We start from the raw sequence: 53,701 nt of genomic DNA on the forward strand, positions 1-53,701 counted from the left end.
CGCCCCCGCCGGCGGCCCGAGTCCCTTCGTCCGCCGCGCGTGTCCCGCCCGGGCCGCCGCTGCCGGCACCCGGTATGCGGCCAGGATCCGCCTCCCGCAGCGCGGCGGCCACCTGCTCCGGCAGGGTGTCGTTGATGAAGGCGCCCATCGCTGCCTCGGAGCCCGCAAGGTACTTCAGCTTGTCGGCGGCCCGTCGCGGCGAGGTCAGCTGCAGGTGCAGGTAGCCCGCTTCCCGCAGCGCCCGGGCGACCGGCGCCTGGTGCCAGGCGGCGATGTACGGGGTCGGGCTGTCGTAGAGCGCGTCGAACCGGCCCAGCAGCTGCGGGTACAGCACCGCCAGTTCGTCCCGCTCCGCGCCCGTGAGCCCGGCGAGATCCGCGATCTGCCGGTGCGGCACCAGGTGCACCTCCAGCGGCCAGCGCGCGGCGAACGGCACGTAGGCGCTGAAGTGTTCGCCTTCGAGAACCATCCGGGAGCCGTCGGAGCGCTCATGGCCGAGCACCGCCCCGGTCAGCGTCTGCCGCCCGCCGGTGGCCTCGAAGTGTTTCCGGGCCGCCGCCGCCATGACCGCCCCGCGCGGGGGCAGGTAGGAGTAGGCGTAGATCTGACCGTGCGGATGGTGCAGCGTCACGCCGATCTGGGCGCCGCGGTTTTCGAAGCAGAAGACCTGGGCAATCCCGTCCGTCGCGCTGAGCGCCGCGGTCCGGTGCGCCCACGCGTCGATCACGGTGCGCACGCGGCGGGTGTCCAGCCCGGCGAACGAACCGGTGTGCGCCGAGGTGAAGGAGACCACCTCGCAGCGCCCGCCGGCGGTGTAGGCGCGGCCCCACTCCGGGTCCTCGGGCGTTGCCAGCAGGTCCGGCCCGAGCGACGGAAACCGGTTCTCGAACACGGCCACGTCATAGTCGGCCGCCGGGATTTCGGAGGCGTAGTCCGGCGTGCTCGGGCACAGCGGGCACGCGTCCGCCGGCGGCAGGTAGGTGCGGGTCTGCCGGTGCGCGGCCAGCGCCACCCACTCTCCCGTCAGCACGTCGTAGCGCAGCTCCCCCACCGGCGGCCGTTCCGGCAGGTCCCGGGTGTCCCGCGAATCCCGCGGAACCGGCCGCGCGCCGTCGTCGAAAAACAGCAACTCCCGGCCGTCCGCCAAACGGGTCGCGGTCACCGCGGTGACCGGGTCTCCTCCCGGAACAACGACGGCGGTGCCCGCCCCGGGCTGGGCACGATCCACGGTGCTTCGCTCAGGCACGGCGCCGCTTCGCCGCACAGGTCACGCAAAATTGTGCTTCCGGCCGGATCTCCAGGCGTTCGCGCGGGATGGGGTTGCCGCACGAGGCGCACGTCCCGTAGGTGCCGGCCGCGAGCCGGGCCCGGGCGGCGGCGATGTCCGCCAGCGCCTTTTCCGTGCTGGCCAGCAACGCCACTTCGCGCGCGCGTTCCAGCGTGGCCGTGGAGCCCTCGGGGTCGTGTTCGTCGTCGGCCGGGACGTCCCGGGTCGCCGCGGTGACCTCGGCAATGTCGACCGTGAGGCGCTCCACCTGGGCGCGGTCTGACGCCTCGCGGGCATCCAGCAGCGCGGCGAAGTGCTCCACATCGTCGTGGGTCAAGCTCTCGCTCATCTGTGCCTCCCGTCGGCCGGACGGTCCGGCAGGTCCGGACCAAGGTGCCCCTAGAATACGCCGTTGCCGCGGTACATGGGGTGGACGCCTGTCACGGGACGCTCCCCGCCGCGGCGGCGGTCAGGTCAGCCGGTGGCGGCCCCGGGTCAGCCGGTCAGCCGTTGAGCTTGCCGGCCAGCCGGTCAGCCGGTCAGCCGGTCAGCCGTTGAGCTTGCCGGCCATCCGCTCCCGCATGGCCACACTGGCCGAGTTCAGCCCGATGATCCGCACGTCCTTGCCGTGGGCGCGGTACTTCTCGGTGATCGCGTCCAGTGCCGCCACGGTTGAGGCGTCCCATAGGTGTGAGGCGTGCATGTCGATGACGACCTTGTGCGGGTCCAGTGCGTACTGGAACTGGGTGTAGAGGTCGTTCGAGGACGCGAAGAACAGCTCGCCGTCGACCACGTAGGTGGCCGTCTCCTCGCCGTTCAGTTCCAGCACCGTCCGCTCGACGGTCACCAGGTGCGATACCCGGTTGGCGAACAGCACCATGGCAGTCAGCACGCCGAGCCCGACGCCGATGGCCAGGTTGTTCGTGGCGACGGTGGCGATGACGGTGACGAGCATGACCGCGGTCTCGCTCTTCGGCATCATCTTCAGGGTCGAGGGTTTGATGCTGTGCCAGTCGAACGTCGCCCAGGACACGAAGACCATCACGGCCACCAGGGCCGCCATCGGGATCAGCGCCACGATGTCGCCGAGGACCACCACGAGGATGAGCAGGAACAGGCCGGCGAGAAAGGTGGAGAGGCGGGTGCGGGCTCCGGAGGCCTTCACGTTGATCATGGTCTGGCCGATCATCGCGCAGCCGCCCATGCCCCCGAAGAAGCCGGTGATGATGTTCGCCGCGCCCTGGCCCCAGGACTCGCGGGTCTTGTTGGAGCGGGTGTCCGTGACGTCGTCGACCAGCTTGGCCGTCATCAGCGATTCGAGCAGCCCCACGAACGCCATCGCCAAGGCATACGGGAAGATGACCTTCAGGGTTTCCAGGGTCAGCGGTACTGCCGGGAAGAACAGCGCGGGCAGGCTGTCCGGCAGCTCGCCCTTGTCGCCCACGGTCGGCACCGCAACCGAGGCGAACACCGTGATCAGCGTCAGCACCACGATGGCGACCAAGGGCGCGGGAACCGCGTTGGTCAGCTTCGGAAGACCGAAAACAATCGCCAGCGCCAGCGCGGTCAGCGGGTACACCAGCCACGGAACGCCCAGCAGTTCAGGCACCTGCGCCATGAAGATCAGGATGGCCAGCGCGTTGACGAACCCCACCATCACCTGCCGCGGAATGAACCGCATCAGCTTGGCGACGCCAAGCACCGCCAGCAGCACCTGGAACACGCCGGCCAGGATGACCGCCGCCACCAGGTAGTCGAGGCCGTGGCTTTCCACCAGCGGGGCAATCACCAGCGCCACCGCGCCGGTGGCAGCTGAAATCATCGCCGGACGCCCGCCCAGGAACGCGATCGAGACAGCCATGGTGAAGGAGGCGAACAGCCCGACGCGCGGGTCCACCCCGGCGATGATGGAGAACGCGATGGCCTCGGGGATCAGGGCCAGCGCGACTACCAACCCGCCGAGCACTTCCGTTTTCAGCAGCCGCGGCGACTTGAGAGTGCGCAGCACAGACTGGCGCTCCTCGGGGGTCAGCTCAGGCCGGGCAGCGGCGGTTGTCGTGGGCATGGGGGCTCCATTCGCATCCTGAAGGCGGCAGGCCTTCGCGTACATCTAAAGTCTGGGGGCGCGGCGATGCGCGGGGAAGTAGTCGACGGACAAGAACGTCGATATCGGTTACAACCCTAACCTAACGTAAGGGTAGAGTTGTAACCGGGTGACCACGGGAGGGATGGACCATGAGCAAGGCCAAAAGTACCGCGTCGGGCACGCGCACGATGCACATCGGCGAACTCGCGGAGGCCACAGGCCTGTCGCTGCGGACCATCCGCCACTACGACGACATCGGGCTGCTGCCGGCCACCACGCGCACCGAGGGCGGCTTCCGGGTCTATACCCAGTCGGATCTGGACCGTTTGCTGATCATCCGCTCCATGAAACCGCTTGGCTTCACGCTGGAGGAGATGGCCGAGCTCCTGGACATCATCGACGTTTTAGCCGACGGCGCCGTCCATCCAGCCGAACGCAAACTCTTGCAGGACTACATCGGGCGCGCCGACGAAAAACGCAACAAGCTCGCCCTGAACCTGACCCGGGCGGACGAGTTCATCAGCGACCTGCGCGGGCGGTGACCGCCGGTCCCGCCCGTTCGGCCCCCTCCCCCCTGCCGCTGCTCCCGGGCCAGCGGTAACCTCGAAAGGAGGAGGTACCGCCATGGCAGCCGAACTCCAAACCGATGTGCTGATCGTCGGGGCAGGTCCCACCGGGCTGATGCTCGCCAACTGGCTGGCGAAGCTGGGCGTCGACCACATCATCGCGGACGGCAAGTCGGGCCCCACGAGGGAATCCCGGGCCCTCGGGGTGCAGGCGCGCAGCATGGAAATCTACGACCAGCTGGGCGTCGCCGACACCGTCATGGCCGAAGGCGTCCTCGCCGAAGCGGTGGTCATCGGGTTCGGCACGAAGCCGCGCGGCAGGGTCCCGCTGGGCCGGATGGGCCGCGGGATCACGCCCTTCCCGGGCATCATGTTCTACGAACAAAGCAAGAACGAGGAGCTGCTGCTCAAGAACCTGCACGCGCTCGGCGGCGAGGTGCTGTGGGAGTGCCGCGTTGCCGCCCTGGACGTCGCGGGCGGCAGCCACCCGGACCACCCCGTCACGGCGCAGCTGACGGGCCCGGCTGGCAAGGCGACGGTCCGCGCCCGCTACTGCGTGGGAACGGACGGCGCCTCGTCGACCGTGCGGACCAGCCGCGGCATCGGGTTTGAGGGCTCCACCAGTCCGCACACCTTCTTCGTCAACGACGCCACCGAGGTCCGGGGCCTCTTCGGCGACGTGGTCAATATCCGCGCGGGCGTGGACGAGTTCCTGCTGGCCTTTCCCATGAGCGGGCCGGACCACCTCCGGCTGATCGGCGTGGTCCGTGATCCCGAAGGCGGCTTCCAGGGGCGGGACGACGACGGCGGGGCGGACGTCTCCGAGGAGTCCCTCCGGGAGCGCCTGGTTCAGAAGTTCGGCGTCCGCTACGGCGCCTCGAACTGGTTCTCCACCTACCGCGTGCATCACCGGATCGCCGCCCGGTTCCGCGACGGCCCGGTCTTCCTCGCCGGGGATGCGGCCCACGTCCATTCCCCCGTGGGTGCGCAGGGCATGAACACCGGCCTGCAGGACGCCCACAACCTGGCCTTTAAGTTCGCCGATGTCCTCGCCGGCCGGGCCGCGGACTCCTACCTGGACCGATACGAGGCCGAACGGCGGCCGGTGGCGGTGCGGCTGCTCCAAAGCACGGACCGGGTGTTCGCCTTCATCACGTCGACGGCGCCGTGGGCGCTCGCCGCCCGGAGGTCGGTGCTGCCGTTCCTCATTCCCGTGGCGGCGCGAGTGGTGCCGCGGTCCTCCGGTGCCTCCCGAGTGTTCGGTTATCTATCGCAGACCCGGATCCATTACTGGATGGCCCCGGGCGCCAAGGAAGCGGCCCGCGGTCGGCGGGGCCGCGTCGTGGGACGGCGGCTGCCGTACACCGGCAGCAACTTCGACGTCCTGCGCAGCCTTCAGTGGCAGGTGCACTCGTACGGCGACCCGGGCGCCGTCGTCGTCAATCATGTGGAGGCAGCGCTGGGGCTGCCGATGCACGTGCTGCCGCGCAACGGGAACAAGAAGCTCGATCCGGACCAGCTGTATCTGGTGCGCCCCGACGGGTTCGTGGCGGCGCAGTCCCTGCCCAGCCATGCCGTGGCCACGTTTACCCAGGCGCTGCGGCGGGGACGCCGTTCCGCCAAGGTGTAAGCCAACGCCTGCTCCGCGCCCATCCGGGGCCGGACACGTTCGGAAGGAAAGCCGATGGTGCTGTATCTCTCGAAGTTCAGCTACACCCCGGAGACCTGGGCCAGGATGATCAACAACCCGGAGGACCGGGGGAAGGCGGCCAAGGCCTACATCGAATCCGTTGGCGGGAAATTGCACGGCTTCTGGTACGCCTTCGGCGCGCACGACGGCTACAGCGTGTGGGAGGCCCCGAATAACGTCTCCATGGCCGCCGTCGCCCTGGCCATCAGCGGAGGCGGTGCGCTGAGCTCCTTCGAAACAACCGTGCTGATGACCATCGACGAGACCATCGACGCCCTGCGCATGGCCGGCGAAGTCCGTTACCGGGCTCCCGGCGTCACGGGGTCCGGCTGACGACCACACCCTTGGGCACCACCATCATGGGGCAGAGGCCGTGGTGCAGCACCGCTTGGCTGACCGAGCCCAGCAACAGGCCCGGAAATCCGCCATGGCCGCGCGTCCCCAACACCATCAGCTGGGCCGTGCGGGTGGCGTGGACCAGGACTTCGGCAGGTTTGGACAGATAGAAGTTCCAGCTCGCATCCAGGTCCGGGTAGCTGCCGCGGACCTCCCGCAGCGGGCCGTCCAGCTCCGCGGCGACCTCCTCGCGGAACCGGTGGGCACCCTCGGCGTGGTCCAGCCAGACCGAATCGCGGTAGAAAGGCGCCCGGGACGAAAGCATCCGCAGCGGGACGGAGCGGCGGTTGGCTATCTCGGCCGCCGCCCACAGGGCGGGATTCGCACTCCCCGACTGGTCGATGCCGACCACCACCTGCCCCGCGTAGCTGAACTTTTCGGAGGCATCCGGCGGATGCAGCCCCCGGTCCGACCCCTCCCGCGGCGACGGCAGCAGCCAGGGCACCGGTCCGCCGGGCAGTTCGGCCGCGGCATCCGGGGAGAGTTCGGCGGCCGTCGCGCCCGGTTTCCAGCGCTGCGGCACCACCACCGTGGGGCAGGCGGCGTGGGCCGCCAGGCCCGAGGAGACACTGCCCAGCAGCCGTCCCGCAAAGCCGCCGCGGCCGCGCTTGCCCACCACCGCCAGTCCGGCGGAAGCAGATTCGTCCACCAGCACTTCGCTCGGGTCCCCGGCCACCACGTGCCCTTCGGCCTGGAGCCCCAACGCTCCGGCGCGGTCAAGCGCCGCCTGCAGCACCCCTTCCCCGCCGCGCCGGGCGGTGGCCAGATACTGGTGGTCCACCTGCGGATCGTCCACGCCCGCGGTTGAGACGACGGTGACCAGCCGCACCGGCCATCCGCGGGACTGGGCCTCGAACAACCCCCAGTCCAGCGCCCGGGCGCTGGTTTCCGAGCCGTCGAATCCCACCAGGACGACCTCTTCCATGCCTTCCACCCTAGGGGACGGCCGCGCGGCTGAGTAGGGGCAGCGGGTTCCGACGGCGGCCGGGCGCGAGGCGGGCGCCGGGCAGGAGGACGGGCGGGCGGCCAGCGTACGGAAAAGCCGGGCGGCGAACGCCTCAAGAAACCATTGCCGTCGGCTGAACACAGGTTTAGACTGCTGAACATGCGTTCAGCAGCGCCGCCGCAGGCTGCCGCACCTAGTGATCTCACCGCCCGTGCCCGGGTCCGGGACACCGCCGTCGTACTGTTCGGCAGCCGGGGTTTCCGGGTGGGTGTCCGCGCCATTGCTGACGCGGCAGGGGTCAGCCCGGCGCTGATCCTGCACCATTTCGGTTCCAAAGACGGTCTGCGGACGGCCTGCGACGAGTACGTGTTGGCCAAAATCGGCGCCTACAAGCAGCAGGCAGTCCACTCCGGCTCGCCGACTGAACTGCTGGCGGCCATGGCGGAGCTGGAGGAAACGGCGCCGCTGGTCGGCTACGCCTTGCGGAGCCTCCAGTCCGGCGGCGAGCTGGCCCAGTCCTTCATCGAGCACTTCGCCGCCGACGCCGAGGCTTGGCTGGCCCAAGGCGTCGCCGCCGGCACCATCCACCCGTCCGTCGACGAGCAGGCGCGCGCCCGCTATCTGACCATTCAGGGATTCGGTGCCATGCTGCTGGACCTGACGCTTCACCCGCCGGAGGATCCCACCGATTTTTCCGCCATCATGCGCGGCTACCTGGACCGGCACGGCCTGGCCAACGTGGAACTCTACACGCAGGGCTTGATGACCACCCGCGACCTGCTCGACGCCTACCTGATGTATGTGACGGACCCGCCCGGTTCCTGACCCGCCGCGTCTCTGTCCCGTCCGCGCCCCGCGCACCCTAGTTCCTTCCATATTCCGCCCCGAAGCAGGTGGTTTCCATGTCTGAAGTAATCGACCTGAACCAAGTGGACAAGGCCTTCGGCTCCGTCCGCGCCCTGGACCGGCTCAACCTGGTGCTGGAACCCGGCGAGGTCCACGGCTTCCTCGGCCCCAACGGCGCCGGCAAGTCCACCACCATCCGCATCATTCTCGGCCTGTTGAAGGCCGACGCCGGAACCGTCCGGCTCTTCGGCGAGGACCCATGGTCGCGCGCGGTGCCCCTGCACCGCCGGCTGGCCTACGTTCCCGGTGACGTCAGCCTCTGGCCCAAGCTCACCGGCGGGGAGGCGATCGACCTGTTTGCCAGCCTCCGCGGCGGGATCGACCGCAGGCTCAAGGCCGAACTGTTGGAACGCTTCCAGCTGGATCCCACCAAGAAGACTCGCTCCTATTCCAAGGGCAACCGGCAGAAGGTCGCGCTCGTCGCCGCCTTGGCCAGTGACGTCGAGCTTCTGGTGTTGGACGAGCCGACGTCCGGACTGGACCCGCTGATGGAACTGGAATTCCAGCAGTGCATCCGCGAGTCCAGGCACGCCGGCAAGACAGTGCTGCTCTCCAGCCACATCCTGGCCGAGGTGGAAGCCTTGTGCGACAAGGTCACCATCATCCGGGCCGGCCGCGCTGTCCAAACCGGTTCGCTCGCGGAACTGAGACACCTGCGGCGCACCGCCGTCGTCGTGGTGGCAGACGGCGATGCCACCGCGGTGGGCAGCCTTACCGGCGTACACGACCTCCGGCGCGACAACGGGCGCGTGCACTTCACCGTTGACGAAGCCGCGCTGCCGGCCGCGTTGTCGGCCCTGCTCCCGCTGGGTGTCCGCAGCCTGACCAGCACGCCTCCGACGCTGGAGGAACTGTTCGTTCACCAGTACGGCCCCGATGGGCGGGCCGCGGCCGAAAGCGGCAGGTCATGAGCACCGCTACCGCGGCGCCGGGGATCTCCCGTGCGCGCAGCCCACGGAATCAGGCGCTGGCCGGGACCGGCCGGCTTCTCCGCCTGGCGCTGCGGGTGGACCGGGTGCGGATCCTGGTCTGGGCGCTGGCCATCGGCGGGTTCATCAGCTACTTCGCGTTGGTGCTGCCCCAGGTCTACGGCGACCAGGCGGCATGGCAGAGCCGGGCGGCGATCATGCAGGACCCGTCCGGCGCCCTGCTGGCCGGCCCGGGGTACGGCCTGGAGAACTACGGCCTGGGCCCGATGCTGGCCAACGAAGTGCTGGGGATGCTGGCGGTGGCCACCGCGTTGATGTCCATCTTCTCGGTAATCCGGCACACCCGGGCCAACGAAGAAGCCGGACGTGCCGAGCTCATCCTGGCCGGGCCGGTGGGACGACGCGCACCGCTGACCGCCGCGCTGGCGGTCATGCTGCTCACCAACCTGGCGGTGGCAGCGGCCCTGTTCGCGGCACTGGTGGCCAACGGTCTCGCGGCACTCGATTCCCTGGCGATGGCGGCCGGAGCGGCGTTGGTCGGGGTCGTCTTCGGCGCAGTGGCGGCGCTGACCGCGCAGCTGAGCGAACATGCGCGGACGGCCAGCGGCATGGCCGGGGCGCTGCTGGGGCTGGCGTACATCCTCCGCGGCATCGGCGACGCCCAGGCGCTGGGCGGCACCGCGTTGTCGTGGCTCTCCCCCATCGGTTGGGTCCAGCAGGCGCGGGCCTATGTCGAGCTGCGCTGGTGGCCCTTGCTGCTGTGTCTGGCGCTCGCGGCACTGCTGGTGCCGGCCGCGTATCTGCTGCAGGGCCGGCGCGACCTGGCCGCTGGGCTGGTGCCCGCTCGCCGGGGCCGCGCCAATGCCACGCCGCTGCTGGTGCGGCTGCCGGGGCTGTTCCTTCGGTTGGAGCGCGGCAGCATCGTCAGCTGGTCGCTCGGCCTGTTCGTCTTCGCCGTGCTGACCGGGTCTCTGGCCCAGGCGGTGGTGGACAGTTACGAGTCACAGCCGCAGCTGGCCGCGGTGCTGGGCCTGGACGACAGCTCCGACTTCCTCCGTACGGCCCTGGCCGCGTTCCTGAAGTATTTCGCCATGGCCGTGGCCGTGTTCGCCGTGGTCTCCATGGGCAGGCTCGGCAAGGAAGAAGCCGACGGCCGAACCGGGGCCGTGCTCGCCGCCTCGGTGGGGCGGGCGCACTGGGTCCTGAGCGCGCTGCTGGTCACCGCGCTGGCCTCGGCGCTGATGCTCGTTGTCTCCGGGTTGGGCCTGGCCCTGGGTGCGCTCTCGGTGGTTGGCGACGGTTCGGTGATCGCGGAATTCGCTCCCGCCGGGCTGGCCTTCCTGCCCTTGATCCTCTGTTTCGCCGGGGCCGGCGCCCTAGCCTACGGGCTGCACGGCGGTACCTGGTGGGTCTGGATCCTGCTGATTACTGCCCTGCTGGTGGGCATGTACGGGCCGGTGCTCAACCTGCCGGAGGCGGTGCTGGACGCCGAGCCGTTCGGACTGGTCCCGCGGGTTCCGGCCGCGGACGTGGACGTGCTGCCGCTGGCCTGGATGTCGGCGGTCGCCCTGCTGCTCACCGTCGGCGGGATGCTGGCTTTCCGGCGCCGTGACCTGGAGGCCTGACAGCGCTCGGAGCAGCGGCCCCCGGGCCGGTGTTGCCATGCCGGCGCGGCAGCGGACGGAAGCCGCGCCGGCGGGGCCGAGAGCCGGTGCGGCTAGGCCCTGCCGTCCTGGTAGACGTCCGGAATGCCGTCGTTGTCGGCGTCGACCTGTTCTTCGGCCTCGATGCGCCGGTAGTGCCGGTTGCGGGCGCGCAGCACCACCGATGCCAGCAGCGCGGCCAGCAAGGACGCCGCGAGGATGGCCACCTTGGCGTGGTCATTGGCCGGCGTGCCAAGCCCGAAGCTCAGCTCGGCCACCAGCAGGGAGACGGTGAAGCCGATGCCGGCCAGCATGGCGATGCCCAACAGGTCGACCCACTTCATCGACGTGTCCAGCTCCGCCCGGGTCAGCTTGGTCATCAGCCACGTGGTGCCGAGGATGCCGATCGGCTTGCCGATCACCAGGCCCGCGATGACGCCGACCGCCACCGGATCGCCGAGGGCGGAGGTAAATCCATCAACCCCGCCCACGGCGACACCCGCGGAGAAGAACGCGAAGACCGGGACCGCGAAGCCGGCGGAAACGGGCCGGAGCCGGTGTTCGAAGATTTCGGCGAGCCCCGGACCCGCTTTCGGTCCGCCGCTGGCCTTGCTGCGCAGTACCGGGACGGTGAAACCGAGCACCACGCCGGCGATGGTGGCGTGGATGCCGGAGGCATGGACCAGGGCCCAGGCCACGATGCCGACGGGCAGCAGGACCGCCCACAACGCCGCGTGATGCTTCCCGAAGAAGCTGCGGAACTTCTGGGCGAGGAAGGCGTAGAGCGCGATGGGGACCAGGGCCAGCAGCAGGGCCGGGACGTGAATTTCACTGGTGTAGACGAACGCAATGATGGCGATGGCGATGAGGTCGTCCACCACGGCCAGCGTCAGCAGGAAAATCCGCAGCGCGCTGGGCAAATGCGAGCCGATGACGGCCAGGACCGCTACCGCGAAGGCAATGTCCGTCGCCGTCGGGATGGCCCAGCCGCGGATGGTTTCCGGACTGCCCCAGTTGATGGCTGCGTAGATGACGGCGGGAACCACCACTCCGCCAACGGCGGCCGCGACCGGCACCATGGCCTTCCGGGGGCTGCTGAGGTCCCCCGCGACGAACTCGCGTTTGAGCTCCAGCCCCACCAGGAAGAAGAACACCGCCAACAGCCCGTCGGCGGCCCACGCCCCCAGGCTCAGCTCCAGGTGCCAGGGCTCGTAGCCGACGGTGAAGTCGCGCAGGGCGAAGTAGCTGTCTGCCGCGGGCGAGTTGGCCCAGATCAGGGCGACGACGGCGGCGGCCACCAGCAGGGCTCCGCCGACGGTTTCCTTGCGCAGGATTTCGCCGATTCGCAGCGCTTCGGCATAACTTCCGCGTCCCAAAACCTTGGGCCTGGCGGATGATTCGGGGGTCTTGGCGGCCATGGCGGGTCCTCAAAGGGTCGACGACAGAACTGCCGACCAGACTTCCCGGCGCACCGGATTCCACCCTACCCGGGCACGCGGCGAGCGCCAAAGCCGGGCGGCGAGCATCACGGCCGGCCCGGCTAGCCCCCGGCCAGGACCATCGCCAACAATCCGACGACGGCAGAGAGCACGCCGACGGCGGTGAGGATCTTGCCCAGCAGCAAGACGATCCGGCCCGGCCGCTCCGGCTCCGAGACCTGCCAGCGGTCCGGCCGCCGTGCGTCGTAGAAGACCAGCACGTCCGACCCGGCGGCTACATCGGAGCCCGTCCCGGTCGGGAAGACGCCCTCCAGGAATCCATGCCGGGTGTCGAACCAGCGCACACCGCGGCGCCGGCCGTCGTCAAACGCGACTCCGTCGGCGCGGTGCCACCGGGTTCCGGCCAGGCGGAGCACAGCGGCCACGAAGAGCAACAGCAGTCCCGGGATCAGGGCAGCCCACGTCAGCACTTCGGACACCAGTCCGATCGACGCGGCAAGATCCGGCATGCTCAGATCGTATGACACCTTGGGTATGCGGCGGAGAAAATGCTGCTGAACGTTGCACGGCCGTCAACCCCGACGTCCCGACTGGCAAACGTGTTGGGCGCGGACCGTCGTCGTCGTTCCGGGGATCATCACGCCGACTGCCGGGTTTCGGGGCGGCACCGGGGTAATTTTTCGCCGGCCGGGCACGTCCAGACGCAGCGGGAGGGCCAAACTGCATGTACCGTCAAAGGAGTGGCCTGCCGCGGTCGATCCGCTGCGGGCTTATCCTGTGGCGGCAGCGTCTGTAACGCCCGCCCGCCCACGCCTACCATGGGTGACAGCAGCCCCTTTTCGGGTTGGCGCCACTATGTTTTCGGAGGTTTTTTGTGACCAGCATGCCTGCAGTGCAGGACGCGTTCTACGCCGAGCCCGAACCCGACCGCGCACCCGAGTCGACGGTCGAAATCGCCTCGCCCGCCGCCGTCGTCCGCCTCACGGAGCGCCCCGACGTGGTCATGGTCAAGGGCGGTTACGCACTGGTCAACACCACCCTGACGCCGCACCAGGCGATGGTGGAGGACCTGCTGTTTGTCCGCAGGACGCTGGACGAGGCGCAGATTCCCTACCTGCTGGTGCGTGGCAACGATGCCCGCCCGGTGGTGGCGGTGAACTGGGAGAAGCGCGACGAGCTGCGCGCGGCGCTGGTGGCCGCCTGCGCCGACGAGCCGTTCTACTCGCTGACGGTGGACGCGAACAAAAAAACCGCACGGCTGGTGGCCGACGGCGAGCTCGCCGAGGGCGACCGGTCGCGCGCGTTCCGGTTGTACCGCCCGCGGATCGAGCCGACCGGCGGGCTGCGGTACGGCCAGGGCACGGGTGTGCAGGTGGAGCTGTGGCGCTGGGAGAACGACCTGATCCACCTGCCGATTGAAAACTCGCTGACGCGCCGCACGCTGCCGGCCGCGGAGGCGGTGCGCGGCGAAGTTGAACGCTACGGGCACCGCTGGCCCACCATCGAGAACATGTTCGCCGACCACGCCACGGACATCGACTTCGACATCGACATCGTCTTCTCCTGGGTGGACGGGAACAATCCGGAGTACCGCCGCTACCGGAACAGTTTCATGGAGCACGCCGTGGTGGGCGAGGGCGACGACGCCGAGGCGCGCTTCCGCCAGATCGACGAACTGCGGTACGCGCTGCGTTCGGTCTACATGTTCGCGCCCTGGATCCGGCGCATCTTCATCTGCACGGACTCGCCGCTGCCGGCGTGGCTGGACGCGGAGCACCCGGACATCCGCGTGGTGCGCAGCGAGCAGCATTTCCGCGATCCGTCGGTGCTGCCGGTGTTCAACTCGCAGGCGATCGAGGCGCAGCTGCAGCACATCGACGGCCTGGGCGAGCACTTCCTGTACTCGAATGACGACATGTTCTTCGGCCGGCCGGTGGGGCCGGACATGTTCTTCTCCCCCGGCGGCATCACCAAGTTCGTGGAGGCGGACACCCGGATCGGACTCGGCGACAACCACCTGGACCGGTCCGGTTTCGAGAATGCCGCCCGGGTGAACCGCAGGCTGCTGCACGACCGTTTCGGCAGGATCACCACCCGGCACCTGGAGCACTGCGCCGCGCCGCTGCGCAAATCCGTGCTGCTGGAGATGGAGGAAGAATTCGCCGAGGAGTTCAAGACGACGGCCGCGAGCCGCTTCCGGGCCAAGGACAACATCTCGGTGACCAACTCGCTCTACCACTACTACGCGCTGCTGACCGGCCGCGCGGTGACCAATCCCGGCGCCAAGGTCAAGTACGTGGACACCACCATGTATGCGGGCCTGAAGCAGCTGGAAAAGCTGCTGCAGAAGCGAAACAGGGACTTCTTCTGCCTCAACGACGGCAGCTTCCCGGAGGTCCCGGCCGAGGAACGCCAGCGCGTGGTCACGGACTTCCTGGCCCGCTACTTCCCGCTCCGCGCGCCGTGGGAGAAACCGCCGGCGGCGTAGTCTTCCGGTTGGCGCAGCTTCTTCGGCGGCGCAGTTTCCCTGGCTAGCAAAGTTTCCCCGGTTTCCCCGGTGGCGGGGTTTCCCCGGCTAGTGGTGTGCCGGCATCCGGCCCGGGCTCACGGCGTCGGGAATGACGACGGCGGCGGCCTCGAGCAGCTGCCGGGTCTGCTCCGCGCTGACCTGGCGGCCCACCGGCAGGCCGCCGCGCGCCGGAACCACCGAATGGACCACGGTCTCCTCGTAGACATGGATCATGTTGTAAGCCTGCGCGGCATCGCGGCCGCGGGTGCTGCCCGCGTCGGCGGCCAGATCCTGGGTGTAACAGGTGGCGGAGGCGACAGACACCGGGATCCCGGCCACGGTGCCCGTGGTGGAATAGTGCAGGTGTCCGGCGATGATCGACTTCACGTCACTGCCGCGCAGCACCTCGGCCAGTTCGGCCTGGCCGCGCAGTTCCACCAGCACGGACAGGTCCTGCACGCTCGGCAGCGGCGGGTGGTGCATGGCCAGGATGGTCCCGTGCGGTGCGGGTTTGGCCAACTCGTGGGCCAGCCACTGCAGCTGCTCGTCCTCCAGCCGGCCGTAGTGCGCCCCCGGCACGGTTGAATCCAGGGTCACCACGCGCAGTCCGTTGACGTCGTATACCCGGTCCAGCGGCTCGGAGCCGCCGGGTTCGTCCAGGAGCATGGTCTTCAGCCCGGCACGGTCGTCGTGGTTGCCCATCGCCCAGATCACCTGGGCTCCCAGCCGGACGGCTGCCGGTTCGACGATCCGGCGGAGCCTGCCATAGGCTTCCGGTTCGCCCTTGTCCGCCAGATCGCCGGTGAATACCAGGGCTTCGGGGCGGGATCCGGAGTCTTCCAGATCCTCGAAGATCTGCTCCAGCCTGGCTTCGCTGTCCACAGCCCCGTAGAGCCGGCCGTCGCCGCCCACCAAGTGGGTGTCGCTGATGTGAAGTAAGAAATGGTTCGGCCGTGGATGCTCGGCCTGACGGAAGTCCATCATCTACCTTCTGTTGTTCGCCGGACGCCTGCTGTCCAGTCCACTACAGACCATCCAAACAGAAAAAAGCTGAACTGTGGATTAATTCGGCCCGGCAGTTACGTATATTGCGGCTAACTTTTCTCCACGATCCCGAAATGGGCGGCGAACAGCGGAGCGAGCTCGCCGATCTGGGTGGAGGTCATGGCCGCCCCGCGCAGGCCTTCCAGCCCGGCCAGTTCCCGGATGTCCAGGCCACGCAGGTCAACGTGCGCCAGCTTCGCCCCGGTCAGGTCGAGCCTGCGGACCCGGCTGTCTTTAAAGGCCACCCGGCGACCGGTCGCGCCGCCCAGATCGAGTTCGTCCAGGATGCAGCCGGCAAACGCGACGTCCTGAAGTTCCGCTCCGCGCAGGTTCACATACCCAAGCTTGCAGTTGCGGAACTCCACCGATTCCCACTCGGATTCGTAGACTTCGGCCGACCCGAGGCGGGAGCCGTCGATCACCACCCGGCGGAAGCGTGAGCGCGGCGCACTGAAGTCCGGCGCATTCAACCGCTCGAATGTTACGTCCACGAAACCGGCAGAACGCAGGTCCGCCCCGTCTGCGGAAACATCCAGGAATGCGCATTCCGTGAAGGAGGCACCGGCCAGCCGCCGGCCGTCCAGTTCCACACCGGCAAACAGCTTGCCGGCCACGCGGGCCTCGGGAATCAACGCCGCTACCTGCCCGGGTAACAGTTCCCCCACGTCCGGGGCGTCGAGGCGCGGCGTGAAGTCGTCGGGTTTAGCCATCTACGGAGCATAGCCACAGTTCCGGACATGGGCCGCCCCGGCCCAAAGGCGGTTGGGCACCAATTTGGGGCGGTTCTCCCTGCTGTGCGCGAACACCCCGTGCGCATCCGCCCCGGGACGGTGTTCCATGGGCAGCATGCATCTACTCGTCCTGGGCGGCACGGCCTGGTTGGGACAGGCAATCGCTGCCGCGGCGCTGCGCCGCGGCCACCGGGTCACCTGCCTGACCCGTGGAACGTCCGGGTCCGCTCCGGCCGGCGCCCGACTGGTGCGCGCGGACCGGGAAGCTCCGGACTGTCTGGACACCGTCGCGGGCCAGCACTGGGACGCCGTGCTCGATGTCTCCCGCCAGCCCGGCCAGGTCCGCCGTGCCGTGGCGGCGCTGGCCGGCACGGCGGAGCACTTTGTTTTCGTGTCTTCCTGCAGCGTCTACGCCGACCACCACACCCCGGGCGCCGACGAAACTTACCCGTTGCTGCCGCCCCTGGCCTCGGACGTGATGACGGCTCCGGACGTCTACGGCGAGGCGAAGGTCGCCTGCGAGCAGGCGGTGCAAGGCGCCTTTGGCCCCGACCGCAGCCTGATCGTCCGCCCGGGCCTCATCGCCGGTCCCGGCGACACCACCGACCGCACCGGCTACTGGCCCCTGCGCTTCGCCCGGCCGGTGGCCGACGACGGCGCCGTCCTGGTCCCCGATGCGCCCGGGTTGGACGCCCAGGTCATCGACGTCCGGGACCTCGCCGACTGGCTCATCGCCGCGGCCGAACAGCGGTTGGCCGGCGAGTTCAACGCGGTGGGCGACGCGTTTCCGTTGACCGAGCATCTGGAAATGGCGCGCCGGGTCGCGGACCACGCCGGTCCGGTCCTGTCCCTGGGCCAGGAGGAACTGGCAGCGGCCGGCATCAACCCCTGGGCCGGCGAGCGGTCCTTGCCGCTCTGGCTTCCGCTGCCCGATTTCGCCGGCTTCTCCTCCCGCAGCAACGCGGCCGCCAAGGCAGCCGGTCTGGCGTTGCGTCCGCTGCGGGACACGTTGGCCGACACGCTGGTGTGGGAGCTGGCGACCGGCGCCGACCGTCCCCGCAAAGCCGGCCTGGCGCCGGACGACGAGCGCCGGCTGCTGGCCATCGCGCACGCGGGGTCCTGAGGATCCGGCCATGGAGCCCCGCCAGCGGTTCGCTCGTCTCGGCAATGGACTCCGCTTTGCCTATGCCGAGGCCGGCTCCCCCGGCGGCACCCCGGTTCTGCTGGTTCCGGGCTACGGGGACTCCTGGCGGTTTTGGGTCCCGCTCTTGGACCGGTTACCGGCGTCGCTCCGGCTGATAGCGCTCAGCCCCCGCGGCCACGGCGATTCGGACAAGCCCGCCACGGGCTACCGGTTACACGATTTCAGCAACGACCTCGGCGATTTCCTGGACGCCCTGGCCATCCCACGGGCCGTGATCGCCGGGCACTCCAGCGGCGGCTATGTCGCACGGCGTTTCGCCGTCGACCAGCCCGCACGGGTCCGGGCCCTCATGCTCATCGGCTCTCCGCTGAGCCTCTACAAGCGCCGGCCGCCCTTTGCCCCGACCATCGAGGCGTTCCGCGATCCCATCGACCCCGCCGACGTCCGCGCCTTCGTGGAGTCCTTCACTCTGCTGGCTGACCCCGGCGAGGCCGTCCGACAGGCGGTGCTGGCGGACGCGCTCAAGATCCCCGCCCGCGTCTGGCAGCAAACGCTGGCCGGGCTCGCCGAGGCGACTCCCCCGCCACCGGAGGCCGTCAGGGCCCCGACCCTCGTGGTGTGGGGCGACGACGACGACCTGCTAGCCCCTGCCGAGCAGAATGTGCTGGCCGATGCCATCCCTTCCGCCCGGCGCAACCACTACCCCCGGGCGGGGCACACGGTCCTCTGGGACGCCCCCGACCGTGTCGCCGGGGACTTGCTGACCCTCGTCACGGACGGCGGGAAAATCCTTGAGGCGCCCGGGACACAGTTGTAGCGTGGCAGGCAGCAGTCCTACCGCACCGCTGCCCAAGGAGGCACGCCGTGACCATTCCACCGCCGCCGGAGCCGGCACACGATCCGAACGAGCCGGGACCCAGGCACCCGTTCCCGCCGGAGCCGAATCCGGATCCCTTCGCGCCGCCCACGCCCGAACGGCCCGAGCCCAGTCCGGATCCCAATGCGCCGCCCACTCCCGAACGGCCCGGGCCGCCCCCGGACCCGGGGCCGCAGCCGCTTCCGCCGCAACCGCAGCCCGGCCCGTTCCCCGATCCGGGGCCGATCCTGCCGCCGAGAAGGCCCTGACCTTCTGCCGGTTCGCGTCGGCATCGCCCTGCAACACAGCCGGTGTGCGCATCCGGCCCCATAGAATGAACGCGTGACCGCTACCCTTTCGCTCGCATGAGTTCGCGCCTGCACAGCCTCGTCATCGAGACGCTTGGCAAGCGCATCGTCTCCGGCGAGCTGGCGGCCGGCTCCACCGCGCATGCCGAGCAGTTCGAGGCCGAGCTCGGCGTCTCCCGTTCCGTGCTGCGCGAGGCCGTGCGCGTGCTGCAGTCGCTGGGGCTGGTCGAGTCCGTCAAGCGCATCGGCATCCGTGTACTGCCGCCGGAGCAGTGGAACAAGTTCGACCCCTCGGTGATCCGCTGGCGCCTGGCCGGGGACGGCAAGGGCGTCCAGCTGCGCTCGCTGACCGAGCTGCGCTCCGCCGTCGAACCGGCCGCCGCCGAGCTGGCCGCGCAGCATTCGCCGCAAGAGACAGCGGCGGAGCTCATGGCCGTCGCCGCAAAGATGCGGGCGGTGGGACGGGCCGGCGACCTGCAGCAGTTCCTGGAGCTGGACATCCACTACCACACGCTGGTGCTGGCGGCCTCCGGCAACGAAATGTTCGCGCAGATGCACTCGATGATCGCCGAAGTGCTCCGCGGCCGCACCGATTACGGGCTGATGCCCGCGCACCCGCACGAAGAAGCGCTGCAATTGCACGTCGACGTCGCGGACGCCATCCAGTCCGGCCGCCCGGAAGCGGCCCGAGCGGCCATGGACCAGATCATGCGGCGGACCGTGGAAGAAGTGCGCAGCGTCTGGGAGTCCGAGCCCCGGCTGTTCGACGCCCCCGGCACCTAGACCTGCCTTTCCCGGATCAACTATTCAGCAGGCGCCCTTCCCGTGTGCGAGAAGGGCGGCTGCTGAATAGTAGATTCCGGGCGCGGACCGACCGCCCGGCGGCTACTCCGCGTCGCTGAACCGCAGCAGCACCTTGCCGCTCTGCGACGAGTCCCGCGCCATGCCGAACGCCTCCAGGGCGTCGGCCGCGGCGTATTCGTGCGTCGTCACCGGGTCCGCGTAAAGGGAGCCGTCGGCCAGCGCCGCAATCACGTCATCGATCTCGTCGTTGAAGCGGAAGGAACCCACCAGTTCCAACTCCCGGGTGATGGCCAGCGAGATCAGCGCCGGCTGCTCGCCCGAGGGCAGCAGCCCCACCATCACCACGCGGCCGCCGCGGGCCGCACCGCGCACGGCCGACGCCAGACCGTGATGGTTGCCGGACGACTCCAGGCAGATGTCCGCCTCGACCCCGGCGATCGCCTCGGCATCGGTCGCCAGCAGCGTGCGGCCGGCACCCACTTCCCGGGCGATGTCCAGCGGCTTCTCGTGCATGTCGACGGCGACGATCTCGCCCGCGCCGGCCCGCTTCAGCACCGCGATGATCAGGGCGCCGATCGGGCCGCAGCCGATGACCAGCACCCGCTTGCCGGCCACGTCTCCGGCCCGCGCGACGGCATGCCAGGCCACGCTGGCCGGCTCCACCAGGGCCGCCCGCCGCAACGGCAGCTTGGCGGGCAGTTCCCGCAGCATCCGCGTCGGCAGGTTCACGTAGCGGGCGAACGCGCCTTCAGTGTGCGGGAAACGTGCGGCGCTGCCCAGGTAGGTGCAGCCCGGCGAGAGGTTCGGGCGGTCCTCCGGGTACCTGGATCCGTCGCCCGGCCCCGGCGTCGCCGGATGCACGGCGACGGCGGTGCCGGCGGCCGGTCCGCTGCCATCGGCTGCCGCCGCCGCCACGGTACCCACCACTTCGTGGCCCAGCAGCATCGGCGCCTTAAGGATGGATTCGCCGGCGGCGCCGTGCTGCCAGTAGTGCAGGTCGGACCCGCAAATGCCGCCGTAGGCGATCTCGACCACGGCTTCGTCGGGCCCCGCCGGCGCCAGGGCGACGGGTTCGACGCGCAGATCACCGGCCGCGTGGGCCACGACGCCGAGGGACTGTGTTGGGAGGGAAGTCATGGAAACTGCCTTTCGCTGGTTCTGCAAAGCTACGACGGGTCGGCGGGGTCAAACGACGGTGGTCATGCCGCCGTCGATAAACACCACCTGGCCGCTCACAAAGTTCGAGGCGTCGGAGGCCAGCCAGATGGCAGGGCCCACGATGTCCTCCACCGTGCCCCAGCGGTGCGCCGGGGTGCGGCCCAAAATCCAGGTGTTGAAGGCCTCGTCGTCCACCAGGTTCTGCGTCATCTCGGTGTGGATGTAGCCCGGGGCGATTGCGTTGATCTGCAGCCCGAGGCTGGCCCACTCGGCGGTCATCGCCCGGGTCAGGTTGCGGATGCCGCCCTTGGACGCCGTGTAGGGGGCGATGGTCGGACGGGCCAGGTCGGTCTGGACGGACGCGATGTTGATGATCTTCCCGGCGCCGCGTTCGATCATGTGCCGTGCGGCCTCGCGCCCCACCAGGAACGCGCTCGTCAGGTTGGTCCGCAGCACGCGCTCCCAGTCGTCGACGTCCAGGTCCAGCATCGGCACCCGGTGCTGGACGCCGGCGTTGTTGACCAGCACCCACAGGGGGCCCACTTCGCGCTCGACCCAGGCCACGCCGTCGGCCGCCGCCTGGGCGTCGGTGACGTCGAAGGCCCGGGCGTGGATCCGGTCTGCGCCGAACTCCGCGGCCAGCTCCGCGCGGGTGCCTTCCAGCCGTTCCTCATCCAGTCCGTTGAGCACCACGACGGCGCCCGCGGCGGCGAGCCCGCGGGCGATCGCCTTGCCGATCCCGCGGCTGGAACCGGTCACCAGCGCCACCCGCGAGGAAATGTCGAACATGTTCACAGTCATTACTCTCCAAATGCGGACGGGACGGCCGCAGCCGCCCCGTCCATGTTGCCCAAGGTTGTACTAGAAAGAGGTGGCGATCAGGTAGATGGCCAGTGCGAGGACAAAGCCGACGATGCCCACCAGCGCCTGGCCCACCGTCCAGGTCTTCAGCGTTGTCTTGGTGTCCATCTGGAAGAACCGGCTGACCAGCCAGAAGCCCGAGTCGTTCACGTGGCCGGCGAACACCGAGCCGGCGGCCAGCGCCAGCACGATGGCGGCCAGTTCCACCGGGTTGAAGTCCGGGTTGCCCATGACGACCGGCTGGACCAGCGCGGCCGCGGTGGTCAGCGCGACCGTCGCGGAGCCCTGGGCCACGCGGACGACGGCGGCAATCACGAAGCCGGCGACGATGATCGGCAGCCCGATCGCGTCCAGCGAGCTGGCGATGGCGTTGCCGATGCCGCTCGAGCGCAGCACGCCGCCGAACATTCCGCCGGCGCCGGTGATCAGGATAATCGAGCAGACCGGGCCCAGGGCACTGTCCACCACGGTTTCCACGAGGCTGTGCTTCTTGCCCTGGCGGTGGCCCAGCAGCCACATGGCCAGGAGCACGGTGATCAGCAGGGCGATCGGGGTTTCACCGAGCGTCCGCAAAACCTGCACCCAGGTGTCCTCCAGCGAGACAACCTCGGCGGTGGCGAGCATGTTCAGGCCGGTGTTGAGGAAGATCAGCAGCAGCGGCAGCAGCAGCAGGAAGAAGATGGTGCCCAGCTTCGGGGCGGAGCGGAATTCGTTCTCCACCGAGCCCTTCGGGGCATCGAGGATGTCCGGCACGGCGATGTTGAACCGGCGGCCCAGGAAGTGGCCGAACAGGTAGCCCACCAGGTACCAGGTCGGGATGGCAATGACGAGGCCGAGGATCAGGACCAGCCCGACGTCGGCGCCCAGCAGGCCGGTGGCGGCCACGGGACCGGGGTGCGGCGGCACGAAGATGTGCATGACGGAGAAGGCGGTGGCTGCGGGGAACGCATAAGTGAGCAGCGATCCCCCGAGGCGTCGTGCCACGGTGAAGATGATCGGCAGCATGACCACGAGGCCCGCGTCGAAGAAGATCGGGAAACCGAACAGCAGCGACGCCACGGACAGCGCAAGCGGCGCGCGCTTCTCGCCGAACTTGTTGATCAACGCCTGCGTCATGACGTCCGCACCGCCGGAGACCTCCAGCATGCGGCCGAGCATGGCGCCCAGGCCGACCAGCAGGGCCACGCTGGCCAAGGTTCCGCCGAAGCCGCCCAACAGCGTCGGCATAATGTCTGCGGCCGGAATGCCGGTGGCCACCGCGGTGAGCACGCTGACAATAATCAGCGACAGGAAAGCGTGCACGCGGAACCGCATGATCAGCACCAGCAGCAGCGCGATGGCTGCTACGGCGACCAGCAGGAGTCCCGCCGTGCCCAACGTCCAGTTGAGCTCGAGTTCGGTCATCATTGTCCTTCGTTGTATCGGACGGTCGCCCAACGGGTTATCGGGTCAACCGTTTCAGTTATTTGGCTCAGTTGTTTCCCGCCTGCCGGCGCTAGCTTCCCGCCGGGTGGGCCGGGTCCTGCAGGTAGTGCTCCACCAGCACCGCGATCCGCTCGGGGGAATCGGTGACGGAGACCTCAAGGCCTGCCTCGTCGTCGCCGAGCGGTTCCAGCGTCTGGAACTGCGAATCCAGCAGTGTCGGGGGCATGTATTCGTGGTCGCGCCCGCTGATCCGCTCGGCAATCAGTTCCTGGCTGCCGGTGAGGTGAATGAACCGGGTCTGCGGCGCGAAGGAGCGGATGAGGTCGCGGTAGCTGCGCTTCAGCGCCGAGCATGCGACGACGGCGGTGGTTCCCTCGGCCAGTTTTTCTGCCATGACCTTGCCGATGGCGCTCAGCCAGGGGTGGCGGTCGGCGTCCGTCAACGGCTGGCCGGAGGCCATCTTTTCCTTGTTCGCCGCGCTGTGCAGGTCATCGCCGTCGATGAACTCAAGGCCGAGGTGCCGGGCGACCGCGCTGCCCACCGTGGATTTTCCGCATCCTTGGACGCCCATGACCACCAGCGGGGGATATTGCAGGGACATGGGCAGAACTCCTCAGACGCATCATTACATCTGATTTGGTGACCAATCTCTCGTCAATAAATCAGATTTATCCGGATCAAAGTACCACCGGCGGAGAGGCTCCGGCAAAACCGCAACCTTCCGTCGTCGACGGCGGCGATAACGAATCGGCCCTCGCTTGGCCCCGGCCCATACCCCCGGCGGGCATCCCGAGACTACATTTGTCTTATACGGTGTCCGGCGCGGCACCGGCTGCGGTGCCGCGGAGCCCGAGGAGGTCGGAATGTCTCTATCGGATGACGAACGGCAGCGCCTGGACAGGCTGGGGCAGCAACTGCAGAACGACGACCCGCGCTTGGCCCGCTCCCTGTCGGCCCGCGGCGTGCTGGTCTTCGGCCACGTCGTCGGGGCGGCGACCCTGCTGGCCCTGGCCGGCGCGCTCCTGCTGTTCATCGGCATAGCGGGGAATGCGCTGGTTCTGGCCATGCTGGGCCTCATCTGCCTCGCCGCGGGCGCCATCCGCGGTTGCGCCGATTTCGTGTCCCGCCACCGGCGCGGGTGAGAGCTGCCGCAGCAGCCACCTCGGCCTGGAGAATGCGAACCACGTCACTTTCGTTACCTCGCCATGTCACAGGGACGGTGCCCTAACACACCCCTTGATGTACTTTTGCTCAAGCGCGTTCATCGGGAACCGTGCACCCGCACGAGAAGAATGCCGCGGACGAGTTCGATTCAAAGGTGAAAGAGGTCTCCTGTGACACAGGATCAGATGGAAGCGGTCGCAGTCGCAGCGCAGCAGCAGCAACCGGTCCGCAAATCGGCAGGGCACATTATTGTCGATTCATTGATGGCGCACGGCGTCGAACGCACGTACGTGGTTCCCGGCGAGAGCTACCTGGAAGTGTTGGACGGGCTCCACACTTCCAGCATCGACACCATCGTCTGCCGCCATGAGGGCGGCGCGGCCTACATGGCCGAGACGGACGGAAAGATGAACCAGCGGCCCGGCATCGCCATGGTCACCCGCGGGCCCGGCGCGGCCAACGCACACGTTGGCCTCCACACCGCCTGGCAGGACTCCACGCCCATGGTGCTGTTCGTGGGCCTGATCCCCTTCGAGCATCGTGACCGCGAAGCCTTCCAGGAATTCGACATCAAATCCTGGTTCGACACCGGCGCCAAACGGGTCATGGTGCTGGACCACCCCGAGCGGGCCTCGGAAATCGTCGCCGAGGCCATGTTTGCCGCCATGAGCGGGCGGCCTGGACCCGTCGTCGTCGGTCTTCCCGAAGACGTCATCCGCGAAGAAGTGGACGCCACGCTGCACCCGGTCATCCCGGTGGCGCAGGGCGGCATGACGGTCACGGACTGGAAGGCGCTCAAGACCGCGCTGAAGGACGCCGAAAAGCCGCTGTTCGTCGTCGGCGGCAATGACTGGACCCAGGAAGGGTCCAGCGCACTCACGACGTGGCTCGAAGAGCACAACATCGCGGCGGCCGTCGAATGGCGCTGCGAGGGCACCATCCCCTTCGACTCCCCCTCCTACGTGGGCCCGATTGGCTACGGCCGGCCGAAGCCCACCTACGACCTGCTCGAGGAAACCGACCTGCTGGTCTTCGTCGGCACCGTCCCGGGCGATGTCATCACCGACGGCTTCCTGGTCCGGCAGGACTGGTCGAAGAAGAACTTCCTGGTCACCATCGACCCGTCGCTGCGGGGCCGCTCCGGCCCCGTCTCCTACCAGATCGTGGCCAAGCCTGATGTCTTTGTCCGCGACCTGGTCATGATGGACCTGCCGGTGAAGGAAGAGTGGAAAGACTTCACCCAGCGCATGCGCGGCGAGCAGGTCAAGTTCGCCGCCCTGCCGCCGGCCGAGCCCGGCGAGGGGCCCGCCCGGATGGACACCTTGATGGCCAATCTGGTCGCGGGCTTGCCGCGCGACGCCATGGTCACCCTCGGAGCCGGCGAGCACACCAACTGGGCGCACCGCTACTTCCCCACGCACGACTACGGCTCCATGCTGTCGGCCCGCAACGGTTCCATGGGATACTCCGTCCCCTCGGCCATCGCCGCCTCGCTGGCCCACCCGGGACGGCGCGTGGTGACCATCGCCGGCGACGGCGAGTTCCTGATGAACGGGCAGGAACTGGCGACCGCCGCCCAGTACGGTGCCACTCCGCTGGTCATCGTCATGGACAACCAGGAATACGGCACCATCCGCACCCACCAGGAACGCTGGTACCCCGAGCGCATCTCCGGCACCCAGCTGAAGAATCCCGACTTCGCCCTGATGGCCCAGGCCTTCGGCGGCTTCGGGGTGAAGGTCGAGAAGGATGCGGACGTTCCCGCCGCCCTCGAAGCTGCCCTTAAGGCCATCGACGAGGACAAGACCTTCGCCCTGATCCACTTGGTGGTCGAACAGCGGGTCAAGGCCTACTGACACCCGTCAGCCGGTCGCAGGCGGGTGGCCGGGGCGTAATGCCCCGGCCACCGGCGTTTACCGTGAAAAATGTTTCTCCCGAAAAATCACGAAAGCGTAACCTTTCACCCTCTTCCTTCGATTAGTCAGGTGTAAGGGCGCGCCGCAGTAGCAGTACCGCGGCCGTGCCGAGCAACCTTTTGAGGAGATCCATGTCGAACCGTTTCCGCACCCTGAGCCTGCCCGCCAAGGGAGCCGCCCTGGCCGCCGTCATCGCCGTGGGAGGCGCCGGAGCCGCCGTGGCAGCACCCGCCCTGACCGCCGTCGGCAATTCGGAGACCGCGGTCACCACGCCGGCAGTCCCGGCCACCCCGGCCGTCCCCGCCGGCGAGGGTGAGACTGCAGTCCCGGCCATCCCGGCCTCCCCCGCCGTGCCGGAAGTCCGGTCCGCAGCCGCAGCCGATGCCGAGGTCGACGTCACCGCCGGCGCAGACGGAGCAGAGGCTGACGCGGCGCTGGGCGCAGAGGCCGAGGCCGGCACCGAGGAGAACGGCGCCGCCGCCGAGCTGCGTTCGGGTGCCGCCGTGGCTCCGGCAGTCCCGGCCGTCCCGGGTGCCGACGGCGTGCCTGCCACTCCGGCCGTCCCTGCCGTTCCGGAGCTGCCGGTAACCGCCAACGCCAAGGCCGAAGCCGCGATCGACGCCCGCACGGAAGCCGCGGAAACCCGCGCCGAACTGCGTGGCGCCGCTTCGGTCACGGTAGAAGCCGGACAGTAATTCCCGTGGTACCGGGTGCGGCGCCTACACTGGGGGCGCCGCACCCGTCGCCCGCTGTCTGAAAGAACGTCGACTTGCCCCCATCACTTCCCGACGACATCGTGTTCGCGGCGCAGTCCGGAGATGCAGCTGCATTCGGCGAGATCTACACCGCGCTGGCACCCGGGCTCAATGGATACCTGAAGGTGCGCGGTGTGGAAGACCACGAAGGCGCCGTACAGGAAGTATTCCTCGCCCTCTTCTCCCGGATCCGGTCGGTGAACGGCGGGTTCCAGGGGCTGCGGACGCTGGCGTTCTCCATCGCCCATGCCCGCTACGTAGACGATGTCCGGCGCCGGGCCCGGCAGCCAGTGCTGTCGCCCTACGACCCTGATGCCGACGCCCGAGCGGTGGAGTCCGCCGAAACAACTGTCCTGGAGACGCTCGCCGAGAGCGATGTGGGACGCCAGCTCAAGGAGCTGAAGCCGGAGCAGCAGGAAGTGCTGATGCTACGCGTGGTCGCCGACCTGTCGATCGAACAGGTTGCCGAGATCATGGGCCGGAGCGCCGGCTCCATCAAACAATTGCAGCGGCGCGCCCTGCTTAAACTCAAATCCGTTCTGGAAAGGAAGGAGGCCCTGGTATGAACAGCGCTGAAATGTCCGACGACGACGCCGTCCGCCGGCTGCTGGACGAAGCCGGGCTGGCTCCTTCTGCCCCGCTGGAGTCCACCTTGCTGGCCCTCCGCGCCGCCGGGGAAGCCCCCATCCCGGCCCCATCGCCCGAGGTGCTGGCTTACCTGACGCCGGCTGCCGGCGCGGCGGCCGCGGGCGCGCAGGTCGTGCCGCTGCGCCGACGCCGCACGGTGCGCGGCGCCCTTATCCTCACGGCCGCGGTGGCCGCCACCGGGCTGGGAGTGTCCGGCGTGGCGGCGGCCAACCCCGACTTCCGGGCAGCCGCGGACCAGGCCGTCCGGCAGGTCGTGGGCTTCCTCGCCCCGTCCGGCACCGGCCAGGAAACTCCCCAAGACCACTCCGTGCCCGGAGCCCCCGCCCGCGCCCCGGCCGTAACGGGCGAGGCCCCGGTTGAGGAAGGCGGCTCCGGCTCGGCCGACACCGGCACCGATTCCCCGGCCGCTCCCGCTGCCCCGGCACATCCTGCTGCCCCCGCGCCCCAGCCCGGGCACCAGGCGGAGCGGACCCCTGGTACCGATGATGCTGCCGGGCAGGATGCCAAACGTCTGCCGGGCACGCCGTCCCGGGACGTGCTCCCCGCGGTGCCGCCGCTGGAGGGCGGACTGCCGGATCCGTCCCTGGGCCAGCGCGACGGCAATCCCGGCAAGGACGCCCCGCGGAAAAAGCAGGACGCGCCCGTACCCGCTACCGGCCACCTTCCGACGCTGCAGCCCCTCCCGTCACCGGAGCGCTGAAAGCCGCCTTCCGACGCTCCGGCCACGCCGTTGCGTGACCGCTGCCCAACCGCCGCCGCTCCCCCGAGGTCGGCCGGAGCGCTGACCGACCGACGTCGGGAATGACGACGGCGATGCCCGCGCCCGAAGGCAATCCCTCCGCCGCGGCCTCTTTCGGCAGGCCGGCGATAGTGGCAGAGTTGCGCAAGGGAACACCGTTCTGTCGGTCAGGCAGGAGGATTCATGACCGCATCGCCGCTGGTACTTGGCCCGATGCTGCGCTATGTGGACCAGACGTCGGCCAGCATCTGGGTGGAGACCCGCGAAGCCGCCACCGTCGCCGTCGTGGTTCAGGGGCGCAGCTGGCAGGCAGGCACGTTCTCCGTGCGCGGCCACCATTACGCGCTGGTCGAGGCCGAGGGGCTGGAGCCAGGAAGCGTCACACCCTATCGGGTGGAGGTTGACGGCGTCACGGCCTGGCCGGAACCGGACTCGCCGTACCCTGCACCCGTGATCCGCACCCTCACGCCCGGACGCCCGCTCCGGCTGGCCTTTGGATCCTGCCGCACCAGCGTCGAGCATGACGCGGCCGGCAACAGGCAGCACGGCGTGGACGCGCTCCGGGCGTACGCGCTGCACCGTGCCGACGGCGCCGCCCGGCCCGGGGACAAGGCCGGCACCGCGGACAGGACCGGGACCGGGGACGCGACCGGCGGGGCACTCGACGGGACCGGGACGGACTCCGTCTGGCCGGACCTGCTGCTCTTCCTCGGCGACCAGGTCTACGCGGACTCGACGACCGAGGCGATGCAGGAGTTCATCCGCGCCCGCCGCGATATCAAGGAACCGCCCGGCGAAGAGCTGAAGGACTACGCGGAATACGCCCACCTGTACATGCTCGCGTGGTCGGACGGCGCCAACCGATGGCTGCTGTCCACGCTGCCCAGTGCGATGATCTTCGACGACCACGACATCCGCGACGACTGGAACGCCTCGCTGAGCTGGCGGCGGAAGATGGCCAAGAAGCCCTGGTGGCATGGCCGCATTGTCGCCGGCCTCGCGTCCTACTGGGTCTACCAGCATCTGGGCAACCTGTCCCCGGAGCAGCGTGCCGAGGACGAACTGTGGCAGCAGGTGGTGAACCATCCGGGCGACGGCGAACCGGACCTCAGCGACGCGCTGGAAGCTTTCGCGGAACGGGCGGACCGGCAGCCGGACACTTACCGCTGGAGCTTCACCCGCGACATCGGCGGTTCACGGCTGGTCGTGCTCGACTCGCGCGCTGCCCGTGACTTGCAGCCGGACCGGCGGACGCTGCTGGACGAGGAAGAAATGGCCTGGCTGGACAGCCAGCTCCAGGGCGGCTTCAAGCACCTGCTGATCGGGACCTCGCTGCCGTTCCTGCTCCCCAAGGGCCTGCACCACATCGAGTCCTGGAACGAGGCCCTCAGCGAAGGGGCGTGGGGCAAGCTGCCGGCGGCCGCCGGTGAACTGCTGCGGCAAGCCGTGGACCTGGAGCACTGGGCAGCCTTCCAGCGCACCTTCCACGAGGTGGCGGCCATGGTGCAGGAGGTGGCCGACGGCGGGCGCGGACCGGCGCCGGAGACCGTCACCTTCCTCTCGGGCGACGTGCACTTCTCCTATGTGACGGAGGTGGTGCGAGATTCGGGCAGCCGGATCGTCCAGGCCGTCTGCTCGCCCGTCCGCAACCCGCTGCCCCGCTTCCTGCGCTATTTCACCGCCGCCATGTCCTATGGCATCGCCGCTCCGGTGGGCGCGCTCGTAGCCCGTGGCGCGAAGGTTCCCGATCCGCCGTTCACGTGGAAGAGCCACATGCGGCCATGGTTCGACAACAACCTGGCCAGCCTGGAGGACTCCCCCGACGGCCTGAAGATTTGGTGGGAAAAGGGCGTGGTGCATGACGGCGACGATCTGCACCCGGGCCTGGAAGAGGTCGCCTCCCTGACCATCGCGCCGCAGGGCATTCGGATTACGCGATAGTCCGATGGCGCGGTAGTCCGATGGCGCGATGAGGGCGTAGGCCAGCCCGGGCGGCTGTCCGGGGCGCGTCGTCCGCCCACTTACGCTGGTGATATGGAATCGCCGATCGACAGCTACTTGCGCACCCTGCACGCCGAGATCTCCGAACTCCGCGACGGGACGCCGTATCTGGTTGGTCCTGCCTCGGCGGTAGTCAATCCGGACGACTTCGGGATCTGCCTGGCTACCGTGGACGGCTACGTCTACGAGGTGGGCACCACCCGCAAGGAATTCACGCTGCAGTCGATCTCGAAGCCGTTCAGCTACGCGCTCGCGCTGGCCGAGCTTGGCTTCGACGCGGTGGACGAGAAGGTGGACGTAGAGCCCTCCGGGGACCCGTTCAACGAGATCTCCCTCGCCGCCGGCACCGGGCGGCCGGCCAACGCGATGATCAACGCGGGCGCGCTGGCGGTCACCGGGATGATCAAGGGCTCCGGCGGCAGGTCCGCGATCAAGCGGATCCTGAACACGTATTCCGAATTCGCCGGCCGGAAACTGAAGAGCAGCCCGCGGGTGTTCGAAGCCGAGCTGCGCAACAGCGACCGCAACCATGCACTGGCCTACCTGCTGAGCTCATTTGGCATCATCGAGGACAACCCCACCACCGCGTTGGAGAACTACCTGCGGCAGTGCTCGGTGCAGGTGACCTGCCGGGACCTGTCCATCATGGCCGCGACCTTGGCCAACGGCGGCACCAACCCCGTCACCGGCAACCACGTCATGGACATCGGGCCGGTGGAACGGGTGCTGTCGGTCATGATGACCTCGGGCATGTACGACGACGCCGGAGACTGGGTCACCAACGTGGGGATGCCGGCGAAGTCCGGGGTGGGAGGGGGCACCCTGGCGGTGCTTCCCGGCCAGGTCGGGCTCGCGGTGTTCTCCCCGCCGCTGGACGACCACGGCGGGTCGGTCCGCGGGATCGCCGTAAGCCGGCGGCTGTCCGAGGACATGGAGATGCATTTCGTCCGCTCCGCGCGTGCCGGGCGTTCCGCGATCCGCGCCAGCTACGACATCACCGTCGTTCCTTCCGGCATCCGCCGCACGGACGAGTCGGCCGAGGTGCTGCGGGAGAACGGCTATCGCGCGCAACTGATCGAGCTCAACGGCGACCTGCTGTTTGCCGGTACGGAATCGATGGTCCGGGAAATCAGCTCGCTCCCCGACGACGTAGAGCTGGTGGTCCTAGACCTGCGCCGCGTCGACGAAGTGGGCGGCGTGGCCCTGCGCATGTTCGCCCGCCTGGAGGAGATTCTGGCCGCGGACAACCGTGAACTGCTGCTGATCGATCCGGAGGACAGGCTCGCCGACGTCTTCATCGACACCGGGCGGCACGTGCCGGTCTTCGACACCCGCACCGGGGCCGTCGAGTTCTCCGAGAACCGCCTCATTGCCCGCTACGGAGATCCGCTGGGCGTGCCCACGTCGGTGCCGGTGGAGCAGTCGCTGGCCCTAGGCACCCTGCACGCGGACGAAATTGTCGCCCTGGTGGAACGCATGGAGCCCGCGAAGTACGAGGACGGCGAGATCGTCCGGCGGGTCGGCCAACGGTTTGGCGGGGTGTACTTCATTGTCTCCGGCCGGATCAGCACCATCGCCGCCGACTCCGAGGGACGGCGGGTCAAGCTGAGCACGCTCAGCGCCGGCATGACGTTCGGCGAACTGGCACTGGGCAGCGAAGACCGGCAGGAGACCACCGAGAAGGCGGACGGCCCGGTGGAACTCATGGTGCTCTCCGCGGAGGCGATCGAGGAACTGGAGGAGCAGGACCCGAAACTGGCGATGCGCCTGTGGAAGGCGCTCACCCGCGACGCTTACACACGCGTGGACCAGTTCCTGCGCGAAGCCGCCGTCCGGATCCGCGACTGACCGTCCGCGGCGGCCCGCTGCCGGCGGCCCAATGGGCATCCACCAGCGGGGATCAACTATAGTTACGGGCAGTCGTACCACCTGCCACATCGGCAACAGAAACCACACTAGCCTCGGTCTCTCCGTGTCTTGTTCCCGGCAGAGGTTACAGAAAGGAACGTGTGAACTTTTTCGAGTTTCTCGCGAAACGGGCCGACGACATGCTGGAAATGGGCATCGAGCATGCCATCCTCGTGGGCGTTGCGGTCATGCTCGCCACCGTGATCGGGGTCGGCCTGGGCATCGCGACTTATCGGCACGAACGGCCGCGCGAAACAGTCCTCGCGGTCACCGGTGCTTTCCTGACCGTCCCCTCCTTCGCGTTGTTCATCCTCCTCATCGGCCCCCTGGGCCTGGGCGCGCTGCCCGTCGTCGTCGCCCTCACCATGTATGGCCTGCTGCCCATCGTCCGCAACACCATCACCGGCCTGCGCGAAGTGGATCCTGCCATCGTGGAATCGGCCAAGGGCATGGGCATGAGCCGAACCCAGCGGCTGCTGAGGATCGAACTGCCGCTGGCGTGGCCGGTGATCATCACCGGCATCCGCGTCACCACCCTGGTCCTGCTGGGCATCGCTGCCATCGGCGCGATCGTACTGGGCCCCGGCTACGGAGAGCTGATCTTCACCGGCCTCGCCCGGGTGGGCACGCCGGTGGCTGTCAACATGGTCCTGGCCGGAACCCTCGGCGTGATTGTCCTCGCCATCCTGTTCGATCTGCTCTTCCACACCGTCCGCAAGCTGACTACCTCCAAAGGAATCCGATGACCGCTTCCGACCATCAGACCCCCCAGCCCAGGCCGGTCAAGATCCGCTTACAGAACCTGTCCAAGAGGTTTCCCGGACAGAAGGACAACGCGGTCGACGACCTGACCCTGGACATCCACGAGGGCGAGATCGTGGTGCTGGTCGGCCCGTCGGGATGCGGCAAGACCACCACCATGAAGATGATCAATCGGATCATCGAGCCCACCTCCGGCCGGATCATCCTGGACGGAGAGGACGTCACCACCACCGACCCGGACCAGCTCCGCCGCCGCATTGGCTACGTCATTCAGCAGGTCGGCCTGTTCCCGCACATGACCATCGGCGAAAACGTGGCCACCGTGCCCAAGCTGTTGGGCTGGGACGCCAAACGGATTTCCGCTCGGGTGGACGAATTGCTGGACATGGTCAACATGCCGCCGTCGACGTACCGCAACCGCTACCCCAAGGAGCTCTCCGGCGGGCAGCGGCAACGGGTAGGGGTGGCACGCGCTCTGGGTGCAGACCCGGAAGTGATGCTGATGGACGAACCGTTCGGGGCGATAGACCCGATCACCCGGGACCGGCTGCAGAACGAATTCCTGCGCCTGCAGTCGGAGGTGCGCAAGACCATCGTGTTCGTCACCCATGACATCGATGAAGCAATCAAGATGGGCGACCGGATCGCCATCCTGCAGGACCGCTCCCGGATTGCCCAGTACGACACCCCGGAGCAGATCCTGACCGCCCCTGCCAATGATTTCGTCTCCGACTTCATCGGCAACGGCGCCTCCCTGAAGCGGCTGAACCTCAGCCGCGTGGCCGACATCGAGCTGACCCAGTGGCCGACCGTCCGGCTGGACACCCCGGCCGAGGACGCGCTGGAGCAGTTGCGGCGCAGCGACCGCTCCGCGCTCCTGGTGCTCGACCACGCCGGGCGGCCCCGCCGCTGGGTGGGTGCGGACGACCTGCACCGGGCAGGCACACGCGCGCTGGACGAGGTGGGGCTGCCGCCGGAAGCCATGGTGGAACCCCGCGCAACCCTGTCCGATGCCCTCAACGAGCTCATCACCGCCCGGTACAGCGTGACCATCGTGGTGGACTCGCACGGTGTCTACCAGGGCGTGGTGGATATCGAACAGATCAACGAGGCCATCCGCGCCATGCGGGACACGGCGGTCACTCGAGCCCGGGCCGGTCTGGGCGAGGTGGCCGAAGCCGTACAGGCGGGTGGCTGACGTGGCCGCTGCCGCACCACAGCACACGGTGCACGACCAAGACGTTGCGGTCCAGCCACCGGCCAGGACGCGGCGCAGGACCCTGACCGGTTACCTGCTGGTACCGGCCATCCTGGCGCTGGCCTGCCTGGCGCTGTACCTGTATGTCGGCTCGCAGGAACTGGACAGCATCGAGGCGCGCGCCCTGGCCCCGGCCAACCTGGCCGCCGCCCTGGGCCGGCACCTGCAGCTGACCGCGGTCTCGACGCTGCTGACCCTGGTCATCGCGGTGCCGTTGGGCATCCTGTTCACGCGCCCGGCCATGCGTCGGGTCCGCCCCTACCTGATCACCCTGCTGACCCTGGGACAGGCGGTTCCGACCATCGCCGTGTTGGTCCTGCTGGCCGTGGCTTTCCTGTTCCTGGGTTTCCAGGCAGCCATCGTGGGCTTGGTGCTCTACGCCATCATCCCGGTGCTGCTCAACACCATGGTAGGCCTGGAGCAGGTTGACGAATCCGTGCTGGAAGCCGGGCGGGGCATGGGCATCTCCAAGTTCGGCGTCCTGCGCCGGCTCGAACTGCCCCTCGCGGTGCCGATCATGCTGGCCGGCGTTCGCACCGCGCTGGTCATCAACGTGGGAACGGCCACCCTGGTGACCTACATCAACGCGGGCGGACTCGGGGACATCATCGTGGCCGGGCTGTCCACCAACCGCGTCCTGGTGCAGATTGTCGGCGCCGCGCTCACGGCGGTGCTGGCACTGCTGATCGACTACCTGGCGAGCATTGCCGAAGACTTCCTGCGCCCGAAAGGGCTCTAGGCCATCCCCTGCATGACGAAAGAGGAATGATGAAAGCGAATAGTTCACGGAAGACGGCGTTCGCCGCGTTTGGCGCCGGAGTGGCCCTGCTGCTGACGGCCTGCGGCGGCGGCGACGCCGCCGAGGCGACGGGCGACGGCGAACTCGCGGGCGCGCACTTCACGGCGGGCTCCAAGGAATTCACCGAATCGATCCTGCTGGCCCAGATCGCGGCGGTCGCGCTCGAGGATGCCGGTGCCACCGTCGAGGACAAGACGGGCATCTCCGGCAGCGCCACCGTACGCGAGGCCCTGGAGTCGAGCCAGGTGGACTTCTACTGGGACTACACCGGAACCGGCTGGGTCAATGTCCTCGGCCACACCACCGAGGACGTGCCGGAAGATCTCTACGCAGCCGTCGCGAAGGAAGACGCGGAGAACGGCGTCGCCTGGCTGGAACCGGCGCCGTTCGAGAACACCTACCGGATCGCCGCCAAGAAGGAGTTCGCGGAGGCCGAAGGCATCACCAACATGACCGAAGCCGCTGCGTTCATCCAGAAGAACCCGGACCAGGGTGCCGTCTGCGCCGCCAGCGAGTTCATCAACCGCGACGACGGCCTCCCGGGCTTGGAGAAGGCGTACGGTTTTGAATTCAGCAAGGTAGTGGAGCTGGACCTGAACCTCATCTACACACAGGTCGGCGGATCCTGCCAGTTCGGCGAAGTCTTCTCCACCGATGCCCGGGTCATCTCCAACGAACTGACCGTGTTGGAGGACGACAAGGAATTCTTCGTCCCGTACCAGGGCTCCATGACCCTGCGCCAGGAAACCCTGGACGAGTACCCGGCCATTGCGGAGATCATGGCACCGATCAGCGCCGCACTGACCAATGAAGTTATCACCGAGCTCAATGGCCGGGTGGATAACGACGGCGAGGATCCCCGCGACGTCGCCGAGGAGTGGCTGCAGGAGCAGGGCCTGGTGGGTTAGCCACCGGACCTTGCCTCCGCACAACGGCCAGCGGCCGCCGGTCACCACGACCGGCGGCCGCTGGCTGTAGCAGGCCTTACCGAATCCGCCGCAGTCCCGGGTTTCCCCGAATCGCTCGGCGTATCAGGCCTCCGCGAAACGTCCCACCGTCTTCTGCGCATCGATTCCCGGCAGGGCGGCGGCGAATATGCGGTAGTAAGCGAGTTCCTCGCGGGTCCGCACCGGCGGATCCAGAACGCCTGCCTCCTGCTCGAGCTCGGCTTCGCTGACCGAGGCTTCGAAGTGTTCGCGGAGCACGTCGTTCATGCCGGTGCCCTCGCCGAACTGCTCCTTCGGCCGCCAGAGCACCTCGTGCGGAACCATCCCGTTGAAGGCCTTGCGCAACAGCCATTTGGCGGGCCGCTCCGGTCCCGTCAACTTCCACGCCGGCGGCAACGCCAAGGCCAGTTCCACCATGTCCAGGTCCAGGAAGGGCAACCGCGGCTCGATCCCGTGCGCACCGGCCACCCGGTCCACCCGCTGCAGTCCCCCGATGGGCATGCCTTCGATGGTCTCCAGCAGGTCTTCGTGCAGCGCCTCGCCGGAGTCATGGCGGCCGTAGTGCGAGTAGCCGGCGAACAGCTCGTCGGCTCCCTCGCCCACCAGCACAATCTTCACGTGTTCGGCGGCCAGCCGGGACACCAGGAAATTCGGCACCGCGCTGTGCACCAGCGTCGGGTCAAAGGACTCAAGTTCCGCGATCACCTGCGGTACCAGCGCGATCGCATCCTCGGCGGTGTAGACCAACTCGTGGTGCTCGGTCCCCGCGGCGGCCGCCATCACCCGGGCGGCGAGCAGGTCGGCGCTTCCCTCCAGCCCGACGGCGAACGTCTTCAAAACCTTCCCGCGCTCGGCGGCCTTGCGGGCCGCCACGGCCGTGACGATGCTGGAGTCCACCCCGCCGGACAACAGGACGCCCACCGGCACGTCGGCCTCCAGGCTGCGCTCCACCGCCCGGACCAGGGTGTCGCGCAGGGCATCGAAGACCCACTGCGGCGGATCCTCGTCCGGCCGCCGGCTCTTGAGCAGCACCGGGGCGCCGGCCGGGAAGACGGGCCCTGCCATCAGGCCGTCCTCCGGTGTCCAGGCATGGCCCGGCGGAAACGGCTCCACGAAAGGCCGCCACTCGTCGTCGAACGCCTTCATTTCGGAGGCAAACAGCACGGTTTCTTCGCGCCGCGCCCAGTACAACGGGGACAATCCGAGCAGGTCCCTGGCCGCGACGAAGCGCCCGTCATCGCCGGCGATCACCAAGGCGAACGGACCCCAGAGCTTGTCGAAGGCGGCCACGCCGAGCTCCTCGTACAGCCGCAGCGCGGCCTCCAGATCGGACCGGGTCCGGAAACCCTCCTGCCCGAGCCGGTCGCGGATCCGGCGGTAGTTGTAGATCTCGCCGTCGCCCACCAGCCACGCGTCGCCGTCGCGGCCGGCCAGGGGTTGCTGCCCGTTCTCCGGATCGACGATGGCCAGCTGCCGGCTGCCGAGCCAGGACGTGCCCACCCGGCGCGACGCCGATCCGTCCGGTCCACGGTGTGCCAACCGGTCCAGCATCCGTTCGCCCGCTGTCGCATCGAACTCCCCGTGGGCAGCCACTATCCCTGACATCTGCATCCCGCCTTCGCGCTTGTTCAACAAATCCGGCGCCGCATGCGGCCGGGCTCTGTCCGCCCCAGGCGCTGCGACGCGACTTCTCCAGCATAGCCAGCCGGCCCCCATGCCCTTCCGCCGGTCGCGGGCCAGGCCGAAAGGCTCGACGGTTCCATGGTCATGGAGCCGGCGCGGTCCGGACCACTCGCCGCCGCTCTCTAGACTGGTAGGCATGACTGCAACGCTGGTGGCCAAGGACCTCTCGGGCGGCCACGGCCACCGCACCCTGTTCTCCAACCTGAACCTGACCGTCGCGCCGGGCGACGTCGTCGGGGTGGTCGGCGCCAACGGTGCCGGCAAGACCACGCTGCTGCGGATCCTGGCGGGCGCGGACGCACCGCTGGCGGGGTCCGTGAGCACGGCGCCCTCGGACGCCTTTGTCGGCTGGCTGCCGCAGGAACACGAGCGGATTCCCGGCGAGACCATCGCCGCCTACCTTGACCGCCGCACGGGTGCCGCGGCCGCCACCGCCGCCATGGAAGCCGCGGCCGAGGCGCTGGGCTCCGGCTCCAAGCAGGCCGGCGACGCCTACGCCGCCGCCCTGGACCACTGGATGGCCAGCGGGGCCGCGGACCTGGAGGACAGGATCCCGCCCATGCTGGCCGAACTCGGTCTGGACGTCGGCCCGGACGCCCCGATGACCGGGCTTTCCGGCGGCCAGGCCGCGCGCGCCGCCTTGGCAGCCCTGCTGCTGAGCCGGTTCGACGTGGTCCTGCTGGACGAGCCCACCAACGATCTGGACCTGGCCGGACTGGCCCGGCTGGAGTCGTTCGTGCAGGGCCTGCGCGGCGGCGCGGTGCTCGTCTCCCACGACCGCGAGTTCTTGGCCCGCTGCGTGACCACCGTGGTGGAGCTGGACCTGGCCCAGAACAAGGTGGCGGTGTACGACGGCGGCTACGATGCCTTCCTGGAGGAGCGGGCCGTGGCGCGCCGCCACGCGCGCGACGCCTACGACGAGTTCGCGGAGAAGAAGGCGGACCTCGTGTCCCGGGCGCGGACCCAGCGCGAGTGGAGCTCCCAGGGCGTCCGGAACGCCATGAAGAAGAATCCGGACAACGACAAGATCCGCCGCAAGGCCAGCACGGAGTCCTCCGAAAAGCAGGCGCAGAAGGTGCGGCAGATGGAGTCCCGCATCGCCCGCCTGGACGAAGTGGAGGAGCCCCGCAAGGAGTGGCAGCTGCAGTTCAGCATCGGCGCCGCCCCGCGCTCCAGCTCGGTGGTCGCCACCTTGAACCAGGCCACCGTCCGCCGCGACGCCTTCACGCTCGGCCCTGTCTCGCTCCAGGTCAACGCCGGCGAGCGCATCGGCATCACCGGCCCCAACGGCGCGGGCAAGTCCACGCTGCTGCGCCTCCTGCTGGGACATCAGCAGCCCGACGACGGCGCCGCCGGGCTGGGTGCCAGCGTCGCCATCGGCGAGATCGACCAGGCGCGCGGCCAGCTCTCGGAGGACCGGCCGCTCGGTGCCGCCTTCGAAGCACTGGTCCCGGACTACAGCCAGGCCGAGGTCCGCACGCTGCTGGCAAAGTTCGGCCTCAAGGCCGACCAGGTGTCCAGTGCCGTCGGCGCCCTCTCCCCCGGCGAGCGCACCCGGGCCGCCCTCGCCCTGCTGCAGGCCCGCGGCGTGAACCTGCTGGTCCTCGACGAACCCACCAACCACTTGGACCTGCCCGCCATCGAACAGCTGGAGCAGGCGCTGGACAGCTACGAGGGCACGCTGCTGCTGGTCTCGCATGACCGCCGGCTGCTGGAAAACGTCCGGCTGGACACCCGCTGGGACGTCGACGCCGGCCGGGTCACCGTCCGCTGAGTCCCTCGGACCTCCGGTTCAGGACGGGGTTAGAGTGCCGGCCGCATCCCGGACCAGGGGCGCAACTGTTCCACGGCAGCACCGATGCGGAAGACGGTGAGGTCGTCGTAGGGGTTACCAACGATTTGCACGCCTGTCGGTATCCCGGTCTCGGAGAGTCCGCTCGGCACGGCCAGGACGGGGCAACGGTTGTTGATGTTAAACGGCGCAGTCATGTGCGCTTCCCAGTAGTGCTCGAGATGTTGCCCATCGACGTCGATCCCGTCGAGGTACTCGGCGTCGGCTTTGAGCGCAGGAACTGCTGAGGCGGGACAGATCAGGGCGTCGAATCCGTCCATGGCCTGGGCCAACTGCCCCTGGATACGTGACTCGGCTTGCAGTCCTTCCAGGAGTGTGTGGCGCGTCGACGCCTCACGCGCGTCGGCCATGAAGCGCCGCGTATAGGCGGCCCACTGCTCGGTGCCGCCTGCGGTGGCTGCCTCCATAGCGGGGCCGAGAATGTGCCCGAAGTGGGTGAAGATAACATCGCTGATCTCCCGATGAGACCAAGGAAGTTCGATCTCCTCGACGACGGCACCCGCTGCCTCCAGAGCCGCGGCCACGGCCCGGGTGTTGGCCTCGATCTCCCCTGTGACCGGGTAGTCCCCGAGCCGGATGCACAGCGCAATCCGCATGTGGTGGACCGGCGCAAATTCCAAGGGCAAAGGAGCGGACGGCCCCACCGAGGTGTGGTCCATGGGGTGCGGTCCGGCCATCACATTGGTCAACAGCGCGGTGTCGGCGACCGTGCGGCCCATCGGGCCGTCGCCGCGGTACCAGTCATTGGACAGAGGCGGCATGCCCGGGATCCTGCCGTACGGCGCTTTGTAACCGACGGTTCCGGTAAAGGATGCGGGTAACCGGGTGGAACCCGCGATGTCCGAGGCCGTCGCCAATGCCGTCATCCCGGATGCCAGCGCTGCCCCGGCCCCGCCGGAGGATCCGCCCGGCGAGTACTCCGGGTTCCACGGGTTCCGGGTGATTCCCCACATCGGGCTGTGTGTCACCGTGGCGCAGCTGAATTCGGGCGAGGTGGTGCGGGCGTGGAGGATTCCTCCGGCGGCTTTGATCCGCCCAATGATCGGGTGATCGGCCGCTGCGGTCTCGCCGGCGCACGCCAACAGCCCCTGCGAGAAGCTTCGGCCGGCGATGGCATGCTTCTCTTTGGCGGCCACCGGCAATCCCAGTAACGGCGGCGCCGAATCCAGGCCTCGGGGTCCGCCGTCGAACTCGCCGCGCTGGTACAGCAGCTCGGCCTCCCGCGACTCAGCGAGGGCCTCCTCAAACATCGTCTCGGTCAGCGCATTGACGGTCCCGTTGATCTCGGTAATGCGTTCTATGACCGCTTCCATCAGTTCGACAGGGGAAAGCTCCCGAGCGCGGAACAGCCGCAGCGCGTCCACTGCACTGAGGTAATGCAGCTCGGTCATGACCTGGCTCCTGCAGTGGACTTGTCCCCGAGGCCAAACTCTCCCGACACCGAGTCTTCCGACGACAGCGCACCATAAACCAGTTCCAACGCGATCTGGGTCAGGGCATCCAGGCCCGCCAGCATGTCCGCATCCTTGGTAAATTCGCGTTCGCAGTGACTGACGCCGTCCACTGACGGAATGAACACCATGACCGATGGCACGATCCGGTTCATCGCTACCGAGTCGTGCCCTGCCATCGTCTGCATACGGCGGACCCCAAGTCCCAGCTTCTCGGCCGTCTTCTCAGTCAACACGACACCGGATTCGGGGTAGTACTGGTTGGCCCGGACATCGAAGTCCTTCACGTTGATCCGGATGTCGTGTTCCTCGGCAAGCCGGGCGATGTCTGCCAGCAGGCTGTCCCGTGCGGAGCGCACAATCTCGGGGCTGTTGGAGCGCAAATCAGCTACGAGGTGCACCCGGCGGGCCACGACGATCGGCGAATTCGGTTCCAGCGTCAGCTGCCCCACGGAGGACACGAGCGTCTCCTCCTCAAAGTTGCGCGTGACGTCGTGCACCATGAGGACAATCTTCGAGGCGGCAACCAGCGCATCGTGCCGGTCTGCCATGGCGGTAGCGCCGGTATGGGACTGCTCGCCGAGGACCTCAATATCCAGCTTCTGGGTGTACCAGCTCGAGTCCACGGCGCCTATGGTCAGGCCCTCGCGCTCCAGGATGCGGCCCTGCTCGATGTGGATCTTCGCGTAGCTCACTGCTTCGGGCCCCTCCTCCGTTCCGAGATAGCCGATCGACGCCAGGGCTTCCCGCACGGAGACTCCCTGGAGGTCCCTCACGCCGAGCATCTGCTCACGATCCATGATTCCCGCGAAGACGGAGCTACCCATGATGGAGGGTGCAAAGCGGCCGCCTTCCTCGTTGAACCAGTTCACCACCGCCAGATTGAACGGCGGAACGTTGCCTGTCGCGTTGACGTGCACCTCGATCCGGGCAGCAGCGTGCAACCCGGCCAGCACGCCGTACGCCCCGTCGAAGCGACCACCCAGCGGCTGGCTGTCCAAGTGGGAGCCGATCATGACGAATTTCGCAGCGGGCCGAAATTCGATCAAGGCGAACATGTTGCCGATGCCGTCCACGCGCACGCCCCAGCCGTGCTCGGCTGCAAAAGCGGTGAACCAGTCCCGGGCCTGCCGGTCTTCCTCGGTAGCGGCTTGCCGATGCACACCGTGGTTCGCTGTGGCCCCTATGGTGGCAACGTGGTGAAAGTCCTTGAGGAAAGCTTCAGCGGACATAACAAAACTCCTAATACCTAATACGTGAGCTGCCGGTGGGAACCGGGAGGGCGGAACCTGCGGGAGCCGGAAGGAGTATCGGTCCCCCCGGCTCCCGTTATCAGCCGAGGCGTCCGCGGGTCTCCGGAACCTTGGTCAGCGTGAGCAGCAGGAACACAATGATCGCCGCGCCGCACAGCCAGTAGGCCGGCGAGTAAGAGATACCGGTGCCGTTCACCAGCGCGGTGCCGATGAAGGGTGCGGTTCCGCCGAACAACGCGTATCCAAGGTTGTAGCTGACGGCGGCCGAGGTGAAGCGGGTCTTCGTCGTGAAGATTTCCACGAAGAACGTGTAGCAGCCGCCGCCGTAGATGCATAGCGGAACGACGAAGAGCAGCTGTCCCAGAATTGCCAGGCCCAGCGAGCCGCTGGTCACCAGCATGAAACAGGGGAAGGCCAGCAATGCGATCGCGGCCGACCCTGCAATCAGCATCGGCTTGCGGCCGACCTTGTCACCGATGATTCCGCCGACCGGGAGCAGCAAAGCGTAAAACAGCATCGCCGATGCGTTCGCCACCAGGGACGCCTGCAGGGTCAGGTTGCCGGTCGTCTGCACGTAGCCGACGAAGTAACCGGACAGGAAGTAGAAACCCATGGCGGTCAAGCCCATGACGAAGACGACCTGGAGCATCCGGACCTTATTCTCGCGGAAGGCCTCGCGAACCGGGCTGTACTCCTTTTTCTTATGTTTTTCAGCGACCTGCTTGAAAGCCGCGCTCTCCTCGGTTTTGGAGCGGATCCACACACCGAACAGGGACAGCGGCAACGCCAGCAGGAACGGTACGCGCCAGCCCCATGAGAAGAAGGCCTCATCGGAAAGGCTTTGGTTGAGGATCAGGATCATCGCGCCGGCCACGACGGACGGCAGCGCGGTGGCGGCAAGGGTGATGTTGAGCCAAAAACCGCGACGGTTCACGGGCGCATGTTCGAAAACGAAGGCCGGGGCACCGACGGATTCTCCGCCTGCCGAGAACCCCTGCAGCAGCCGGCACAGTACCAGCAGTGCAGGTGCGAGAGCTCCGATGGCGGCATAAGGCGGCAACAGGCCGATGGCGGCCGTGGCACCGCCGATGGTCACCAGCGTGATGTAGAGGACGCGGCGTCGGCCGATCCGGTCGCCCAGCTGTCCGAAGAACAGACCTCCGATCGGCCGGGCGATGAAGGCGACACCGAACGTGGCAAAGGTGGCCAACAGCCCGATAAGTGGGTTCTCGCCGGGGAAAAACAGCTGGGAGAGCGTCACTGCCGAGAGACCGTAGAGGGAAAAGTCGTAGAACTCAATAAACTGCCCAACACTGCCACCTGCAAGGACGCGCTTCTGCATCCCGGTGGTTTTGTTCGACTGTGAGAAGGCTGTGGCGTCTGCGGATCCCGATGTAGTCCGGGCTCCATTCACCGTCATGACTGCCGCCAGAGGCGGGAGGAACTGCGGCCCTTACCCGACTCCGCGTGTAACGCGGAACACGACGTGGATCTTGACCGACTGTAGTCCATCGCAAGTCCTCCTGAAGGTTGCGGCTGATCCTCGTACGATCCCGCGTCTTTGCAGGTTCGGCCAGGGGTGGATCAACCTGTTAGATGATGTCCAGTCTCAGTGGGCCACGTCACATCTGTCCAACAGATAATTTCTGCGTTTGTAATCGAAATAATGAATCCGAAGTCCGGCCAGGCGCAGCCAGCGGGATGCCTAGGTTTTGTCCGCGCTGTACAGCGCGCGGCACACTGCTTCGAACGCGAGGGCCCGCCGGGTGGGCGTCACACCCTCGGGTCGCACCAGCACCACCTCGATGGCCGGCAGTTGATCCACAAGCCGTAGCGGAACGACGCCCCCGCCCGCGTAAGTCAGGTTGTGGTGGAGCCGCTGATTCAGCACAGCGTAACCATGGCCACGGGCAACGAAGGAGCGGACAGTCTCATAGCCGGTTGCCCGGTGACGAATATTGGGCTTTAAACCTGCCAGCTGGAACAACTGCATGAAGTACTCACGGGTATGCGGCAGGTCCAGCAGGATCATCGGTTCCTCTTCCAAATCCCTCAGCGCCACCTCGTGGTCAGGACTTGCAGCGAGAGGGTGCCCTTCCTGAACCAACACGTGCGCCGGAATGTGCTCCACCGTCTGGGTGGTGAAACCGCCGCCCAACCCAATGCTGTACATCAGCGCCAGTTCACAATGCCCCTCGAGCAAGGCCCGCCGCAGAAACTCCTGATCGCCCTCCAGGAACGAAACGTGCACGTCCGGGTATTCCGCTTCAAAGGCCTGGAGGATGACTGGTGCCCGGAAGGGCGCCAGCGGTCCGAAGACCCCTACCTTCAGCTCGCCGGTGAGATTTTGCGACAGGCCCCGCGCCGACTCGTACAGGGAATCTGCGTGCTCGAGGAAGGCGTTCAGGTCTTTGGCGAATTGTCGTCCGGCAGGACTCAGTTTCAGCCCCCTCTGCGACAACCGAATGAAGAGCTGTACGTCCAGGTCCTGCTCAAGCTGGGAAATCGCATTGGACAGCGCCGACTGCGTCAGGTTCAGCCGTTGTGCGGCGGCCGTCATGTTCTCGGTCTCGGCGACCGTCGCAAAGTAGCGCAGTTGGGTAAGGGTGAGGCTTGGCCATGCTTCATCCTGTCAGACCCCAGACCGCCCTCCCCTGACATTCCCGACCAGGCCGAATCGTGCCACAACCCCTTGACCTGCCGTTGCCAGCGGAGTAAGTTTTTGTTCAACCGAAAGGTTGATCAAAGGAAGAGTTGAATAACGTGACTGGTAGTAGCGACGAGGCACTCCTGGACAGGGCGTTCATGGCCCTGGCGGATCCGGCCCGCCGCCGCATCATCGCCCGGCTCAGCCGCGGACCGGCAACTGTCAACGAGCTGGCCGAGCCTTTCGAAATCTCCAAGCAGGCGGTTTCGAAGCACATCCAGGTCCTCGAGCAGGCACAGTTGGTCACCCGCAGCAGGGATGCCCAACGCCGGCCCGTTCACCTCAACGCTGCACGGCTCGAAGCGCTTACCGCGTGGATCGACCAGTACCGGCTGGTTCGGGAGGCGCAGTACCGCGGACTGGACGCCGTGCTCGGCCAACTATCCAAGGACAAACCATGAGCAACTCACTCAAAGTCACCCTCCCGGAGGGCCTTCCGTTCATCGATACCGAACGCGAGTTCGACTACCCCGTCGCCGACGTTTTCCGCGCACACAAAGATCCCGACCTGCTCAAGCAGTGGCTGGGCCCGCGGGGCATGAAGATGGACGTCGACCACTACGACTTCCGCACCGGCGGCAGCTACCGCTACCTACACACCGGACCCGACGGCCAACAGTACGCCTTTACCGGCATATTCCACACGGTCCGCGAGAACGAGTTCGCCATCCAGACCTTCGAGTTCGGCGGCTACCCGGACGTCGTGAGCATCGAGTTCATGACCTTCGAGGACCTCGGCAACGGACGCTGCAAACTGATCGGACATTCCGTCTACCCCACGCTGGAGGCGCGCGACGGCATGGCCCAGTCCGGCATGGAAAGCGGCATGAGCGAAGGCTACGAGCGGCTGGACGAACTGCTCGCCGGCGCCCGCACCGCGTAAAGAGGCGGCACTGCCGCGGCATGAAGCCGAAGCCGACCAGGCTCCGGCCTCATGCCGCGCGCACTTCCCTGTTCAACCGTTCCCGCCCGCCACCACCATTGGCCTCCTCGGAATTAGAAAGTATGCTGAGGATTCCCTGCACCCTAGTCGGAAGGTGGTTTCATGGCGAACGATGATGAAGGACGCAAGGAAGTAGCCAAGATCCTGAAGGACGCTGACATCGGCGTCCTCACCACGGTCAATGCCAGCGGCCAGCTGTTTAGTCGGCCCCTGGCACTACAGGAAGCGGAGTTCGACGGCGACCTGTGGTTTGTGACGCACGATCCCTCGCCCAAGGCCAACGAAATCCGCGCCAATCCGCACGTGAATGTGTCGGTCAGCGGGTCGGACGGCTACCTGTCCATCTCGGGCACCGCCTCCATCGTCCGGGACCAGGCGAAGATCGACGAACTCTGGGGCCCCATGATGGAACCGTGGTTTGAGAACGGCAAGGACGACCCCACGGTGGCCTTGCTCCGGGTCGAGGCCCACACCGCCGAATATTGGAAGCCGGATTCCCCCAAGGTGGCCACGCTGTTCAAGCTGGCCAAGGGAATGGTCACCGGGAAGCAAGCAGACGACGTCGGCAAGAACGACGTCGTCAACCTCTAGCCGGAGGCATCTGCCGATCGGCACCACAGCACGCACTTAAGGAGTCAGCAATGTCCGGAAATCTTTTGGCCCGTTCTGTGCACGACCTTACTGCCGCCGCTTGGTTCGGCGGTTCCCTGATGGGCGCCATCGGGCTTAACGGGGCGGCCGCCGCCGCCCAGGATCCGCGCGAGCGCACCCGTTTGTCCAGCATCGGCTGGATGAAGTGGGCGCCGGTCCAGACCGTGGCCTTCGTATCGCACCTTGCCTCCGGCCTGCCGCTGCTGGCGGGCAACAAGGGCAGGATGGTCAAGCAGGAAGGGGTGACGCGGAATACCGTCATCAAGACCGTCGTCACCTTGGCCGGCGCGGCCGTCACCCTCTACGCCGGAATGCTGGGCAAGAAGGTGGAGAAGATGGCCGAACAGGGTGCAGAGGGCGCCACCGAGCCTTCACCGATGGCGTCACCGGAGCTTAAGTCCGCGCAGAAGCAACTCAAGCTGCTGCAGTGGACCATCCCAGCCTTCGCCGGCACGGTCATCGTGCTCGGTGCCAAGCACGGCGAAATGCAGCGGCCCGCCACCTTCTTGGAGGGGCTGCTCAAGCACTAAAGGCGAAGGCCCGCCCACGCGGTGTGCAATGTCCGGAGCGAGCCGGACAGGTGCCGCGTTCGGGCGGGCCGCCTGCTGTCCGTCTTTCCGCGGCTGGTGCCGGTCACGAAGGCGCGCGTCGGGCGCCGGTTTCCCGTGGCCCCTCCCTGTTTCGGAGCGTCCGCCGCTGCCTGCACGGGCTGGGCCTGCTGCACGGTTACGATGGTTGAAACGTTAACGCGGGACGGCAGAAGTGGGGAACGGGCATGCCGGCAGCATCATGACGGCCACCAAGGCGGCGGCCGCCTTCGCGTGGGCTGCCATCGCCGGCATTTCGTCTGCCGGGCTGCTGGTGTTGGGCCAGGTCGTCGCGGCTTCGATCGTCGCTCCGCCACGCTTCGACCTCGTGGCCGTCCTCTCCGTGCTGATGCTGGTGCTGGCCTGGCACCTGCGCGTGGATACGCCGCTCATGCGCCGCCAAACCACCGCCGCGATGACCGCTGCCGTGATCGTCTGCAACGACCTCACCGCCCCGCTGCACGAAACGGTGGCGGTGGTGGGAGTCGGGCTCCTGGCCACCCGCGTGGTTTTCCGGCGCTTCCGCTGGGGAGAGGTGTACTGGTTTATCAGCCGGCTGCTCGCCTCCGCCGTGCTGGTTGCGGTGTTCCAAGCCTTCCACGCGGGCGGTTTTGCGTGGCCGGCCGCACTGCTGGCCGGCTGGCTGGCCTTCTTCATGACGGCGATTGCCGTCGAGCGTGCCTTCGCCACCACGGCCACGCGCAGCGGCACCTTCCGCAACGGCATCGGTTGGGCGCCGGCCCTGTGCACGCTGGCCATCAATCTGCTCCTGTGCCTGGCCGCCCAGTACGCCGCCCTCCGGTTCGGCCACGACGGCGTCCAGTCGCTGCTCCTGGTCTTCGCGTCCGTGCTGGCGCTGGCGGTCACCGGCTGGCTGCGCAACCGCGAGCTGCGCCGCCGCCTCACCGGCCTGGTCGACGCCTCGCTCGAGCTGCCGTGGAATCCGGACGGGCTCGACCGGACCCTCCTCGCCGCCGCCAGCGCCTCGGTGCGCGCCGACCGCGTGTCCTTGCGTCCAGAAGCGCCGCAAGATAGGGAAATCGGTGTCCGGATGCGTCGCTGGGACCACGGCGACAACTACCTGGTGGCGTCGCGGAACGGCGGCGCACAGTTCACCGAGGAAGACGAGCAGGTGCTCGACGCGCTGGCACACGTCGGCAGCATCATGGTCCGGCACGATGAGCTGGTGCACGAACTGCGGCTGCAGGCGGACACCGATGCCCTGACCGGGCTGGGCAACCGGCGCGCCCTCTGGCAGCGGCTGGCCGAGATCAACGCCGGCCGCCGCCCCGGCGAGGCCATCGCCGTCGTCTATCTGGATCTGGACGAGTTCAAGGCCGTCAACGACAGGCACGGCCACGACGTCGGCGACCTGCTGCTCACCGCCACCGCGCAGCGGATACGCTCGGAAATCCGAGAGGACGACGTGGCCGCGCGCATCGGCGGCGACGAATTCGTCGTGGTGCTCCGCGACGTCACCAGCGAAACCGGCGCCCGCGCCGCCGCCGAACGGATCGCCGCCGCGATCGCACGCCCGCTCACCGCCCGCGGCAACACACTGCGGGTGCGGGCCAGCACCGGCGTGGCGTACTCGGATCGCCCGGCACCCAATATCGAGGAGCTGCTGCGCAACGCCGATTCCGGCATGTACGGCTCCAAGCGGCTGCAGCAGCGGCTGCGCGACGCACAGCGCGACGGCTCGGAGGCCGAAGCCTGTCTGGCTGTCGCGGTTGAACGCGGCATCCGCCGGCGCCTGTTGCGTGTGGCGCTGCAGCCCATCGTTTCGCTGGACCTGGATGCGATCGTCGGATTCGAGGCCCTGGCCCGCTATGAAGACGACGAACTGGGCAACATCCCGGCGGACCGGCTGGTCACTGAGGCGAACCGGCTGGGCCTGCTCAACGAGCTGACCATCCAGGTGATCGATGGTGCGGCGGCGGCGATGGCCCGCATCAGCGAAATCACCAGCGTCCGCTCCGTCTCCGTCAACGTGGAGCTGGGCCAGCTCGCCACCGGATCCCCCGTCGTGGACCGGCTGCGGCGGATGCGCGCCGAAGGGCCGGAGCTGAACATCATCGTGGAGCTGACCGAAAACTCGTTGGACAAGATGTCCGAGCAGTCCCGGGCAGCCCTCGTACAGTTGCGCAGCGAGGGGTTCAGGATCGCCGTGGACGACTTCGGCTCCGGCTACTCATCCATGAACGCGCTGACCGAGTTCCCCTTCGACATTGTCAAGGTGGACCGCTCGCTGGTCAGCGGTGACGACGGAAGCGCACCGAACGACGACGAAACCGCCCGCAACATCGTGGTCAGCCATTTGATCGCCATGTTCACCGCGCTGAAGGCGGACGTGGTGATCGAGGGCATCGAGACCGCCGAGGCCGTGGAGTGGCTGGCCGGCTGCCCGGGTTTGAATGCGCAGGGCTTTTACTTCGGCCGGCCCATGTGGCCGGACGAACTCATCTCCCGGCTGGTCACCTCCGGGACGGCGGCGCTGCCGGCGCCGTCCCGCCGCGATTCGCGTCCGGCCATGGCCGGACGGACGGCCGAACATTCGCCTGCTACCTAAAGGCGCGGGCCGTCCGGCATCCGGCTGACGCCGCGGTGCCCGCGCCAATCCCTGCGGACGCTAGGCCAGTCGTTCCAGGGCCTGCAGCTGAAGCACGATCCACGGGCTGAAGGCCCACGGCGCTGCGGTCGCGGCGGTCCGCAGGTCGGAGGGCCGCACCCAACGGTATTCGGCCACCTCGTCATCGCGCGGCGACAGTTCGCCGGCGGCCAGCGCCGTGTAGACGGGGCAGAACTCGTTCTCCACAATGCCGGACGCGTCGACCGCGCGGTAGCGGAAGTCCGGCAGCACCAGCTTCAGGTCTTCCAGCCCGAGCCCCAGCTCGTAGCGCACCCTTCGCCGCACGGCGTCGGCCATCTCCTCCCCCGGGGCCGGATGGCCGCACGCGGAGTTGGTCCAGACGCCCGGCCAGGTCAGCTTGTTCAGCGCGCGCCTGGTCACCAGCACGCGGCCCTCGGCGTCGGAAATATGGCAGGAAAAGGCGAGATGCAGCGGTGTCTCGCCCGTGTGGATCTCGGCCTTGTCGGCAACGCCGGCGGGCTTCAGGTTCTCGTCCAGCAGCACTACCTGCTCGGTTGTTTCCGCCGTCATGTCGGCCCGGACCCGGGCAGCTGCCGTTGCCGGGAGAGCTCCCGGCGGTCAGTGTTGTTCATACCAGCCATTGTATGGGCGGCAGGTGGGGGACCACCGGCAGCATTGGCGGGGACATCGGCACATGCGCGAGGGCAGTGGACCGTATCACCGAGCGGTAGGGCAAGATAAGAGCATGAAGGACGACGCGGCGCGAACCGATGAAAGGCCGGCGACGAAACAGGTCAAACTCATCGGCGAGCGGCTGCGGCGGGCGCGGGAGGACCGCGGGCTCACCATCCTGGAGACCGCGAACCACACCGGGTTGACCAAGGGCTTCATTTCCCAGGTGGAACTGGGAAAAACATCGGCCTCCGTCGCGTCACTGGCCTCCATATGTGATGCGCTGAATCTTCCGCTCTCGGCCCTCTTCGAGCCGCCGGCCGTTCACCTGGTCAGGGCGGATGCCCGCGAACCCGCGCGCTTCCTCGGCCACAAAGTCGCAGATTCGATCCTGACGCCGCCGGGCCAGGGAGGCGTGCAGGTCATCGAAACGGTCATTCAACCCGGCGGCGGAAGCGACCCCGAACCGTACCGGCTCCCCGTCGATCGGGAGTTCGTCACTGTTCTGCAAGGCGAACTGCACATCACCGTCGAAGGGCAGCAGCTGGAGCTCCAAGAGGGTGATGCGCTCACCTTTCGTGCCTCACTCCCCCATCTCTGGCGGAACCCCTCGAAAACCCGGCAAGCGCGGGTCCTGTGGGTCCTGACTCCGCATGCGTCGGTGTGACGTGCCGTCGGCCCTACACCCGGGGCCGGTGGGGCAGCGGCTTCAGGGCTTGGCCCAGATGCTCAAGTACTCGTAGGCAATCTGAGCGGCGGCCATCGAGGTGATGTCGGCATGGTCGTATGCGGGGGCCACCTCCACGATGTCGGCCCCTACAAGGTTCAGGCCCGCAAGGCCCCGCAACAGGTGCAGGAGCTCCCGGCTGGCTAGGCCGCCAGGTTCGGGTGTCCCGGTGCCGGGGGCAAACGCCGGATCGAGCACATCGATGTCAACGGAGACGTAGAGCGGACGCGTTCCCACCCGATGCCTGATCTGTTCGACGATGCCGTCAAGTCCGGTGCCGATGAACTCGCTGGCACGAATGCGTTGAAAGCCCGTCGCATCATCGTTGTCCTGGTCTTCCGGCCCGTAAACCGATCCGCGAACACCAACATGGAGGCATCCCTCCGGGTCGATCAGGCCTTCTTCGAACGCCCGGCGGAATGGTGCTCCATGGTGGAGATTGGCGCCGAAATAGGGGCCCCAGGTGTCGAGGTGGGCGTCGAAGTGAACCACCGCCACCTGGCCGTGAAGGCGGTGCAGTGACTTCAGCGCCGGGTAGGCGATCGTGTGATCGCCCCCGAGCACGACCAGGCGCTGGCTCCGCTCCGATGCCTCGTCGAGGCCTCGAATCATGGCCTCCACGGCAGCCTCAATATTGAACGGAGTAACCGGGATGTTGCCTAGATCCGCGACCTGATGCTGCCTGAACGGATGGGAGCCGAGTTCGACGTGGTAGGGACGAATCAGGCGGCTTGCGCTGCGGATCGCCTCCGGTCCGAAGCGGGCCCCCGGCCTAAAGGTCACCCCGGAGTCGAAGGGAATGCCGACGAGACCTACCTGATAGTCGCTGACTTGGTCCAGGCGGGGAAGCCCGGCGAACGTAGGCGCCGACGAGAACCGAGGGACGGCCGCGAAGTCGACCTGCTCGACGACGGGTTCGCCCTGTTCGTTGCGGGATGTGGTGTGCACTGGCAATGGGGGCAACGGTCTTCCTTATTTTTGGCGCGGGTTCGGGAGTATTGCAATACGTGACCTAGGTCATGCAACACTATCCCTACCGCCTGCAGGGCCGTCAAGACTCCATACCGGAGGTAGGGCCGGCAGCCACCGCCCATTGGACGAAACAACCAACGTCTGGCCAAGACAACCAGTCCCACGCCGAACACTCTGCCGTAGACTCAACGCCACTTCATGCTTGTTCGGAAGGACGGATCGTGCCTGACTCCCCCACTGCCGCTGCCCCGGCCTCAGTCAAAAGACCCTTGGAAGGCCTGCTGGTGGCCGACTTCTCCCGGGTGCTCGCCGGTCCGCTTGCCACCATGACGCTGGCCGACCTGGGTGCACGGGTCATCAAGGTGGAGCGCCCGGGCACGGGGGATGACACCCGCAGCTGGGGTCCGCCGTATTCCCCGACCGGGGCCACCTACTTCGAGAGCGTGAACCGCAACAAGGAATCGATCTGCCTGGACCTGGCGGATCCCGGCGACCGGCGGTTGGCCCGGAAGCTGGCGCTGGCGGCCGACGTCGTCGTGGAGAATTTCAAACCGGGCGGGATGGACAGGCTCGGCCTCGGGTATTCGGACCTCGCGGCCGGGAATCCGGGCCTGGTCTACGCCTCGATCTCCGGTTTCGGTTCAGCCGAAGGTGCGTCCCTGCCCGGCTATGACTTCATCGTGCAGGCGGTCGGCGGCCTGATGAGCATCACCGGCGAGGCGGAGGGCTCACCCTACAAGGCGGGTGTCGCCCTGGTGGACGTGCTGACCGCGAAGGACGCCACTATCGGGATCCTCGCCGCGCTCAACGCCCGCGCTGCCACCGGCCGGGGCAGCCGACTCGAGGTCAACCTGCTGTCCAGCCTGCAGGGCGCCCTGGCCAACCAGGCCCAGGCCTACCTGGGAGCAGGCAAGGTCCCCCGGCGGATGGGCAACGAGCACCCTTCCATCGTTCCCTATCAGCTGCTGGAATGCTCCGATGGTCCACTGGCCGTCGCCTGTGGCAACGACGGACAGTTCCGGCAGCTGGCCGCTGTCCTGGGAGAGCCGCAGCTCGCGGACGACGAGCGTTTCGCCACCAACAGCGCCCGGGTGCAGCACCGCCGGGAGCTCATCCCGCTGCTGGAGGAGGCCCTGTCCGCCGCCTCCGCATCGGTGTGGCAGGGCAAACTCACCGGCGTCGGCGTTCCAGCCGGCCCGGTGGCGGACATCGACGAGGGCCTCCGGTATGCCGAATCACTGGGGCTGGCCCCCACCATCGAAGTCCGCGATGCCGGCGGGGAGCCAGCCGGCCGCCAGGTCCGCCACCCGATCTCTTGGAGCCCGGCGTTCGAGACACGCACGGCCGCCCCGCCCGCGCTCGGCGAACACACCACATCGGTGCTGGAGTGGCTGCGCAGCCTGGACTGAACGTCAGAGGCCGCGCCGGCGGAGGGCCAGCCACAGGTGCGCGGCGACGTCCGGATCGTCGAGGCTGACGCCGAGCAGACGTTCGGCCACCGCCATTCGGTGGCGCAGCGAATTCCGGTGCACGCCCAGTTGGCGGGCCGTGTCTTCCCAGTGGCCCCGGTGGCGCAGGTAGGCGGCCACCGTCTCCAGCAGCTCGGCGCGCCGGTACCCCGCCAGCGCCTCGACCCACGCATCTGCGCGCGCCTCATCGTCGGCCGCCAATTCCACGAGCTTGCCCACGGGCGCCGCGACCGCGGCACGGCGCACAGCTGGCATCGCCCCCGCCACGTCCGCCAAGGCGAGGGATTCCGTCCAGGCAGCACCGGTCTCCGCACCCCCAGAGGCAGCTGCCGACATTGACGCCGGCTCAAGCCCGGCTGCATCGGCGCCCGCGCCGCCCCCCGACCAGGCCAGAAGTTCCGCGTCGGCTTCCCCATCTATCTGCCCGTCTGCCGCGGCCCGTTCCGCGAGCCCGGCATCCAGCAGGAAGTAGGCCACGCCGTCGTCCGCGAAGCGCAGGGTAGAGCCGGCCAGCGCCGCCGCGGGCGAGCCGCCGCCGG

Annotated in this window: 49 protein-coding genes; 29 read left to right on the forward strand and 20 right to left on the reverse strand. The window is 68.0% G+C overall.

Annotated elements, in window-relative coordinates; translation table 11 throughout:
- The 3 genes from galT to AC5RUH_RS10660 form a co-directional block, all read right to left on the reverse strand.
- Nucleotides 1–1,162, reverse strand: a 1,162-nt coding sequence (gene galT, locus AC5RUH_RS10650) for a galactose-1-phosphate uridylyltransferase (RefSeq protein ID WP_494128581.1), incomplete at its 3' end; no start/stop codon positions are given.
- A 76-nt stretch (nt 1,163–1,238) separates the two neighbouring features.
- A complete protein-coding gene (locus AC5RUH_RS10655) occupies nt 1,239–1,616 on the reverse strand; it encodes a TraR/DksA family transcriptional regulator (RefSeq protein ID WP_494001568.1) in 378 nt (125 codons plus the stop codon).
- Nucleotides 1,617–1,814: 198 nt separating this feature from the next.
- Complete coding sequence (locus AC5RUH_RS10660; protein WP_494128557.1) at nt 1,815–3,332, reverse strand: SulP family inorganic anion transporter; 1,518 nt, start codon at nt 3,330–3,332, stop codon at nt 1,815–1,817.
- Between the two features lie 170 nt (nt 3,333–3,502).
- Between AC5RUH_RS10660 and AC5RUH_RS10665 the strand changes: the two genes are divergently transcribed.
- The 3 genes from AC5RUH_RS10665 to AC5RUH_RS10675 all read left to right on the forward strand — a co-directional run bounded on the left by AC5RUH_RS10665 (nt 3,503) and on the right by AC5RUH_RS10675 (nt 5,942).
- Complete coding sequence (locus AC5RUH_RS10665; protein WP_494128558.1) at nt 3,503–3,895, forward strand: MerR family transcriptional regulator; 393 nt, start codon at nt 3,503–3,505, stop codon at nt 3,893–3,895.
- A gap of 82 nt (nt 3,896–3,977) precedes the next feature.
- Complete coding sequence (locus AC5RUH_RS10670) at nt 3,978–5,549, forward strand: FAD-dependent monooxygenase (protein WP_494128559.1); 1,572 nt, start codon at nt 3,978–3,980, stop codon at nt 5,547–5,549.
- Nucleotides 5,550–5,603: 54 nt separating this feature from the next.
- Nucleotides 5,604–5,942, forward strand: a complete 339-nt coding sequence (locus AC5RUH_RS10675; protein ID WP_494001572.1) for a GYD domain-containing protein — start codon at nt 5,604–5,606, stop codon at nt 5,940–5,942.
- On the opposite strand, the gene AC5RUH_RS10680 is transcribed toward AC5RUH_RS10675, so the two are convergent.
- Nucleotides 5,926–6,930 carry a universal stress protein gene (locus AC5RUH_RS10680; RefSeq protein WP_494128560.1) on the reverse strand — a complete coding sequence of 335 codons (1,005 nt, stop codon included), beginning with the start codon at nt 6,928–6,930 and terminating at the stop codon, nt 5,926–5,928. The genes AC5RUH_RS10675 and AC5RUH_RS10680 overlap by 17 nt on opposite strands.
- A gap of 180 nt (nt 6,931–7,110) precedes the next feature.
- Here AC5RUH_RS10680 and AC5RUH_RS10685 point away from each other — a divergent pair, with 180 nt between their 5' ends.
- The 3 genes from AC5RUH_RS10685 to AC5RUH_RS10695 all read left to right on the forward strand — a co-directional run bounded on the left by AC5RUH_RS10685 (nt 7,111) and on the right by AC5RUH_RS10695 (nt 10,411).
- Nucleotides 7,111–7,776 (forward strand): TetR/AcrR family transcriptional regulator, encoded by a 666-nt coding sequence (locus AC5RUH_RS10685; protein WP_494014474.1) that lies wholly within the window; start codon nt 7,111–7,113, stop codon nt 7,774–7,776.
- Nucleotides 7,777–7,853: 77 nt separating this feature from the next.
- Nucleotides 7,854–8,768 (forward strand): ABC transporter ATP-binding protein, encoded by a 915-nt coding sequence (locus AC5RUH_RS10690; protein WP_494128561.1) that lies wholly within the window; start codon nt 7,854–7,856, stop codon nt 8,766–8,768.
- On the forward strand, nt 8,765–10,411 hold the full coding sequence (locus AC5RUH_RS10695; RefSeq protein ID WP_494128562.1) for an ABC transporter permease: 1,647 nt from the start codon (nt 8,765–8,767) through the stop codon (nt 10,409–10,411). Before AC5RUH_RS10690 ends, AC5RUH_RS10695 begins: the two co-directional genes overlap by 4 nt.
- Nucleotides 10,412–10,503: 92 nt before the next feature.
- Here the strand turns inward: AC5RUH_RS10695 and nhaA are convergent, their stop codons facing one another.
- Both nhaA and AC5RUH_RS10705 read right to left on the reverse strand, forming a co-directional pair.
- A complete protein-coding gene (gene nhaA / locus AC5RUH_RS10700) occupies nt 10,504–11,847 on the reverse strand; it encodes a Na+/H+ antiporter NhaA (RefSeq protein WP_494128563.1) in 1,344 nt (447 codons plus the stop codon).
- A 122-nt stretch (nt 11,848–11,969) separates the two neighbouring features.
- Nucleotides 11,970–12,377: a hypothetical protein gene (locus tag AC5RUH_RS10705; protein ID WP_494026152.1), complete on the reverse strand. Its 408-nt coding sequence runs from the start codon at nt 12,375–12,377 to the stop codon at nt 11,970–11,972.
- Between the two features lie 374 nt (nt 12,378–12,751).
- Here AC5RUH_RS10705 and AC5RUH_RS10710 point away from each other — a divergent pair, with 374 nt between their 5' ends.
- Nucleotides 12,752–14,356, forward strand: a complete 1,605-nt coding sequence (locus AC5RUH_RS10710) for a stealth conserved region 3 domain-containing protein (protein WP_494128582.1) — start codon at nt 12,752–12,754, stop codon at nt 14,354–14,356.
- An 87-nt stretch (nt 14,357–14,443) separates the two neighbouring features.
- Here the strand turns inward: AC5RUH_RS10710 and AC5RUH_RS10715 are convergent, their stop codons facing one another.
- Both AC5RUH_RS10715 and AC5RUH_RS10720 read right to left on the reverse strand, forming a co-directional pair.
- Nucleotides 14,444–15,358, reverse strand: coding sequence for a phosphodiesterase (locus tag AC5RUH_RS10715; RefSeq protein WP_494128583.1), 915 nt, complete (start codon nt 15,356–15,358; stop codon nt 14,444–14,446).
- 113 nt (nt 15,359–15,471) lie between these two features.
- Complete coding sequence (locus tag AC5RUH_RS10720; RefSeq protein WP_494014479.1) at nt 15,472–16,131, reverse strand: pentapeptide repeat-containing protein; 660 nt, start codon at nt 16,129–16,131, stop codon at nt 15,472–15,474.
- A 127-nt stretch (nt 16,132–16,258) separates the two neighbouring features.
- On the opposite strand from AC5RUH_RS10720, the gene AC5RUH_RS10725 reads away from it, so the two are divergent.
- The 3 genes from AC5RUH_RS10725 (at nt 16,259) to AC5RUH_RS10735 (ending at nt 19,243) form a co-directional block, all read left to right on the forward strand.
- Nucleotides 16,259–17,275, forward strand: a complete 1,017-nt coding sequence (locus AC5RUH_RS10725; protein ID WP_494128564.1) for an NAD-dependent epimerase/dehydratase family protein — start codon at nt 16,259–16,261, stop codon at nt 17,273–17,275.
- 10 nt (nt 17,276–17,285) lie between these two features.
- Complete coding sequence (locus AC5RUH_RS10730) at nt 17,286–18,113, forward strand: alpha/beta fold hydrolase (protein WP_494109842.1); 828 nt, start codon at nt 17,286–17,288, stop codon at nt 18,111–18,113.
- Between the two features lie 404 nt (nt 18,114–18,517).
- Entirely contained in the window at nt 18,518–19,243 is a 726-nt protein-coding gene (locus tag AC5RUH_RS10735; RefSeq protein WP_494128565.1) for a FadR/GntR family transcriptional regulator, read from the forward strand.
- A 102-nt stretch (nt 19,244–19,345) separates the two neighbouring features.
- Here AC5RUH_RS10735 and AC5RUH_RS10740 read toward each other — a convergent pair whose 3' ends face one another.
- From AC5RUH_RS10740 to AC5RUH_RS10755, 4 genes are all read right to left on the reverse strand, one after another.
- Nucleotides 19,346–20,401 carry an L-idonate 5-dehydrogenase gene (locus AC5RUH_RS10740; RefSeq protein WP_494128566.1) on the reverse strand — a complete coding sequence of 352 codons (1,056 nt, stop codon included), beginning with the start codon at nt 20,399–20,401 and terminating at the stop codon, nt 19,346–19,348.
- 48 nt (nt 20,402–20,449) lie between these two features.
- On the reverse strand, nt 20,450–21,223 hold the full coding sequence (locus tag AC5RUH_RS10745; protein WP_494128567.1) for an SDR family NAD(P)-dependent oxidoreductase: 774 nt from the start codon (nt 21,221–21,223) through the stop codon (nt 20,450–20,452).
- Nucleotides 21,224–21,283: 60 nt separating this feature from the next.
- Nucleotides 21,284–22,690, reverse strand: coding sequence for a GntP family permease (locus tag AC5RUH_RS10750; RefSeq protein ID WP_494073505.1), 1,407 nt, complete (start codon nt 22,688–22,690; stop codon nt 21,284–21,286).
- Nucleotides 22,691–22,778: 88 nt separating this feature from the next.
- Complete coding sequence (locus AC5RUH_RS10755; RefSeq protein ID WP_494023554.1) at nt 22,779–23,309, reverse strand: gluconokinase; 531 nt, start codon at nt 23,307–23,309, stop codon at nt 22,779–22,781.
- A 262-nt stretch (nt 23,310–23,571) separates the two neighbouring features.
- Between AC5RUH_RS10755 and AC5RUH_RS10760 the strand changes: the two genes are divergently transcribed.
- The 11 genes from AC5RUH_RS10760 to AC5RUH_RS10810 all read left to right on the forward strand — a co-directional run bounded on the left by AC5RUH_RS10760 (nt 23,572) and on the right by AC5RUH_RS10810 (nt 35,566).
- Complete coding sequence (locus AC5RUH_RS10760; protein WP_494001589.1) at nt 23,572–23,850, forward strand: DUF3040 domain-containing protein; 279 nt, start codon at nt 23,572–23,574, stop codon at nt 23,848–23,850.
- Nucleotides 23,851–24,057: 207 nt separating this feature from the next.
- Nucleotides 24,058–25,728 (forward strand): thiamine pyrophosphate-dependent enzyme, encoded by a 1,671-nt coding sequence (locus AC5RUH_RS10765; RefSeq protein ID WP_494128584.1) that lies wholly within the window; start codon nt 24,058–24,060, stop codon nt 25,726–25,728.
- A gap of 191 nt (nt 25,729–25,919) precedes the next feature.
- On the forward strand, nt 25,920–26,483 hold the full coding sequence (locus AC5RUH_RS10770; RefSeq protein ID WP_494128568.1) for a hypothetical protein: 564 nt from the start codon (nt 25,920–25,922) through the stop codon (nt 26,481–26,483).
- Between the two features lie 74 nt (nt 26,484–26,557).
- Nucleotides 26,558–27,109 carry an RNA polymerase sigma factor gene (locus tag AC5RUH_RS10775; RefSeq protein ID WP_494076677.1) on the forward strand — a complete coding sequence of 184 codons (552 nt, stop codon included), beginning with the start codon at nt 26,558–26,560 and terminating at the stop codon, nt 27,107–27,109.
- A complete protein-coding gene (locus AC5RUH_RS10780) occupies nt 27,106–27,891 on the forward strand; it encodes a hypothetical protein (protein ID WP_494128569.1) in 786 nt (261 codons plus the stop codon). Before AC5RUH_RS10775 ends, AC5RUH_RS10780 begins: the two co-directional genes overlap by 4 nt.
- Before the next feature lie 222 nt (nt 27,892–28,113).
- The gene (locus AC5RUH_RS10785; RefSeq protein ID WP_494128570.1) at nt 28,114–29,871 is read left to right on the forward strand and encodes an alkaline phosphatase D family protein; all 1,758 of its coding nucleotides are present in this window, start codon (nt 28,114–28,116) and stop codon (nt 29,869–29,871) included.
- Nucleotides 29,872–29,964: 93 nt separating this feature from the next.
- Nucleotides 29,965–31,779, forward strand: coding sequence for a glutaminase A (gene glsA, locus AC5RUH_RS10790; RefSeq protein WP_494128571.1), 1,815 nt, complete (start codon nt 29,965–29,967; stop codon nt 31,777–31,779).
- Between the two features lie 161 nt (nt 31,780–31,940).
- A complete protein-coding gene (locus AC5RUH_RS10795; RefSeq protein WP_494014493.1) occupies nt 31,941–32,585 on the forward strand; it encodes an ABC transporter permease in 645 nt (214 codons plus the stop codon).
- Nucleotides 32,582–33,799, forward strand: a complete 1,218-nt coding sequence (locus AC5RUH_RS10800) for an ABC transporter ATP-binding protein (protein ID WP_494001596.1) — start codon at nt 32,582–32,584, stop codon at nt 33,797–33,799. The genes AC5RUH_RS10795 and AC5RUH_RS10800 overlap by 4 nt, the downstream gene beginning before the upstream one ends.
- Nucleotides 33,792–34,598, forward strand: coding sequence for an ABC transporter permease (locus AC5RUH_RS10805; RefSeq protein WP_494076681.1), 807 nt, complete (start codon nt 33,792–33,794; stop codon nt 34,596–34,598). The genes AC5RUH_RS10800 and AC5RUH_RS10805 overlap by 8 nt, the downstream gene beginning before the upstream one ends.
- A gap of 26 nt (nt 34,599–34,624) precedes the next feature.
- The gene (locus AC5RUH_RS10810) at nt 34,625–35,566 is read left to right on the forward strand and encodes a glycine betaine ABC transporter substrate-binding protein (protein ID WP_494014495.1); all 942 of its coding nucleotides are present in this window, start codon (nt 34,625–34,627) and stop codon (nt 35,564–35,566) included.
- Between the two features lie 123 nt (nt 35,567–35,689).
- On the opposite strand, the gene asnB is transcribed toward AC5RUH_RS10810, so the two are convergent.
- On the reverse strand, nt 35,690–37,210 hold the full coding sequence (gene asnB / locus AC5RUH_RS10815; protein ID WP_494128572.1) for an asparagine synthase (glutamine-hydrolyzing): 1,521 nt from the start codon (nt 37,208–37,210) through the stop codon (nt 35,690–35,692).
- Between the two features lie 214 nt (nt 37,211–37,424).
- Here asnB and abc-f point away from each other — a divergent pair, with 214 nt between their 5' ends.
- Complete coding sequence (abc-f, locus tag AC5RUH_RS10820; protein WP_494128573.1) at nt 37,425–39,062, forward strand: ribosomal protection-like ABC-F family protein; 1,638 nt, start codon at nt 37,425–37,427, stop codon at nt 39,060–39,062.
- Nucleotides 39,063–39,091: 29 nt separating this feature from the next.
- Here the strand turns inward: abc-f and AC5RUH_RS10825 are convergent, their stop codons facing one another.
- From AC5RUH_RS10825 to AC5RUH_RS10840, 4 genes are all read right to left on the reverse strand, one after another.
- The gene (locus AC5RUH_RS10825; protein WP_494128574.1) at nt 39,092–40,531 is read right to left on the reverse strand and encodes an amidase; all 1,440 of its coding nucleotides are present in this window, start codon (nt 40,529–40,531) and stop codon (nt 39,092–39,094) included.
- On the reverse strand, nt 40,528–41,823 hold the full coding sequence (locus tag AC5RUH_RS10830; protein WP_494128575.1) for a M20 family metallo-hydrolase: 1,296 nt from the start codon (nt 41,821–41,823) through the stop codon (nt 40,528–40,530). Before AC5RUH_RS10830 ends, AC5RUH_RS10825 begins: the two co-directional genes overlap by 4 nt.
- Nucleotides 41,824–41,923: 100 nt before the next feature.
- Nucleotides 41,924–43,186 (reverse strand): MFS transporter, encoded by a 1,263-nt coding sequence (locus AC5RUH_RS10835; protein ID WP_494128576.1) that lies wholly within the window; start codon nt 43,184–43,186, stop codon nt 41,924–41,926.
- A 363-nt stretch (nt 43,187–43,549) separates the two neighbouring features.
- Nucleotides 43,550–44,404: a LysR family transcriptional regulator gene (locus AC5RUH_RS10840; protein WP_494128577.1), complete on the reverse strand. Its 855-nt coding sequence runs from the start codon at nt 44,402–44,404 to the stop codon at nt 43,550–43,552.
- A 245-nt stretch (nt 44,405–44,649) separates the two neighbouring features.
- On the opposite strand from AC5RUH_RS10840, the gene AC5RUH_RS10845 reads away from it, so the two are divergent.
- From AC5RUH_RS10845 to AC5RUH_RS10865, 5 genes are all read left to right on the forward strand, one after another.
- Nucleotides 44,650–44,952: an ArsR/SmtB family transcription factor gene (locus AC5RUH_RS10845; RefSeq protein WP_494001879.1), complete on the forward strand. Its 303-nt coding sequence runs from the start codon at nt 44,650–44,652 to the stop codon at nt 44,950–44,952.
- The gene (locus AC5RUH_RS10850) at nt 44,949–45,434 is read left to right on the forward strand and encodes an SRPBCC family protein (protein ID WP_494001601.1); all 486 of its coding nucleotides are present in this window, start codon (nt 44,949–44,951) and stop codon (nt 45,432–45,434) included. Before AC5RUH_RS10845 ends, AC5RUH_RS10850 begins: the two co-directional genes overlap by 4 nt.
- 162 nt (nt 45,435–45,596) lie before the next feature.
- On the forward strand, nt 45,597–46,085 hold the full coding sequence (locus tag AC5RUH_RS10855) for a pyridoxamine 5'-phosphate oxidase family protein (protein ID WP_494001602.1): 489 nt from the start codon (nt 45,597–45,599) through the stop codon (nt 46,083–46,085).
- A gap of 50 nt (nt 46,086–46,135) precedes the next feature.
- Entirely contained in the window at nt 46,136–46,675 is a 540-nt protein-coding gene (locus tag AC5RUH_RS10860) for a hypothetical protein (protein ID WP_494001603.1), read from the forward strand.
- 259 nt (nt 46,676–46,934) lie between these two features.
- Nucleotides 46,935–49,301: a putative bifunctional diguanylate cyclase/phosphodiesterase gene (locus tag AC5RUH_RS10865; RefSeq protein ID WP_494014501.1), complete on the forward strand. Its 2,367-nt coding sequence runs from the start codon at nt 46,935–46,937 to the stop codon at nt 49,299–49,301.
- A 60-nt stretch (nt 49,302–49,361) separates the two neighbouring features.
- Here AC5RUH_RS10865 and idi read toward each other — a convergent pair whose 3' ends face one another.
- A complete protein-coding gene (gene idi / locus AC5RUH_RS10870) occupies nt 49,362–49,892 on the reverse strand; it encodes an isopentenyl-diphosphate Delta-isomerase (protein WP_494001605.1) in 531 nt (176 codons plus the stop codon).
- Nucleotides 49,893–50,067: 175 nt separating this feature from the next.
- Here idi and AC5RUH_RS10875 point away from each other — a divergent pair, with 175 nt between their 5' ends.
- Nucleotides 50,068–50,661 carry a helix-turn-helix domain-containing protein gene (locus tag AC5RUH_RS10875; RefSeq protein WP_494128578.1) on the forward strand — a complete coding sequence of 198 codons (594 nt, stop codon included), beginning with the start codon at nt 50,068–50,070 and terminating at the stop codon, nt 50,659–50,661.
- A 42-nt stretch (nt 50,662–50,703) separates the two neighbouring features.
- On the opposite strand, the gene speB is transcribed toward AC5RUH_RS10875, so the two are convergent.
- A complete protein-coding gene (gene speB, locus AC5RUH_RS10880) occupies nt 50,704–51,684 on the reverse strand; it encodes an agmatinase (protein ID WP_494076691.1) in 981 nt (326 codons plus the stop codon).
- 230 nt (nt 51,685–51,914) lie between these two features.
- On the opposite strand from speB, the gene AC5RUH_RS10885 reads away from it, so the two are divergent.
- A complete protein-coding gene (locus tag AC5RUH_RS10885) occupies nt 51,915–53,102 on the forward strand; it encodes a CaiB/BaiF CoA transferase family protein (protein WP_494128579.1) in 1,188 nt (395 codons plus the stop codon).
- A 3-nt stretch (nt 53,103–53,105) separates the two neighbouring features.
- Here AC5RUH_RS10885 and AC5RUH_RS10890 read toward each other — a convergent pair.
- Nucleotides 53,106–53,701 (reverse strand): helix-turn-helix domain-containing protein (locus AC5RUH_RS10890; RefSeq protein WP_494128580.1); only part of this gene is annotated, 596 nt, incomplete at its 5' end.

This window comes from Arthrobacter sp. Y3223166 (assembly GCF_059090935.1).

Excerpts from the sequence above, each read along its gene's own strand:
- AC5RUH_RS10745 (WP_494128567.1), bottom strand. The coding sequence starts at position 21,223 with ATGACTGTGAACATGTTCGACATTTCCTCGCGGGTGGCGCTGGTGACC.
- AC5RUH_RS10840 (WP_494128577.1), bottom strand. The coding sequence starts at position 44,404 with ATGACGGCCGCCGCACAACGGCTGAACCTGACGCAGTCGGCGCTGTCC.
- asnB (WP_494128572.1), bottom strand. The coding sequence starts at position 37,210 with ATGTCAGGGATAGTGGCTGCCCACGGGGAGTTCGATGCGACAGCGGGC.
- AC5RUH_RS10855 (WP_494001602.1), top strand. The coding sequence starts at position 45,597 with ATGGCGAACGATGATGAAGGACGCAAGGAAGTAGCCAAGATCCTGAAG.
- AC5RUH_RS10875 (WP_494128578.1), top strand. The coding sequence starts at position 50,068 with ATGAAGGACGACGCGGCGCGAACCGATGAAAGGCCGGCGACGAAACAG.
- AC5RUH_RS10705 (WP_494026152.1), bottom strand. The coding sequence starts at position 12,377 with ATGCCGGATCTTGCCGCGTCGATCGGACTGGTGTCCGAAGTGCTGACG.
- AC5RUH_RS10860 (WP_494001603.1), top strand. The coding sequence starts at position 46,136 with ATGTCCGGAAATCTTTTGGCCCGTTCTGTGCACGACCTTACTGCCGCC.
- AC5RUH_RS10685 (WP_494014474.1), top strand. The coding sequence starts at position 7,111 with ATGCGTTCAGCAGCGCCGCCGCAGGCTGCCGCACCTAGTGATCTCACC.
- AC5RUH_RS10725 (WP_494128564.1), top strand. The coding sequence starts at position 16,259 with ATGGGCAGCATGCATCTACTCGTCCTGGGCGGCACGGCCTGGTTGGGA.
- AC5RUH_RS10755 (WP_494023554.1), bottom strand. The coding sequence starts at position 23,309 with ATGTCCCTGCAATATCCCCCGCTGGTGGTCATGGGCGTCCAAGGATGC.
- AC5RUH_RS10845 (WP_494001879.1), top strand. The coding sequence starts at position 44,650 with ATGGCCCTGGCGGATCCGGCCCGCCGCCGCATCATCGCCCGGCTCAGC.
- AC5RUH_RS10710 (WP_494128582.1), top strand. The coding sequence starts at position 12,752 with ATGCCTGCAGTGCAGGACGCGTTCTACGCCGAGCCCGAACCCGACCGC.
- AC5RUH_RS10735 (WP_494128565.1), top strand. The coding sequence starts at position 18,518 with ATGAGTTCGCGCCTGCACAGCCTCGTCATCGAGACGCTTGGCAAGCGC.
- AC5RUH_RS10780 (WP_494128569.1), top strand. The coding sequence starts at position 27,106 with ATGAACAGCGCTGAAATGTCCGACGACGACGCCGTCCGCCGGCTGCTG.
- AC5RUH_RS10765 (WP_494128584.1), top strand. The coding sequence starts at position 24,058 with ATGGAAGCGGTCGCAGTCGCAGCGCAGCAGCAGCAACCGGTCCGCAAA.
- AC5RUH_RS10740 (WP_494128566.1), bottom strand. The coding sequence starts at position 20,401 with ATGACTTCCCTCCCAACACAGTCCCTCGGCGTCGTGGCCCACGCGGCC.
- glsA (WP_494128571.1), top strand. The coding sequence starts at position 29,965 with ATGGAATCGCCGATCGACAGCTACTTGCGCACCCTGCACGCCGAGATC.
- AC5RUH_RS10730 (WP_494109842.1), top strand. The coding sequence starts at position 17,286 with ATGGAGCCCCGCCAGCGGTTCGCTCGTCTCGGCAATGGACTCCGCTTT.
- AC5RUH_RS10675 (WP_494001572.1), top strand. The coding sequence starts at position 5,604 with ATGGTGCTGTATCTCTCGAAGTTCAGCTACACCCCGGAGACCTGGGCC.
- AC5RUH_RS10750 (WP_494073505.1), bottom strand. The coding sequence starts at position 22,690 with ATGATGACCGAACTCGAGCTCAACTGGACGTTGGGCACGGCGGGACTC.
- AC5RUH_RS10800 (WP_494001596.1), top strand. The coding sequence starts at position 32,582 with ATGACCGCTTCCGACCATCAGACCCCCCAGCCCAGGCCGGTCAAGATC.
- nhaA (WP_494128563.1), bottom strand. The coding sequence starts at position 11,847 with ATGGCCGCCAAGACCCCCGAATCATCCGCCAGGCCCAAGGTTTTGGGA.
- AC5RUH_RS10720 (WP_494014479.1), bottom strand. The coding sequence starts at position 16,131 with ATGGCTAAACCCGACGACTTCACGCCGCGCCTCGACGCCCCGGACGTG.
- AC5RUH_RS10695 (WP_494128562.1), top strand. The coding sequence starts at position 8,765 with ATGAGCACCGCTACCGCGGCGCCGGGGATCTCCCGTGCGCGCAGCCCA.
- AC5RUH_RS10680 (WP_494128560.1), bottom strand. The coding sequence starts at position 6,930 with ATGGAAGAGGTCGTCCTGGTGGGATTCGACGGCTCGGAAACCAGCGCC.
- AC5RUH_RS10865 (WP_494014501.1), top strand. The coding sequence starts at position 46,935 with ATGACGGCCACCAAGGCGGCGGCCGCCTTCGCGTGGGCTGCCATCGCC.
- AC5RUH_RS10785 (WP_494128570.1), top strand. The coding sequence starts at position 28,114 with ATGACCGCATCGCCGCTGGTACTTGGCCCGATGCTGCGCTATGTGGAC.
- AC5RUH_RS10760 (WP_494001589.1), top strand. The coding sequence starts at position 23,572 with ATGTCTCTATCGGATGACGAACGGCAGCGCCTGGACAGGCTGGGGCAG.
- AC5RUH_RS10715 (WP_494128583.1), bottom strand. The coding sequence starts at position 15,358 with ATGGACTTCCGTCAGGCCGAGCATCCACGGCCGAACCATTTCTTACTT.
- idi (WP_494001605.1), bottom strand. The coding sequence starts at position 49,892 with ATGACGGCGGAAACAACCGAGCAGGTAGTGCTGCTGGACGAGAACCTG.
- abc-f (WP_494128573.1), top strand. The coding sequence starts at position 37,425 with ATGACTGCAACGCTGGTGGCCAAGGACCTCTCGGGCGGCCACGGCCAC.
- AC5RUH_RS10850 (WP_494001601.1), top strand. The coding sequence starts at position 44,949 with ATGAGCAACTCACTCAAAGTCACCCTCCCGGAGGGCCTTCCGTTCATC.
- AC5RUH_RS10835 (WP_494128576.1), bottom strand. The coding sequence starts at position 43,186 with ATGCAGAAGCGCGTCCTTGCAGGTGGCAGTGTTGGGCAGTTTATTGAG.
- AC5RUH_RS10655 (WP_494001568.1), bottom strand. The coding sequence starts at position 1,616 with ATGAGCGAGAGCTTGACCCACGACGATGTGGAGCACTTCGCCGCGCTG.
- AC5RUH_RS10665 (WP_494128558.1), top strand. The coding sequence starts at position 3,503 with ATGAGCAAGGCCAAAAGTACCGCGTCGGGCACGCGCACGATGCACATC.
- AC5RUH_RS10810 (WP_494014495.1), top strand. The coding sequence starts at position 34,625 with ATGATGAAAGCGAATAGTTCACGGAAGACGGCGTTCGCCGCGTTTGGC.
- AC5RUH_RS10660 (WP_494128557.1), bottom strand. The coding sequence starts at position 3,332 with ATGCCCACGACAACCGCCGCTGCCCGGCCTGAGCTGACCCCCGAGGAG.
- AC5RUH_RS10670 (WP_494128559.1), top strand. The coding sequence starts at position 3,978 with ATGGCAGCCGAACTCCAAACCGATGTGCTGATCGTCGGGGCAGGTCCC.
- AC5RUH_RS10690 (WP_494128561.1), top strand. The coding sequence starts at position 7,854 with ATGTCTGAAGTAATCGACCTGAACCAAGTGGACAAGGCCTTCGGCTCC.
- AC5RUH_RS10825 (WP_494128574.1), bottom strand. The coding sequence starts at position 40,531 with ATGACCGAGCTGCATTACCTCAGTGCAGTGGACGCGCTGCGGCTGTTC.
- AC5RUH_RS10830 (WP_494128575.1), bottom strand. The coding sequence starts at position 41,823 with ATGTCCGCTGAAGCTTTCCTCAAGGACTTTCACCACGTTGCCACCATA.
- AC5RUH_RS10770 (WP_494128568.1), top strand. The coding sequence starts at position 25,920 with ATGTCGAACCGTTTCCGCACCCTGAGCCTGCCCGCCAAGGGAGCCGCC.